The organism is Bacillus sp. FSL R10-2780, assembly GCF_038006125.1.
Taxonomy (GTDB): domain Bacteria; phylum Bacillota; class Bacilli; order Bacillales; family Bacillaceae_G; genus Bacillus_A; species Bacillus_A cereus_U.
The window spans coordinates 864,109-921,779 of record NZ_JBBOUQ010000001.1; the positions used below are offsets into that span (position 1 = coordinate 864,109).

Consider the following 57,671-nt stretch of genomic DNA (forward strand, 5'->3'; position numbering starts at 1 on the left):
AGAAAAAATGGAAAGTTGCATTAAACCTTCTTACAACTTCAGCCATTGGGATGTTATATTGATAAAATTGATCAACTGATAATATTGCTAAATGGCTACATAATAAAATAAAGCAAAGCCCCGCGCCTCCTAAAATGCCACCCCATAAAATAGCTTTTCGATCTTTTACTTCACTGGCCAATGGGACGAGAACACTTTGGGCGAGAGAAAGATTTAATGCGACATATGTAATAGGGCTAGTAATCCATTTCATATTCCAACTTTCTGTAGGAACAGTTTCAATAATAGGAGTTGTACCATGAATAAAGGTTGTAATAGCAAGTCCGATAATAAAAATCATCATAATAGGTACGACAAGTGTATTCACTTCAAAAACACCTTGTAACCCCCGGCTCCCAATAATGAGGCAGGCGATGACTGTGATGAAAATACCAAGTTGTCTCGGGAGACGGAGTTGTTCTTCAAATACTGCCCCGGCTCCTGATAACATAACGCTAGTTACGCCAAATAATACGAGTAATAATAAAGTATTTACGACATTTCCAAATACATCCCCAAATAAATATTTATTAAATTCTTGCGCTGAAAATGCCCCGATTTGTGATGAAAGTAACATCATTTTTGTACCGAGCCAAATAAAAAAAAATCCACTTATACATATGCCAATGGTCCCGTACAATCCGTTAACTGTAAAAAATTCAACAATTTCTCGCCCAGTAGCAAATCCAGCTCCAACGACCGTTCCGATATAAGTAGCAGCGACTTTCTTTGCTACTTGCCATTGTTGATTGTCCATGTTATCCCTCTTTCTTCTATGATGAGCTTGACTTACTATTATGCATATGTGTGAGCTTGGACAATTAGACATATGAAGTAGTTGAAAGGATACATGAATTATATGATATTAGGGAAATATTAAGGTTGTTAAAACTTTGTTACATATAAGCTGTTCATTCGGAAGAATAGGGGATATATGGTAAAATGAAGTTAGGTTATTAAAAGATAGTAACATGATAAGAGGAGTGGATTGTATGAGTACGAAAACAAATGTTGTTGAAGTATTAAACAAGCAGGTAGCAAACTGGAATGTATTATATGTGAAACTGCATAATTATCATTGGTATGTGACAGGACCACACTTCTTTACATTACATGAGAAATTTGAAGAGTTTTATAATGAAGCAGGAACGTACATTGATGAGTTAGCAGAGCGTATTTTAGCGTTAGAAGGAAAACCGTTAGCGACAATGAAAGAGTACTTAGCAACTTCAACTGTAATCGAAGGGACAAGCAAAGAGTCTGCAGAAGAAATGGTACAAACTTTAGTAAACGATTTTTCTGCACTTATTCAAGAATTAAAAGAAGGTATGGAAGTAGCTGGTGAAGCTGGTGATGAAACGTCAGCTGATATGCTATTAGCAATTCATACGACATTAGAACAACATGTATGGATGTTAAGTGCATTCTTAAAATAAACATAAATTGATTAAAGAAAAACTCTATCGAAAAATTCTTTCAATAGAGTTTTTTATAATTTTTCAGTTTTCTTTTATGCTATAATATAGTAAAAAGGAGGCGATACGATGTTTCGCTTTTTCAGAACTGGAAAAGAAGATAGGGAAATTACGAAAGATGAATTAGAACAAGCGATGGCTAAGTTTCTAGAAACGAATGCTAATATCGTTTATACAGTCTTAGTAAATGATGATTACACAGTAAATTATGATTTGTTAAAGCCTTATTTACCTGCATTTCCAACAAATTTTTTTCTGATAACGAAGGAAACGCTTGAAGTATTTGAACATACAGAAGAAAATTTAAACCTAGTTAAAGAAATTGATATCGTACAAAAGGCCGTAGATCAATATGTAACAGAAAAAGAAATGTTCCCAATTGTTGAAGATAGCGAAGATCGCCTCATATGCGGAGTGAAATTAGGACCATATTTAAATCGTATATTAAAAAGAAACTTATATATTTCAGAAAAGCATTATTTAGTTTCAAGTAAACCAGATAAGAAAAAAAGAATAGTGGGTAAGATGTTATGAGAACAACAATAATATATTGTTGTCTTTTTTTTGTTAAAATATTGATTTTTCAGTTTATTTGGTTTTATAATACAACTAGTGGATAGGAAGGAGTGGTGTATTATGCGTATACATACATTAATTATTAAATATCATTCTGAGAATCAGGTATTGTTAAGTTGAATTGTAGAATTCACCTACTTATACCGTGACCCTAGAATGATAGGAAGATTGGAGAAACAATTATTATAAAAGGTTACGGGGGAATTTCTATATGAAAAATAGTATGACTTATATTAAGTTATTAAATGAAACGTTAGATTGTTATGCAAATAAAGGAAGTTTTGAGGCGTATTCTTACATAATGAAAAACGCTAAAGATGTAATGGGTAATGAAGCACAAATATATAATTTTAAATATGCGTTAGCAAGTGCTGCAGGACTTGAAGAAGAAGCGATGTATTTAATGAAGGAAGCCATTATAGAGAATGGATTTTGGTACGGAAGTGAGTATTTAATTTCCGATGATGATTTAAAACCATTACATAAATTTGAAGAGTTTCATAGAATGGTTCAATTATGTAAAGAAAGAGAAGAATTAGCAAAGAAATCGGAACAAGCAGACCTGAAATATAAATACAGCAAACAAAATGAAAATCTACTAATAACACTGCATGGGGATCAAGAAAATATACAAATAATAGAACCATATTGGAACTCTGTAATGGAACAAGGTTTTATGCTGGCATTGCCTCAATCTTCCCAAATTCAATTTTCAGATGGATATGTTTGGGATAATATCGAAAGAGGAAGAGAAGAGTTAAAAGGACATTACAATAAGATTAAAGTGAATAAAACATTTGGAAATATTATTATTGGTGGCTTTTCTGCTGGGGCAAGAGTAGCGTTACATTCCATGTTACAAGGTGAAATAGAAGTGAACGGTTTTATTTTTGTGGCACCGTGGCTCCCGGAAATGGAAGAATGGGAAGAAATGATTGGAATATTACATGATAAAAGCATAAAAGGATATATAATATGTGGGGATCAAGATGAAGATTGTTTCGAATGTACACAGCAATTTGTAAAGTTATTAAAGGATAAAAATATAGAACATAAGTATAAAGTTGTGCCTAACTTAAATCATGATTATCCTCATAATTTTGAGGAGTTATTAAAAGAAGCTATTGAATATATAGGAAGCAAAAACAATTGATTGGTAGTAAGAAAGGGAGATGCATCATATGTGATGCATCTCCCTTTCGTTATTATAAATTAAAAGCGTCTGCCAATAGGCGATAAGAGTTTAATTTATGTTCAAATTGATGAGTAATCGTGACAATCATAAATTCGTCAGTATTATACGCTTTGCTTAAGTTTAATATTTTTTCTTTCACAGAAGATGGATCACCGACGATCATACGTTGACGATTTTCTTTTATGCGGAATAGATCATAAGCACTATACGCATAATTTTGAGCAGTTTCGATAGAAGGAGTACCAGTAGTCCGTTTTCCTTGTTCTAATAGTAAAATCGATAAATCAAGGCTTGATGCTATCTTCTCCGCTTCTTCATTTGTTTCTCCGCAAATAACAAAAATAGATACGATTGATTTTGGTTTATCACCTAAATAGGAAGGTTGGAATTGTTCTTGATAAGCCCTCATTACTTCAGGGCCACCGTATCCGTTAATGAATTGTGCAAATGCAAAAGAAGCGCCTTGCTTTGCGGCAATCATTGCACTTTCTCCGCTAGAACCGAGCATCCACATTTCAGGAGATGTTGTGATAACTGGAGTAGCCTTTAAGTTTGCACAATGATGATTTTCTGGTACTTGATCATGTAAGTACATAGCAACATTTGCAATTTGTTCTGGATATTGATCAAGTGAGACCATTTTACCTTCTTGAAGTGCGCGAGTTGCTATCGGCATACCACCAGGTGCTCTCCCGACACCAAGGTCGATGCGGTTTGGATAAAGTGCTTCTAGAACGCGGAAATTCTCGGCAACTTTATATGGACTATAATGTGGCAGCATAACACCACCAGAACCAACTCTAATACGATCAGTTTTCGCGGCAATATGTGAAATGAGTATTTCTGGACTTGAACCAGCTAAGCTAACTGAATTATGGTGCTCGGATACCCAAAAACGTGTGAATCCTAGTTTTTCAACTTCTTGTGCAAGCGTAACTGTATGTGAAAAAGCTTCAACTGCTGTGCTACCATCTGAAATAGGTGATTGGTCTAATACACTTAATTTGATCATAGAATATACCTCTCAATCTTAATGTACATTCTATTATATATTTACTTACGAAAAATGCGTAGTGAAATGCTCACACAAAAAAGAGGGTGATATTATATCGGCTTTTAACGAGAGAATCCTCGTTCATAATGATTCATTTCGACTAAGTTTAATATATATTCGTAGTTATCGATCTCGAGTTTTATTTGTTCACGTTCTTTATTAGATAATTTCATATTACTAAGTTTTTTGCATAGGTGTTGTTTCTTTAATTCCAAATGCTTTTTTGTAGCATGGTAGTCATAAGTATGTTTCATTTATCTAACTCCTTCCTTACCGTTTCCTTATTATATGAAGCATGTGGAGATGCGAGAGCTATACCTTATGTATTTTTAGTGAATATTCCAATTGCTATGGTGTTATGTTTATAGGAACTTATGAATAAAATGCACTAAACCACTAATGCATATTTTATCCCGCATTAACGGGCAGTAAAACTCCCACCTCAAAATGCGGCTGGAGCAAAGAAGGTAGGTGGGAGATCAACTGCCCGTAAACGCCCGATTGGTTCAACTAATAATCAGTGGGGGATGAACAAAACCCCCACTGATTAAAGTTTCACTTTATGAAGTAAGGGGTGGAATTGTGCAGAAAGATATAATGTTTAACACTGAGATGGATGAAACGTTAAAAGTTATAGATAAAGGATTGAAGAAGACGACACACCCGAAACAAATTATTGTAGTAGGGGCTGGTATGGCGGGATTAGTTTCGGCATCTTTATTAAAGGCTGCAGGACATCAAGTGAAGATTTTTGAAGCAAACAACCGTGTAGGGGGCCGGATAGAGACGGTTAGAATGGAAGATACCGGATTATATCTAGATGTTGGAGCGATGAGAATACCATATTCGCACACATTGACGATGGCTTATATAAGAAAATTCGGGCTCCAGGTGAGTCCTTTTATGAATCGGAATGAAACAGATATTATATATGTTAATGGCCGAAAAACGACATTGCAACAATACGAAAAAGATCCAAGTATTTTAAGATATCCCGTTGAAATGAATGAAGTTGGGAAAACATCTGAAGAATTATTATTATTAGCAGTACAGCCAATTATAAATTTTATTAAAAAAAATCCAGAAAAAAATTGGGATATTGTAGTAAAGGATTTTGGGAGATACTCTACAGGTCAATTTTTAAAGTATCATCCTTATCAATATAATACGTATTTTTCACCGGTAACGATCGAGATGATTGGTGTTCTATTAGATTTAGAAGGTTTTTTGGAAAGGTCATTCGTTGAGACATTAAGATTTTTATACATTATGCAAGAGGAAAGTGGATTTTGCGAAATAATAGGTGGGAATGATAGATTACCAAAGTCTTTTTTACCACAATTAGAAGAAAATATTATATATAATCAAAAATTAATGAAGCTTCATCAACAAGCCAATGGTGTAACAGCCTATTACCGAAATGAGGAAACTTTTGAGTATAGTAGTATAACTGGCGATTTAGTTATTGTTACAATTCCTTTTTCAACAATGCGATTTGTAGAAGTAGATCCATTTGATTCGATATCTCATGCGAAGTGGAAAACAATTCGCGAATTGCATTATATGCCGGCTACAAAAATAGGGATTCAATTTAAAAGTCGTTTTTGGGAGGAACAAGGGCAATTAGGGGGGAGAATTATAACAGATCTTCCTATACGTTATGCGTATTATCCAAGTCATGGAATCGGTTCAAAAGGACCAGCCATTATGCTTGGGAGTTATACGTGGTCATACGATGCATTACTATGGGATGGTTTATCAAAAGGGGATCGTATCTATTACACATTACAAAATTTAGCAACAATATTAGGTGGTCAAGTATATGATGAGTTCATGTCTGGAATATCAAAGAGTTGGACATTAGATCCATATGCGCTTGGAGGGTTTGCACTATTTCAAGCTGGCCAAGAATCTGAATTACAGCCAGTCATTGTAAAACCTGAGGGGAGAATATATTTTGCTGGTGATCATACAACGCTGTATCACGGATGGATTCAAGGTGCGATTGAATCCGGAGTGCGTGTGGCGGTAGAGGTAAATGATTCGAAAGTATAAAATTCAGAAAGTTCTTTACTGTCTACCTTGAGATGGATATTATTAAATACAAAAGAATTATGGGGAGTGTTTAATTTGAATCCATTATTATTCGATTTTCCTTCTGAATTTTATACCGAAAGGCTTTTAATTCGAATGCCAAAACCAGGTGACGGTAAGGTTGTATATGAAGCGATTCAAGCTTCAAAGAAAGAATTAAGGCCTTGGATGGTTTTTGCACAAAAAGAGCAAACAGAGGAAGAAGTGGAAGAGAGTATTAGAAAATCGCATATTCAATTTTTGCAGCGAGAAGATTTGAGGTTACTAGTGTTTTCGAAAGAAACCGGCGAATTTATTGCATCTGCCGGATTACATCGTATTAATTGGGATATACCTCAATTTGAAATCGGGTATTGGATTGATTCAAGGTGGAGTGGAAAGGGCTATATGGTAGAGGCGGCAAAAGGTATAACGGAGTTTGCTTTCACTGAACTGAAAGCAAACCGGGTAGAAATTCGTTGTGATTCTCTAAATAAGAAGAGTAGAGCGATACCTGAGAAATTAGGTTTTAAATTAGAGGGGATTTTAGAAAGTGCGAGTGTTGCGGTAGATGAAAATGGATTAAGAGATATGTGTGTATTTGCAATGACGAGAAATACATATAAAAAAGAAGAGCTGTAAAGTAACGGCTCTTCTTTTTGTACATTATGGGACAGGATGTCCGTTAGAGCTTTCGAAAATTGTAAACCATTGTTGGCGGTCTAAGTTAACTTTTGTTGCCATTGCAGCCGTTTTTACTCGATCTAATTTACCAGAGCCAACGATTGGCATCATTTTAGCTGGATGAGCAAGTAACCATGCATACATAACAGTATCGATGCTATCAACGCCTAGCTCAGTAGCAATTTTTTGTAAAGTTTCACGTACACGTACGGCGCGTTCTGATTGGCCAGTAAAGATTTCTCCACCAGCAAGAGGTGACCAAATCATTGGATTGATTCGTTTTTCTTGGCATAAATCAATCGTACCTTTTTCAAAATGCTCAAGCTGCATCGCAGATACTTCAATTTGATTTGTAATGAGCGGGAAATCTAAATATGAACTTAACATATTAAATTGAGAAGGTAAAAAGTTAGAAACACCGAAGTGACGAACTTTTCCTTCTTGCTTTAAGCGTGAGAACGCTTCTGCCACTTCGTTTGGGTCCGTGAATGGATCAGGACGATGAATGAGCAATACATCAATATAATCTGTATGTAAGTTTTGTAATGAATCCTCCGCGCTCTTTATGATATGTTCAGCACTCGTATTGTAGTGAGCAACATATCGCTCTGGAAATTTCGGTGATGGGGGAGCGATTCCACATTTTGTGATAATTTGCATGTTTTCGCGTAAGGAAGGCTTGAGTTGTAACGCTTCTCCAAACAATCCTTCACATGTATATCCGCCATAAATGTCAGCGTGATCAAAAGTAGTAATCCCGATATCCATACAAGATTCAATAAAAGAAAGTAATTCTTGTTTCGTCATATTCCATTCTGCTAAACGCCAAAACCCTTGAATAATACGAGAAAATTCTAGTGTTTCGGCCATTTGAACTCGTTCCATTATAAGTACCCCCTTGATGAATGATAATGTTTTTGAAAAGGCTTTCTTGCTACATATTATTATATAGTTACAGGGTCGTACATACAATAAATATGTTTTGCTACAAAAACGATTTTCTCTATATGCTATAATGTAAAAACATATAGCTATAAGGAGAGGACGAAATGATTCCAGTAACAATATTAACGGGTTTTCTTGGATCTGGGAAAACGACATTATTAAATCGCATTTTATCAGAAGATCACGGCAAAAAATTAGCAGTGATTGTAAATGAAATAGGGCAAATTGGTATCGATAATCAGTTGATTATGAATGTTGAAGAAGAAATTATGGAAATGACAAACGGCTGTTTATGCTGTACTGTACGTGAAGATTTACTCGTTGCTTTAAAACAATTACTGGACGTAAAAGCAGAAGGGAAAATGGACTTTGATGGCTTAGTAATTGAAACGACTGGTCTTGCAAATCCAGGACCGATTATACAAACATTCTTTTTAGATCCAGTAATTCAATCTGCATATCAAATTAACGGTGTTGTAACAGTAGTAGATAGTTACCATATACATAAACATTTTGAAAAAGGGCTAGAAGCAAAGGAACAAATTGCATTTGCAGATGTCGTTTTAGTAAATAAATTAGATTTAATTGACGAAAGTGAAAAGGAAAATCTTCTGCATGAACTGCAAGGAATTAACCCGACTGCAAAATTAATCGAGACGACTAACTGTGAGGTAGATATATCATCGTTACTACAAATTCAAACGTTTAAAACGAAAGATACGTTACAAATTTACCCTCATAAAGAACATAATCATCTGGAAGGTGTAAAATCATTTGTATTACGTGAAGAGCGTCCGTTAGATTTACAAAAATTAAATGAGTGGATGTCAGCTGTCGTTCAAGAGCTAGGCGAATATTTATATCGTTACAAAGGAATTTTATCGATAGATGGAGTAGATAAACGTATTGTGTTCCAAGGCGTCCATACGTTATTTGCCGCTTCGTACGATAGAGAGTGGCAAGAGGGAGAAGAGCGAGTAAGTGAAGTAGTTTTCATCGGAAAAGATATTAATAAAGAATGGTTCCAAGAACATTTTCAGGAGTGTGTGAAATAAGTCTGTGTAATTGCAGGCTTATTTTTTATGAGCATTCTATTAGAGATAGTATTAGATTGCAAAACGAAGCACATAAGGGAAAGAAACTAAAAATAGAAAACATAACATTGATAAATAAATAATAAAAAGCCTGTTTTCACAGGCCTGTATTTTCATCTATACGTAATTCCATTACAACACCTACAACTGGACCCTCGTCATCAATATCCCCGTTTAAACGGAAGCCGAATGACTCATATAGTCCCATTGCGAGTTTGTTGTCTGGATGTAAACTTAAATAAATTATTTTACATTCAAATTTTTCTTGTAAGAATTGAATGAGTAAGCGAAGGAAACGTTTTGCGTATCCTTTTCCTTGATATTGTTGGTCAATCATAAAGCGATCTAGCCAAACACTTTCATGTTTTTCCGAATACCATCCATACATTGCATACCCTATAAGTGTTTCTCCATCATATAAACCTACTGACGTTCCGTTTCCTTCAAATAATGATTCTGCTAAAGAAAACGCATTACTTTCAATAAATTGCTGCTGGTCTTTTGCTACGTTTAAAGCAGCTACTGAACGCCAATTTTTTGCTGTTACTTCACAAATGTGAAGAGTCATAATTCCAACTCACCTTCTAAATTAATATAGCTTAACAGCTAATATGGATAATTTTACTTGTTATTTCAGTCTCGTCAAGCAGAAGAACATAAAAAGTCGGCTAAATGACATATTTAGCCGACTAGAAAATATAGTTGATTAGTTTGTTGCTTCTTTTAAAGTATTTACGTTTTCTTCCATTAATGTGAAGTAATCTTTATTGTTCTTTGCATCATCCTCAGAAATAGTAGCAAGGTGATTTAAGCGTAAAATTTTTGTACCTGTTTCTTTTTGAATAACTGATGCTACTTTTGGCGTAGAGAATGTCTCAAATAAAATATATTTTAAACCGTGTTCTTTTACTGTTTTTGTAATGTCAGCAAGCTGTTTTTGAGATGGTTCATCAGACGCTGAAATTCCAGCGATTGGAATTTGTTTTAAACCGTAGCGTTGTTCCCAGTAGCCATAAGCTGCATGTGAAACTAATATTTCTTTCGTTTTTGCATTTGCAACAACTGCTTTAAATTGATCATCTAAATCAGTAAATTTTGTTTGTAGTGCTGCGAAGTTTTTTTCGAACTCTTTTTTATGTTCAGGCTGTAATTCTACAAGTGCATTTTTAATTTTTTCTGCTTGTTTCATCGCAAGAGTAGGATCTATCCAAACGTGTGGGTCTTTATCATGGTGATGTTCATCTTCTTTATGACCGTCTCCATGATCGTGCTGCTCTTCTTCAGATGAAGCACGAAGTTCGATATCTTTAGATGCATTTACAACTTTTACGTTTTCTTTTTTTAATGATTTTTCCATTTTTTCGGCAAATGGTTCTAATTCTGCGCCGTTATAAACGAATAAATCGGCTTTTGCGATTTGTACAGTCTGTTTTTGACTCGGTTCAAATGTATGAGAATCCGCACCAGGTGGGTAAATTGCTTCTACATTTACATAATCACCACCGATTTTTTTTGCGAAATCAGCAAGTGGGAAAATGGTTGTATAAACAGTTAGTTTTCCATCTTTCTTGGCAGTATCTTCTTTTTTATTTGAGCAGCCAGTAAAAATTAAAGTGAAAATAAGTAAGAATGAAAATATAGTCAATCTTTTAGGCATGAAGTTCTCCTCTTTTCTTTTTTTACCGATATATCTTCCCCAATTATAGAAGAAAAATATCATTTTAATGCAAAACGGAATAATTACGTTTTAGTTCGCGAACTTAGTATAATACATCTTTAATAAAGTTGCAATAAATAATAATCATTACGATTTGATTTTGTTCTAAAGTTGTCAAATATAGATGTATTATTTTTGTGAATGCATGCATATGTGACAACGCTGCTTTCATATATTTGAAAGGAGGGAGAAGAGGGGGATGAGTATTTGGGTTATTTAATGGAAGCTATCTTATTGATATTAGCGGTAGTATTGCCATTATCTTTTGTTCTCATTTTTTTAAGAAGGTTAATAAGTAATTTAGGGGATGCATCAACAATAACAAAATTGCCAATGGAAGAAAAAGAAAAGAAAAAAGAGTAAGTAAAGCACTATGCATACGCATAGTGCTTTACTTATGGTAATATAAAAAGAAGGAAACTCCTAAAAGTTGTATTTTGCTGAAGGAGAGAAAAGGAAACTAAGAGGTATATGCATATATGAATACACGAACAGCGTTAGTACTTGGTGCAAGTGGTTTAGTTGGGCAAGAGATAACGCGTCTATTACTTGAATCAGATTACTACGATTCGGTTACTATTTTTGTAAGAGAACCAATGCAATGGCAACATGAGAAGTTACAGCAGAAGCAAGTAGATTATTCTGTATTAGAGGAATATAAAGAGTTTTTTGCTGTAGATGATGTTTTTAGTTGTCTAGGAACAACAATAAAAAAAGCAAAAACAAAGGCGAATTTTAAAAAAGTAGATTATGAATATACGTTACGAGCAGCTTGTCTAGCTGAAAAACAAGGGGTGCAAAATTTCCTTGTTGTGTCTTCAATGGGAGCAAATCCTAAATCGTTTTTCTTTTATTCACAAGTAAAAGGGAAAATGGAAGAGGAATTGCAAAAGTTAGTGATCGGTGGTATTCACATTTTTAGGCCATCTTTATTAGTAGGCAATCGACAAGAATTTCGTTTCGGTGAACGAATGGCTGAAAAGTTATCTCGTATTATTCCTTTTATATTTAAAGGGGCTTTCAAAAAGTATAAACCCATTTCAGCTAAAGATGTGGCGAAAGGGATGTATATAACTGCGCTGCGAGAAGAATCAGGTATCTATACTTATAATTCAAATGAAATTAAAACGATAGAATAAACAAAACCGAGAAGAATATGTAATACTGAATCTAAAATAATTAAAGATATATAAGATATACTACACGACAACACATGTTGTTTAACAATGTAGTTTTAAGGTGTATCAACACTTTGCTTGATACACCTATTTTTTATGTTTTTATCACCCATTTATCACTACATTCAAACTCTTTATTACCACTTTTATTACTACATTCATTAAGTCAACAAATATGTTATGTCCTTTCTTTTAAAACTGCTTTCTTTACTTTAAGTACAATACTTCACAATTTTTTTACACCTAAATAAATTCAATCTCTTAAAAGTGTTATCCATGTAAAAAGATGGCACCTTATTAAAGAAAAGCGCCCTATAGTGGAATAACAAAATAGAGAAATAGAAACAACTTAGGTTATTTCCCTTCAAGTAGGGGTAGCGTCACATGCCCATCAACTTAAGATATGGATATGAAATAAAATCACGATGTTTATAAGAAAGATGCGATGCTATATCTTTTCAATTAAAGAATTCTAAATGTGTTTTGATCAAACTTTTTTATAAAAGTTGAACATCCAGTCACAAAGAAAGACTCTATTTTGATCAATCTTTTTTCAAAATGGAGTCTTTTTGTGTAACACAGAATGTGGATTTGTAAGAGGTTTTTAATCAAACTTTATAAACAGTATGTTTTTTATCTTAAATCAATTATATCCATAAATTTAAGAAAAATTCTGTTATAAGATGCATCAGTACAAGTTATTAAATTTATTATCGGATTTATGTCAGTTACAGTCATATATCTAGTAAGCAAATGATCATCTCTATAATAAGTAATCAATTTCTTCTCTTCAGAAAGAAATGGACATAATAACATGTTTTCAATACGTTCTTGTTCGTCTTGGGTTAATGTAGGGTGCTCCACTTTTGTCTGCTTTTTAACAATCTTACCAATACCGATGAATTTCTTCGGTATCGAAGCGAATGGAGTCCGCTTAACCATTCCTATTCTTTTTGGCATATTTGTATAGTTCATGCTGTATATCCCCCTAATTGCTATTAATAACTGTATCATTGTATCTAACTTTAGTTATATTAGGATTAATTATGTGATTGTAAAATAAATATTTAGAGGTTTTTGGCTTCTTATAAAATCAAACCAATTTAACTAAGCATGATTTATATATAATAGGAGAAATTACTGTGGAGTCCCTTTGTAGGTAAGTGTGTTGTTGCTGGTTCTGTTGATGCTGATTCTGTTGATGCAGGATTAGGATTTATAATTGATGTGGAGATAAGGGTTCTGGTGCAAAAACTTAAGGACAATTGCAATGAATCTATAAATCTTGGACATACTGTTACTATTACTTTAGAAAGGGTGCGTGATTGGTATGGAAAATGTATTCAAATGGAGGAATTATCAGCCTGATATTATTTTGTTAACGGTAAGATGGTACCTACGGTACAACCTCAGTTTTCGTGATTTGGTGGAAATGCTAGAAGAACGGGGTTTATCCATTTCTCATACAACGATTATACGTTGGGTACACCAGTATGGTCCTGAATTGGACAAACGAATCCGACGTCACCTCAAACAAACAAATGACTCTTGGAGAGTCGATGAAACATATATCAAAGTAAAAGGTCAATGGATGTACCTGTATCGTGCTGTTGATTCGAAAGGAAACACAATCGATTTTTGCCTAGGCAAAACAAGAGACCAGAAGACTGCAAAGCGCTTTTTCAAGAAAGCTTTGCGGTCTTTTCATGTTTCGCAGCCTCGTGTTATGACAGTCGATAAGAATCCAGCTTATCCTATAGCAATTGAACAGTTGAAAAAAGAGAAAAGCATACCTGATGGTATGCAACTTAGACAACAAAAATACTTGAATAACATAGTAGAACAAGATCATCGCTTTATAAAGAAGCGATGATCTTGTTCTATGCTAGGGTTCAAATGTTTTGACACAGCTACATCCATTCTTTCTGGAGTAGAAGCTATGCATATGATTAAAAAAGAACAGATTGATTTACGGGACCAGTCTGTTCAAAACCAGAAAAAATTCATCCATCAATTGTTTGGACTGGTAGCATAAGATACGATTCCGTTAGGAATATATGCGCTTTATTCTCTTTTATTTTATTTTTGCACCAGACCCCCCTAAGGTGCCTTCCTCCGACTTGAACCATCTTAATTTTAATAATATGTATTGGACTCCCATCCAAATATTATTTTACCATGTTAAGTTATATTGTTCATTGAGAAATATGGTTCAAATCTATATTTCTAATTTACTTGATTACACCACCAGAAACTCCGGACATTGCCATAATATTAATTATTTTATCTGATACGGTGGCTTCTTCTCCGCCTCCATAGTAGGCGTTTAATGCATCAATAAACCAATATCTATCTTCACGACAAACCTTACAGGAGAGCGTTTAGAAGGCGCATATGATGAACGAATTGTATCGCGTATTTTCAATAACTTTAAAGCGCTTGTTTTCAAAGATACAAAGGATTACAGAAGAAAGGCGCTATCATTCTAAGGGGGAATTAAGATGTGTGCATGTAACGGAACAGGAGTAATCAGAAACGATATGGGAACGGAAATATATCAATTTGGGCCATGTATTTGCGAGGCAGGGAATATTACACCTGAAGAATCGGATAGAAGACGTCATGCCGTTATGGCCGAACTAAGAGAAATTCATCAATTACAACTGGAGGAGGAATGGGATGCCGAGACTTGGGACGGATTTGGAAAAGGAGAATTACACAATCGCAGCACAGCAAAGGAAGTACATGAAGAAATCGCGTCGTAACATGTATGTAGCGTTAGAAGATTTGGACTTGTTATTCAATGAGAGTGAAGTGATTCGATTCCAAGAAATGTGGGAAGAAGATAAAAGTTTCATTGAAATTGCAGTAGAGATGGGAAGACATCAATTAGAAATCGCAGCATTAATCATGGACCGGGCGGATAAGAGCAAGATAAAATCTCGCCCAATGGGGTTAGGGGCATGAAACAACTAACACTTGAGGATGTTGATGTTGTGGGAAGTTTTGACTATGCAGCAAAAAGTACGTCAGAGAGGTTCTTGCAGCGTAATAGCGTTATGACGTACTCAATAGAGTTTTATGACAAAGATGAGAAGTGGAAGCTTCGTTGGATTGAGGCGGGGTCCGTGGGCGAAGCTATAGGAATGGCTAAAAAGAAATACGGAAAGATACAAATTATTACCACTTATATTTCGGATAGAACCTTAGAAGAGATAATGCATTTGGATTGGGAGGCATAGTGCTATGACGTGTGATACAAAGTTACGCGTGGTTATCGGATAGTGAAAGAGGCAATAACGGGTTTGGATCGACAGGAGTAAAGTAAGACCAATTTTGAATTTTATTCAGGATGGGAATTCAGTGCAACAAAAAGTAATGAATAAAAGAGAAAATCCCTGCGGGGACAGGGATTTTATAGGAGAGATATTATTGTCGTACGGTGTCGAAATTTGGCGTATTCGACGAATTAATATTATCACGAGTTTTCAAGTAATTGTGATGGTTGATGTGTCAAAAATGTGTACGACTTTCATATAAAAGCGTTATTTTATTGCTAAATGTATTTAAAAATTTTGAAGAGGCTTTCTAAAATATAGAAAGGGAATTTTTGTTTATATAAATTATGTTATTAGAAATTCCCCTTCATTTATCATTATGGGTATAGAAAATGGTAAGAACTTAAGGTATAGGACTTGTAAGTGGGAATCTTGCTGCAGAAAAACTAAGCATTGATGGAGTCGGTAAAGCTAAAATTCTACCTTTTATAGTAGCAAGAAATACTACTCTTACGGTATCACCTGGATGTAATCCATAGATAGTGGATATGCTGAAACTAGTAACATCGTCTTTTATATCTCGATAAACGGAAGTGTCATTGACAAATAAATCTAATATTCCCACAAAAGGCTGAATGAATACAGGTTCAAATGTCAAATTTGCATTAATTTGGTATAAACCTTCTTGTTTGGCTGTAAAAGTATTTATACCATCATATTCATTATTAAAATCAAAGAGTTCAGTTGTGAAATTTACAGTTTGAGAGGTAAAAGCAACAGTAAATTGTTCATCAGTTCCTATATTTGCCCTGAATGCAGATTCTATAGCTCCCGGTCCAGTCGGCCCAGTAGCACCGATAACTCCTCTGCGGCCAGTCGGTCCAGTCGGCCCAGTAGCACCGATAACTCCTCTGCGGCCAGTCGCTCCAGTCAATCCAGTAACACCGGTAACACCAGTAGGACCGGTATTGCCGGAAGGACCAGTAATTCCTATTCCGGAAGGTCCAGTAGGTCCAGTGTCGCCGGAAGGACCAGTAATTCCTATTCCGGAAGGTCCAGTAGGTCCAGTGTCGCCGAAAGGACCAGTAATTCCTATTCCGGAAGGTCCAGTAGGTCCAGTGTCGCCGGAAGGACCAGTAATTCCTATTCCGGAAGGACCAGTAGGTCCAGCGTCGCCGGAAGGACCAGTAATTCCTATTCCGGAAGGACCAGTAGGTCCAGCGTCGCCGGAAGGACCAGTAATTCCTATTCCAGACGATCCAGTAGGTCCAGTATCGTCGGTAGGACCAGTCGGCCCTGTTGAATCGATTGAATCTGGGTTTAGAGCAGCGGAAGACAGAAATTCATCCATTATATTTTCACCTCTGAAAAGATTTTAATATCAAATAATAAATATAGGGGGAGTGTAAAGTGAAGTGGGCAAGTGATTGTATTTTATAAATTTAACAAAATAGTTATTTTGTAAGAATCAAAAAAGAGCACCTCGTATAGGTGCCAGAATAAGAATTATTCAATGATCAAGATAATTACTTACCACCATTTTGATATATATGTTTTAAATAAAAAAATAGAACAAGATTCTTATTTTGTACATCAAGGTAGTCAGCACAATTAACTAACGGCTTGTTGAAAAAAGAAGCCCTGAGGAATTGTTACAGGACTTCATAAGGTTGAGTTATGTCATACTCACAAGGGATTTTAACATGAATGTTGTGGTAAATAAACTGGTAAATGTGTCCGATTGGTTTAGATCTATTATTTTAAACAAAAACGCTATTTGGTAGCTAGACTTAAAAGTAAAAAGAGCTCCGTCTACTGGTCGGAAGCTCTTTTATGAAAATCAGTGAGTTTCGTTCACTAATTGAATATATGTATAGATTATATGTATAGATTATTTTAGTGTGACTAGTACTATAAAAATTTCATTTTGTAGAAAAAAGTAAAAAGAGCACTATCAATTAGTGCCCTTTGTAAAAATAGCGTAAGTGGCCAGCTCACGTTATAAAGAGAGGTAGAATTTAATATATTCACCCCCTGCTTAAATGGTGAAAACAAAAGAACAGCTAGCAAAAGCTAACTGCTCGCCTCCAGAGGAATTGGAGAATGGGTTGTCTGCAGTATTGACGGAATATTGAGTTTTATTCAGGAGGTAGAGGGAAATGATTAATTTTAGACTGTTCCAACTTGATTTTGGTCTGCAACATCAGAATCGAATGTGTTTGTTGCACTAACACCGCTAAATGTATTGGCAACAAAAGCAACATTTGATGAACCTGAACCATTATAAGCTTTTGTATTTTCCTTTGGAGAAACGTTATAAAAATCACCTAAGTTGAAAGAACCGTTACTATTTTGTACAACCAGATTTCCAACAACAGATGGCATAGGTTTCACCTGCTTTTCTAAAAAGTATTTAAATTAGTATATGGTGTATGCGTCTAGAGGTTCATTTGAATCTGAAAATTTTGAAATGAATTTTGTTAGAAAACACAACAAAATAATCCTTTGAATAGAAAGCGAGGAATAAAAATGGGACAAGGTAACCGTGGAATGGCATTTGAAATGCTTACCAATCTAGCTAATGAAATGTATCAAAGAGGGGGAGTGGCACTTATAAACAAGCGTCCAACTCCTGTGAAGGTGTTAAAGAGTAAAGGTGGCCGTGTGCTAAATAGATTCTATGAAGCTAAAAGTACAGTAGACTATGACGGCGTGTCTGTTGCATTTGAAGCGAAGTCTACAGAGAGTGCTACACGCTTTGATTTAAAGAACATTGCACAGCACCAGTTAGACTACTTTGAAAAAGCAGAGAAGATGGGAGCAATTTGTTTCTTCCTTATTGAGTTTAGCAAGGACCAGTCAATATTCGCGGTATCACTATCAGTCATTCAATCTTATGTAAGGATATCGCAGCAACTAAAAGGTAAGAAGTCGATACCGAGAGCAGACTTTGATATTTATGGATACTTAGTAGATCAGACAGAACGAGCGCCAGTTGATTACTTACAATACATTGATGAAGCAGTATCTCCAGTTATGTTTGATAGAATGATTCAATTCGATCAGGACCATAAAAGGGTAACGAATAACATTGAAGCAGCAAAAGCGAAGATGGCCAACAAGAAACACAAATTATTAAAGGCCTAATGGATAATGGAACCATGCAGAGTGGATGGTGGGGGCTACTCGCTATGCATGTTTCCCTTATTCAACAAAGAGGTATTAAAATTTCACGTACCTGATGTGAATGTAAAAACCAAAATTTGAAATAAGGGGATTCCTTCATGGAGAGACAATTAACATTATTACCAGCAATCGATGACAAGAAAGTACAAAAGGAAGTAGTCAGCATCTTAAAGGAATACCGTGCATTAAAGATGCGATTCAATAATGAAGTGGAACAGGAAGGGATCAGTTTGTTTCCTGAGTTACGTGATTCAAGAGTGACGAGTAGGATGAAGGTGCAGCAAATAGAAAAGACATTAAACAATATCTTAGATGAAGATGAAAGAAACATCATTACTATGAAGTTCTTAGATAATAAACCAGTTAAAGATTCGTTCGTACAAAATGAACTGATGATGAAAAACTCATACTTTTACGAGAAGAAGAAGAGTGCCATTAAATTGATTGCTACTACATTAGGAATCATTTAAAAATGGTAGAGAAAATGTAGAGAAATAGCGTATTTTTTGGGGAGTTTTTGCAAATGAAATCAATGGTAAGCTATTCCTATAAACAGTTCTTTGAAAAGAGAATACGTTTTGGGGATAGCGTTCCCATTATAATAAAGTTACTCGGTGACGCGGAGGCTAGAGGGGATAAGAGCTTCCCGAAATTATTTGTATTTATCGATCAGCTCGGAATGCGTCCTCTGGGTTGATAATAAATATAAGTCTATTACTCTCTAGTATGTCGGTTCTTGAAAATGGAATGGGGGTGGTTGCTTATGATTGAGTGATACTTACATTAAATTTTAAGAACAATAATGTTTTACCAAGTACATCAGTAATTACTCACGATCTTTATTGATGTAGCGAGCAGAGAGCTTCCGCTTTTTGTTTGAGCTAACGTAGCGGAGCCTTCTCTCCGCCCCCTTGAAAATACGTTAGTCCAAACAAGGCGTCGGAAGAAACATATACGTCTTGGATATTATATAGATCCTTTAGATTTCGACATAGGCCAGCAAAGGTGAAAATGACATTAAGTAGCCGAAGTATTGAGCAAGCTCTACGGAGTGTAAACGAGAAGATTCTTAGTCTTCTCCCAGTCACCGAACACAGAGCGTGTAGCCATACTAGTTGATACGGCGGCTTGGAGAAGCCCGAGAGTATCTAGAATACCAGAGGCTTGAAGAGATATTTATTGCCATTTGTTATCTCTCTTCCCCTTTGAGGAGCTGTCACCTTTCGGTGATGGCTTTTTCTTTGTTATATAGAAATTACACATTAAACCAGTGAACATTCTAATCAGACAGGCATATAATGGATTCGTGGGACGAGTTATCATATGAGGTGAGACTTGGAGCACCATACTTATTTTTGAAGAGTATCTAATGGCAGGTACTCTTTTTTATTGCAGCTTTTGATAAGGACATGCATATATTGAATTGTGGGACAAGTTTTTCATGTCTCATTCAATACCCATAGGAAACTCCTTATCACATTAAGAGCACCCACGGCATGGGTGCTCTTTTAAATTTGAACAAAATGGACATTTGGATTAAAGGATATCTATATAAATAGGTAGAATCTAGTGATTTGGTTCACATTTTAATCCAAGGGGTACAAATTCGATGCGACGTGAAAGGATTTGTTGAAACAGTGGAAGGCGGATTTGCAAGCTGTTCAAGAAGAAAAGAGGCTGAAGAAGAAGGCTAAGAAAAACAACAAAAAATATAGCATTCCTGGTAATACAGCTGACTTCATGAATGGAAAGAATACTTATCGTAAAGAGAATGGGGTATGGAAGCAAAGAAATAAATAATGTGAGGATAAATGAGTTTGATTAAGTGTATAGCAATTATCGTAGGCGCTGCCGTGATTTGGGTGGCGTCTTGTTTGTTGTTAGGGAAAGATAAGGGATGAAATAGATTTGAAACTTAAAGATTAGATAATAATATTATTACTTTAAAATGCAGAAAGTAGCCTAGTAAACAAGCCGTTTTTGTTTTTTAGCATAGAATATGATGAATCCTAGAGTTAAGAGGAGGTAATTATATTTATGGAATGTAATTGTAATTTCAGACGTTCCCGAGATTGTGATAGATTTTGGGATGATTTAATGTTCTGCAGACGCAGAAATAGAGATTGTGATGACCGTCGTTGTAGACGTGACCACGACTGTGATTGTGATGAATGTCGTCGTAGACGTAATCATGATCATGACTGTGATTGTGATAAGCGTAAAGATTGGTAAAGTCCTTTGAATGAGTGCGTTTCTTCACAGCACTCTTTTTTTGTTTATGGGTTTCCTAAATTTATACTTATTAAATACGAAGAATGTAGTTGCAATTCGATTTAAGAACTAACAAAATAAACGAACTCAACGAACGGAAATAAATGTTCTCTTTACCTGTCTAAAAGTTGACCTTCTTGTACAATTTAAATTTATAGGGTAAAAACTTTGTAAACAGATAGTTGTTAATGTCTAAAATAAAATTATATAATTCTTAAAAGAATGAAACCAGATTTTGTGTTTACAATATGTCCAAAAACAGTTAAAGTCTATCGGCAATTAGGAGTCCCAGCTGCTCATTTGGACTTTGGCTTTGAAGAAACAGCACACTACAAATCTCCTAAATCCTCAGAATACAATTGTTCAATTGCAGTTGTTGCAAATGTATATCCTCATATTTTGGGAAAATACCCTGATCATTTTAGAAGTCATGCTCTTAATGCCCTAATTCGACCGCTTTTGGAAAAAATATTCGTATTGATTTTGGGGGGAATAAATGGGATGAAATGAATCGTTTTTTTGGCATGGATATACCAAAAGACTGGATTCATGGCCCTATGCACTATTTAGAGACATATAAGGTGTATAACTCGGCAGATATTATAATAGGGTTACAAAATTATCAAGAGCTAATTACCCAAAGAACGTATGAAATTTTAGGATCGGGTGGATTTCTTCTTACGCTAGATACTCCAGGTGTTAAGAAGATATTTAGGCCAGGGAAAGATTTAATTACGGTTTCATCATCAAAAGAAACACTTGAAGCAATACACTATTTTTCGAATCATCCAAAAAATAAAGCGAAAATTCAAGAACGGGGGCGAATAACAGTACAGGAGCATACTTATCAAGCTCGTGCTAAACAAATTATAGATACACTAATTGAGCATAATATATTAATAGAAAGAGAAAAAATAAGTAAGCAAACAGGGAAAATGATGTATGTTACTGATTTAGAAGAAGACTATGAAATGTATACAATTGAAAAAGGAGATACGTTACACGGGATTTCAAAGAAATTCGGTGTATCTATTGAATCTTTAAAAAAATTAAATCATTTAACATCTAATATGATAGTAGAAAACCAAAGATTAGCAATAAGAAAGAAGAATATCGAATGGAATTTTTAAATTGCATATAACGAACTTTAAGAATTCTTAAGATTTGACTTTTATAGATTTCACCCCAGACCATGGGCACTTTTAAAAAGCGTCTGTCTGGGGTTATATTTTATATACGCATTTCACTTCCTTTTATAAAGAACCTAATAAGATGGGATGGATGAGAAGCAAAAATTTGGTTCATCACCGTAACATGGGGTTGATATTTTGCAAATGAATCAATTTTAGCACACTCTAAGTGTCCACTCAGAATGGAGTGTACATCTATCCAAATGTTACCCTGTCTTTTGGTGATGAACTAAAAGTTTACATATTTTCTTTAGCATAGAATCCGTACAGTTGAATTTGTCTATATGACTTTTTCACTACAAGTATCCATAATAGTTGGAGAACCCCTGTTTCAACTGCTCTGTATTTAAATAAAGAGGATGCATACCATATATATCGTCCATATTCGGGATACTTAAAGGATTCCAATCAGGTTTGTCTAAGTTAGAGAAGAAAGGACAAATATCTAAAGAGGTGAAATGGATGCAAATCCTACTAATTCGTCATGGAAAATCTGAAGATGATTTTTTAGAAGAGGGTTATAAAGGATCTACTGATTTACAGTTAACAAAAAGGGGATTGGAACAAGTTGAAAAAATGTCTAGTTATATATCAAAGGAACTCTCTCCAGAACTTATTTGGTCGAGTACTCTATTGAGAGCAACTCAATCTACTGAAATTTTGAATAATGCTGTTAAATGCCCTGTAGAGTATCTAACTGAGTTATGTGAAATGCAGAATAGAGAGAGTAAACTAGACTTTAGATTACGTGCTGAGAACATCCTTGCAGCTGTTAGAGAAAGGGGGAAACAGTACAAACGAATTGCAATTGTTTCCCATGGAGGAGTGATTACAAAAATTATAGATAGCTTCCTTCGGTTACCGAAAGAACATGATGTGTGGTTCCATACTGACAACACAGGCATACATCTACTTGAATATAAGTCAAATTTCCGTATTATTAGGTTTAGTAACAATACCAATCATTTAAACTAAGACAAAAGTCAACTTCTGAAATCGGGAATTAAGTAACCTACTAATCATTTTTTTCATATTCATCATTGTAAAAAGATAAAAAGAGAACGATCGGAATGCCATTTGTATGGGCAACTGATTGCCATTCTACTCTGTTCTTCTACCATGTTTCAAATGCGGCAATTACTTCTTATGAAAAAGAAACGAGAACTGAGTGAATATAAGGCAATATATATGATTAAAGATTACTTTCTTCTTCTTTTCCAAGCTATACAGAAAGACACCCAAGAGCTATCAAAGATTCTAATTCGTCTGTTCAACCTCCTACAGCAAAACGAGCGAAAATCCCATCGGTATGAGAAGGAAACAGTCTTTGATATATTAGGTGTCGTTTACAATTGTATCATGTCTCATAATCAAGCGGCCTAATTCAAAAAATGAAACCCGATAAGTTTTATTTCACATACAAATCTTTAATTTCTCTACACATACCCTTTAAAAAAAGAAACAATCTCTACTATAATTGACATTGTATGAGCTTAAGTTGATAGCGATGTGTTTGTACACCACATCTATCAACTTAAGCATTTTTTCGTTTTGGGACACTTGTTTCTCTTATCTTAATAGTGATGTGGTGAGACCTATTAATTGTAATCATCATTTTGATAATTGTTATCTAATCTCAGCACGCTTCCATATGAACGATATTATGTTTTTACTTATACTGAGGCTCTTCCTGTTCAATTTGCTGAAGTCGAGGATTTAAAGATTCAATAATTTCTTGAGTTTGTTGTGCTGCACCTATATATAATTGTTTTGCTTGCTTGTTATCAGTATCAAGAACAAATCCTTCTAGGCATGCTTGAGCACTCTTTAATCCAGCAATAGTTTGTTTAAGTTTAGTGATTACTGTCATGTAATATTCCTCCTTGTAAATGTACTTCAAAACATAGAATGCCTCTTTTGTTATCATAGTACGATTTCAAATTTTAGGGTTATGCGAATGGAGAATTTTACAGTTAATCATTCAAAGAAGAATTTTTTAGCTAATAAATGCATGGAATAGCTTTGTCCCAATAACAAAAGAAAAAGAGTACATATTTAATATGTACTCTTGAAAAAGGAAGTCTATAAACGTGATGGAATATTATATGTTTGTCGCGTTTAAAAGTTCAAGGAAATCAATAAAATTGTTATTTAGTAATAAATAGAAAGAACACATGTATTCAGCTCATGTTAAAATATGTACTTTCATATGAAGGGTAAGAAGAAAAAATAATTATGAAGCAAATATCATACGCCCTAACTTTATTTGTTAAATATCAAAAAACTATAAGGATGTATTCATGTAAATATTGGTAATGGAGAGGCTGACCAACAAAATCCTTATTTAATATTGAAATGAAAAAACATGTACAAAAATTGTACATGTCTATATAAGACCTATGCCGTATCTCTGTAAATATATGTTTGTTTTATGAAAATGTTGAGTACCTTTGAAAAATAAAGAGTACTTTAAAAGGTACTCAACAACTAATACTGAGGTGACTATGATTATTATATGTACGTTTCCAATGAATGAGCATTTTATTAAAAACCTTTAATTCATTATATTAAAATGCTCAAATAAATATAGATTGAGATCACACCTTATACCTAATCATAGTGAAAGTGACGAGTTCACATTATACAGAAAGGTAATAATTATAGTTTTTCGAAACATGAGATTAGCGAATGGGTTCAGATAAAATTTAAAAAATATAAAAGAGATCTTAGTGGTCTGAAATCAAAAGCAAAATATTATCTTTAAAGAGAAAGTAACATCTTGATATGAAATTGTTTTTAAAAATCTTGATACAAAAAACATTACAAAAATAGTTATTCAAATAAAAATACATGCTGGTCTAGGTTACATATGTAAGTGATGAATCATAGAATGTGAGATGGGACTACTGCAAAATTAAGAAATACTTATTAAGGAGATATAAAATGAACAAATACTTTAATAAAAGAAAAATAAGTAGAAAAGATTTAGTGGAATATAAGCTCATTGGAGACGGAAAAGATGGAGAAGTATACCAATTAAGCCATGATAAATGCGTAAAAATATTTTTCCTGGAAGAAACTCAAAAAAAAGAGTTGAGAGCTCTAGTAATTGGGCAATCATCACCTATTATTCCAAGACTTTATGGATATGGAGAAAATTATATTATCATGGAGTATATACAAGGAATTTCACTTGCACGTCACTTGAAAAAAGAAAAACAAATTACAGAAGAACTAACTGAAAGGATATTAATAATGTTGGATGAATTAAAAAAGATTGGATTTACTAGGTGGGACACGGAAGTAAGACATGTGTTAATAAATGAAGAAGGTCAGTTAAAAGTCATTGACCATAAAAGAGCTTTTACTTCAAATAGTGAGGTTCCTACGAAGTTGTTAAAAGGGTTTAAGAAATTTGGACTATCACAAGATTTTCTGAACTATGTGAAAAATATACGTTCTTCTGTTTATGATAGATGGGCGGAACATCGATAAAAAACAGATTATCTTGTGTATAACGTTTTTATATTGAAACTTTCATTTGGCTTCTTAATTATTCCCTTGTAAAATTCATTATAAAAATGAATAAATATATATGTAAATCTTAATACAAGATTATTTTCTCTCTCTTTTTGCGGGCAGTACCCCCATCGTCATCAAGCTAATAAAGGCAAATACCCCCAAAATAAGAAAAATGGTATATAAGGTTCTATATTTCCTGTTGCAAGCAAAGTAAAAGAACCCTACACAAAGCCGGATTCTCTTACAAATGTATTCGTTTATAAAAGGCTTCACTAAAGGAATTGAGCCTGAACCACTCAATTCCTTTTTTATGTTATAACAAATGAATAAAAATTTTCAATAAAGGAAATTCCTTTTTGTCTTAAACTTAATTACAAATTGAAATTTTGAAGCAGAAGAATAACAGAACCACTCAAGGTGTTTTCTTAATCTCGCATTGCCCCTGCCTCTCGGGAAGTCATTGCCCCTTGTCCTTCACTTACATCTTTTTGGATTTCTTGCTTTACTTTGTTTGCATCAGTTCCAACAAAATCAGGTTTCAAAATAGAACCCGAATTTTCTTTAGCTTTGTTATGATTTAGCATACAAGTCCTCCTCAATTTCTTGTTTAACGATCTTATTATTTACAAAATTCATTTGGTATATCCCGAGTAGTTGAGCGAATTTTACGTAAAGTAAAAGGGATTTAAATTGTATAAGTGGTTTCTTATTTTAGGAATAGCCATTAGTCGGATTTTATAACTTTTCGCTTACATTTTTGATAACATTTTCAATAGATTGGCACATATAAACTGAAAAGCCCCTCCGGTACTTCTGAAGGGACACATTAATATATTCATTGTTATCAGCTATTTATAGTTCTATTTGGTGAGAGTCTCCCTGAATATACATACATATACTCAACAGTGACAACATAATACCCACAACGAAAGTCATAGGATTATCTTCTTTTTCCTTGTCAAAAGTAAAGAAAGTTACTATACAAAAAATAATTGTGAATATGGGCATGATTACAAATGCGTAACCGAATATAAATGAAACTCCACCCATAACCATCCCTATTAGTCCATATAGATTTTGGGTTGGAATTTTTTCTATAAGTTCCCTCTCATAATCAGATATGCCTTCATAATCATCTTCTTTCCATTTGTTCTTTAGTTTATTAAGGAAATTGATTGTTTTTTTGAAAAACTTCATTGTTTACACTCCTAGAGATTACATGAACGCTACGGTTTATTAAGTTTTCTCCTCTTTATTTTAACAGTAGGTACATTTGCTTTTTCTAAATAAAAACTATTCATTAGTCTAAACCATTACATAAGTAAAGTAGAAAAATAAGAATAGAAGATTGAAATTTTGTTTAAAACGTGGAAGTCATTTTTTGAAATTGATGAATGTAAAAATATTAAAAGAGAACGCCTAGAGTGTCATTTATATGGACAACTCATCGGCATTCTTCTCTGTTCTTCTACGATGTTTCAAATACGACAGTTTCTGCTTGAAAAGACAAAGCAGGAACTGAGTGAATACAAAGCGATTTATATGATTAAAGATTACTTTCCTTTACTGTTTCAAGCGATAGCCGCTGGCACAGAAGAACTTTTAAAAATTCTGCATCGTCTTTATCTGTTGCTCAAAAAGAATGGTCGTAAATGTCATCGGTATAAGAAGATGACCGTCTTTGATATTCTAGGGATTGTGTATAAAACGACGGTGAAGCATAGACAAGCTGCCTAGCGAAAAAATCACGTTTTAATAGGCTTCTTTAGCATGCCTACTTTTCTATCAATTGCTAGTTTTAAAACAAGGATCGTTTCATATCTAGTAATTTACTCGGTTAGCTTGATGGGCATGGGGTAGTACCCCACATCCATCAACTTAAGGATTTAGACTATTCTTAAACTTAAAAGCACGTTACTATTCTCTTATGTTAATGAGAAAGGGTGACGTGCTTTTTATGAATATGCATCAAAAACAAGAGCTGTCTTTATTTGCCGAAGAGTTATATCGATATATGTCTCCCGCTACACTTAATCAATTAGCTATAGAAGCAGGTGGAATGAAACGAAAACGTAAGTGCCATGGGCACCATTTTTTATCTTTGTGTGTATGGTTAAATCAACAAATCGCTACAACCTCTCTTACTCAACTTTGTAGTCAATTAGAAACTTCAACAGGAATTTTATTAAGTCCTGAGGGACTGAATCGACGATTTAACTCGGCTTCTGTAGCCTTCTTTCGAAATGTATTTACTACACTTCTACAAGCTAAAATTGGAGGATCATCTACAATTTCTCATTCTCTTTCTGCTTACTTTGAGCGGATTCGCATCCTTGATTCTACAACCTTTCAAGTTCCAGATCGATTCGCAGCTACTTATCCTGGTGCCGGAGGCTGTAGTCATACAGCTGGTGTGAAAATTCAATTAGAGTATGACTTGTTGAGTGGAGAGTTTTCTGATGTGAAAATTGAACCAGGAAAACGAAGTGATCAGGCATATGGGGCGACTCGAATGGACATGACACAAAAGAATGAACTATATATTCGTGACTTAGGGTATTTTCGTTTACAAGACTTTAAATCGATCCAAGATAAGGAAGGGTATTATTTATCGCGTCTTAAATTACCAACTAAAATATATAGAAAAGAATTCGAAACAGTGGTATTTAAAACAAAACCTGCTCAATTGAGACCGGTATATATACAAATTCATTTGGAAGACATCATGAACCAATTACAACCTGGCCAAGTGTATGAATTACATGATGTATATGTAGGGAGCAAAGACAAACTACCCACTCGCATTGTGGTTTATAGATGTACAGAGGAGCAAAAACAGAAACGTCTACATGATCGAGCTATTCGTGAAAAGAAAAAAGGGATTACATATACAGAGCGTACGAAACTTTTACAAGGAATTACGGTATATATGACAAACATTCCTACGGAATGGGTACCGAAAGAGAAAATCTATGATTTATATTCACTGCGTTGGCAAATTGAGCTGTTATTTAAAATATGGAAATCTTGGTTTCGAATTCATCGTTGTAAATCTATTAAACAAGAGCGATTAGAATGCCACCTTTATGGACAACTCATTAGTATCCTATTATGTTCTTCTACTATGTTTAAAATGAGAGAACTCCTGTTACGTAAGAAACAGAAAGAACTAAGTGAATATAAAGCGATGTACATAATTAAAGATTATTTCTTACTTTTTCATCAAGCACTACATAAAAACACCCAAGAATTATCAAAGATTCTCCTTCGTCTGTTTAACCTCCTACAGCGAAACGGACGAAAATCTCACAGATATGAGAAAAAAACAGTCTTTGATATTTTAGGTGTTGTGTATGAGTATACCACTTCTGCCCATCAGGTAGCATAGCGAAAAATTTGAAACCCGTCAGGGTTTATTTGATGTGCCTACTTTTATAACATCTATAAAAGATAATAAAAAACTACGTTAAGTTGATGGATGTGGGGTACCGCCACATTGCTATCAAGCTAAGAAAAACAAATACCCCCAGAACGAAATTTTGTGCTAACTTTTAACAGAAAAGCTCATTTTTTCGTTTTGGGGTGAATCTATTTTCTTAAGTTGATGGGCATGGGGTAGTACCCCTTATATCATAAAATTGTTGGGGGAGTAAAGAAGTTAGGGCGGAGATAGACTGGCAAGGGTATGAAAAGATGGCAAACAATGAAGCGGTATTTCCGCTAATGCCAGTTTCTTTTTGTAGCATCATTCATACATTAGGATTAGGTCGTATAGGGAGGGATAAGAGTTATGAGAGAGTGTGTTTTAGTTATTGGTGCTCACCCAGATGATGAGTTATTAGGATCTGGAGGGACTTTAAAAAGATTAGTGGAGAATGGCCATCGGGTTATTTCAATAATTATTGCTTCAGGAAGAAGGGAGGAAGCGGATCGGATACATCAACTAGGCAAGGATGCAAATAAAGAAATTGGTATTGAAGAAGTGATATTCCTCAATCATCCTAATTTAGAATTGGAATTAATTCCGTTGCATCAATTAACGAAAGAATTAGAACAATTAATACAGAATTATAAACCAAGTAAAATTTTCACCCACCATTATGGAGATGTCAACATTGATCATCTAATTACCTTTCAAGCGGTTTTGACCGCAACGCGACCTCTACCTAAACGAAATCCGATAGAATTAATTACGTTTGAAACGGTTTCCTCTAGTGAGTGGAATGTCTATACAAATGATAAAGTTTTCAAACCTAATTATTTTGTTAATATTACAGATCAAATGGATTCAAAGATTGCGGCGCTCAAACATTATGATGTAGAAATGAGAGATTTTCCTCATCCTCGTTCGTATGAAGGCGTTCAGCATTTAGGAAGGGTTAGGGGTATGACGATTGGCGTACCATACGCTGAAGCGTTCGAAGTGATAAGGAGGATCTGGCAATGAGAAATGAGAGTATGTTTCCGTATTCCTATTTAATCGAAGCGATGGATAAATATTTTGGAATGCATTCACCTTCATCACCCAAAAAGAAAGATGCAACGAGAGAACGATATGTAAATGCAAAGCCAAAGGTGACTTCAAAGAAAAGAAGACTTTCTATATTAATTGCTACGTTTTGGGATTATCCTCATACGGGGGGGTTATCTAATTATATTACAGCACTTAGAGAAGGTTTAAAAAAATTGGGCCATAAAGTCGATATTATATCTCCTAATCAATTTCTTACGAGCGAAGTAAGAAACATGCGTAAAAAGGTTGTTCCAGAATTGAAAAATTTCTTTTCTGCACGTTATGGAAGCTATAATACCACGATTTTGAGAAATTGCAGACGTATGTATATCTACGAAATGATGTTGCTTAAAAATATCAACTTAAAAAAATATGATGTTTTTCATGCGCAAGATTTGTTTACAGCCAATATATTGGGAAGAATCAATCGACTTTATAAGAAACCTTTGCTATTTACACCCCATGGGATGTTTACTTTTAACCGGGTGAAATTTGGTATATTTGAAAAAGATTCACTAGAAGAAGCCTATTATAAAACATTAGAAAGTAAAGCTATTGAATTTGCCAATCATCTTATTATTCTCAGTGATTCATTTCGTCAACCGTTAATGCAACTGGGGGCTAAGCAAGAGGAAATGACAACTGTGCTTACGGGTATTGATTATCCTGAGAAGTATGATGTAAAAAATACATTGGCACAGAAAAAAATCGTTATTACATGTGTGGCGAGATTAGGACCAAGAAAAGGTCATAAAGTATTATTTGATGCACTTTCACAGATGGAAAGGAAATATACTGAAAACATTAAGGTGCTTATTGTCGGAGATGGCGAGATGAGAGATGCGTTAGAAAAGCAAGTTGCTTCTTTGAATCTTTCCATGGTGGAGTTTTTAGGGGAAAGAGATGATGTACCAAACATTTTAAGTAAAACCGATATTTTTGTACTTCCAACTCTAAATGATAGTCTGCCTATTTCTATTATTGAGGCCATGCATAGTGGAGCTTGTGTCATTTCGACAACATCGGGAGGAATACCTGAATTAGTGCATCACGAGAAGACAGGTATTCTAGTAGATGTAGGAGATGTAAATAAACTAAAACACGCATTAAAGTTCGTTATTGAAAACCAGCAAGATCGGGAGAAGTTAGGTGAAAATGCCAGAAACTTCGCTAAAAAATATTTAACTAGAGAGACAATGATAGCTCATATCGAAAAAATCTACAAAGATATTTAAGTGAGGAAGGATTCTATGTATCATGAACACAGTGCAGTTGTACTGGACTTAAGTGCCAATGGAGTTGGAATTATTAGAAGTTTAGCGAGAAAAGGAATTAAAGTTTATGCGTTTGATGTAGAGGGGCCTTATAAGATAGGGAGATCACGCCTTGCTTCATGTGGAGTATGTCCAAGTCCTTTATCGGAAGAAAAGGAATTATTAACTTTTTTAATCCACTTGGCTAAAGAATTAAAATTGAAACCAGTTTTGTGTACAGGTGCGGATGATTATGTGGTATTTATTTCAAAATATCGAGCGGAGCTGTCTGACTACTATTTATTTTTGTTTCCTGAGCATTCATTAATTGAAACAATACTAGATAAACATAAAATGTATGAACTGGCTGTGAAGCATAATATTCCATGCCCGAAAACATATGTGATTGAACATAAAGGACAGTTAGAAGAAGCAATATTGAACCTCGGTTTTCCATGTATATTAAAGCCGACTTTGGGCCATAAGTTTCGAAAAAAAATAAATAAAAAGGCTATATTTATAAAAGATCCAGATCAACTAAGAAATGAGTATGAATTGTACCGTCAGCATGGAAAGCTCATCGCTCAGGAAATCATTCCTGGAGACAATCAGCATTTTTATAAAGTGGCTACTTTTTATGACGACAATATGGAGCTATTAGCATTATTTTCTTTGCAAAAGAACCATCAATTTCCAGCTGACTTTGGAACAGGAGCTCATATTGTTAGTAAACAGATTCCAGAACTAGTGGATGTATGTTTACCTCTTTTTAAAAAAATACAACTTAAAGGTATTGGCATGGCAGAGTTTAAAAAGGACCCGCGAGATGATGTTTATAAGTTTATTGAAATCAATCCCCGTTTTTGGTTAACTCATAGCCTAACAGAATCTGCAGGCATCGATTTTGCTTATATGTATTATTTATATCTAACCAAGCAAAACCCAGCGCCAAGACTTAAACAAAGAGACGGTATCAAATGGATTTATCTTGTGCGGTATTATTTAACGTTCCGTGACAAGAAAAAAAGAGCTGAAATGACATGGCAAGATTTTTATGAAGGCTTGCGAGGAAAAAAAGAGTTCGCTCTTTTTGCGTGGGACGATCCGATGCCATTTATTAGAAGCGCATGGTCTCATTTGAGGAATGCATGGAAACGAAAATGAAAATGAAAGGAATGAAATCATTGTATGAAGCAAAAGAATTATCCTATTATTTAAAGAAGTTTAGAATTTCAGATAAAATCTCTTATTCAATGGGTGAAAGGGTAGCAATAGATCCTGCTAAAATTGAATGTCTGAAATCAACAACAAGAACTAGTATCTACAAATTATTTCTTCGAAAAAAAATGAAAAACTATCCCATTATTTTAAAAGTATATAATTCAACAAGCTACAGAAATGAAGTAGAGATTCAAGTATATGAAAAAGCGTATCCGATATTGAAAGAGTTTCTTCCTCAAATATATTATATTGAAAAAAAAGGAACTGAAACCTGGATATTCATGGAGTTTGTCCAGCAAGTACGCGGCCAGATTACTTTCTCCCCAAAACATTTAGAACATATTATCCCCACTGTTGCCAAACTTCACGCACACACATTTGAAGACAATTTGAAAAAATATAAAAATATTTGGAATGAATGGCTCCCCATTTATGAATCAAGCAAAATGAGAAGTGGTCGATCTAAATACATTGGAAGAACGATTACTTTTCTCGATGATGCAGTGCAAGACGATAGGGTAAGTGAGACCATTAAACCCTATCATAAATCGCTAATAAAACTGTGTCAGAAGGGACCGGATTTTTTTCCGGAATTATTTGAAAACGGTTCATCTATAACACATGGAGACCTTCATATGCAAAATATATGTAGTAATAATGTGACACTAGATGCTCCATGGAATATTCAGTTTATCGATTGGGAGTCTATTAAATACGGACCCGTCTGGTTTGATATGGTTGTTTTAGTCGAAATATTATTAGGATTTAGAAAAGATTGGCAGAGCAATGCAGAAGAGATTCGCACGCATTGTGTGAATTTATATACAAAACAAATGCAGAAGAATGGGATTGAATTTAAAACAGCTCCAATTGATCTTTATAAAATGGCGTATTTGCAGAGAACATTAGAAAAGGGGCTGCATACTCAGTTACGAAGAATATTCAATAACCGTTCTGGTTGCGAATTATTAGCATATCATCTTGAAAAAGTTTCAATTTGGGGAGAAGAATTAGGTTTATAGAGGATAAATCTCCCTTGTATCATTAGAAGAGTTAGGATTTGACACTCCCACCCCTAAAGGGGCCAGCTGACTAACATCAGTGGGATTCTTGCTACCAAAGGCGAAGTCCATTTCTGGTATCGCTGACGTGCAAGATTGCGGTGTGCCATCACCACTCCCACAACAGACCATATAGGTTCGTGGGCTACGGTACTGTGACCATACCGTACAGATTGTTGGTTCTCAAATGTTTTAGAGTCTTTTGCATGACGACTTAATACATTTTACGGAGTAGAAGAATTTGCTACCCCAACCTCATATGTATTCTGTTTTCAGAGAACAGTCGTTTTAGAGTCTTTTGCATGACTATGAATAAAGTATACCTTGTTTTGCTACGCAAAAACGATACTTGCATCCCACGTCTAAAGACGGACTAAAGTCCTGCGTGGGCTTTCCCGTATCGTAAATTCTGTAATACTTTTGTTTGCAATAAAGGAAGAGTGAAATAAATATATCAAATATAGAACTGCAATTTGGATTTGGCAGGAGGCACATCTATAGATTTGGAAAAAGATGTTTAGAAAAGGACGAATTTGAAATGATAATGGGCTATAGAGCTCTAATCCCTTATAAAAAATTACCGTAGGGAATCTTTTCCGATGGTAATTTTTTTTCGATGGCTTATATTGCAAAGGAAAATTTTTTAGGTGCTTTTAATTTATTAATCAATACGTATCCCTAGATAAGAGAAATGATAATAAATTTGTATTTTAATAGAAATAGTAAATATAATGTGAATGATCCAATTATTTATATCAAACCTCATGTTCGTTCAATTAGTAATAACTAATCATGGACAACTAATTCAATCCTTATTTAATGACTTAGACTCCGATACAGCACATGAGCCAACATTAAAGACTGATATAGGAGTTACCATCATTGATGAGGCCCATGAATTTCAAGAAGCATTTATGAAAATAATCGAAAGAAAGGTTAACATGCCTCAATTAAAATCAATAACTAATACGATTAAAAGAAAAATGAAAAATGGAAAAACTCAGTGCAATAGCTATTAAATTGGATACATACATTAAAAAAGAACACCCAGATATAGATAACGGTAAACCTTTAAGAGGTCGAGATGAAGGCGATCCTTTAGGATGTGCCCATTATGATTGCGAATGGGATACTGGTGATCTTTTTGGAGAAGTCAAATATGTTTATAATAAAACTGATGAATCGGATAATAAATAATACACATAAAGAAAAGACACCCATATAAGAGCATAGTCATCAACTTTTTTTACAATCATTGAGTAAAATCCTGTATTTTGGGCATACTCAAATAGAACTTCCCTTGGTTCATATTTTATGAAGCCACTGGAAGTTGCTCCGTTGATATCTCTATTAAGCCTAGGATTTCAAACGGCGTTGTTTTTCGGTACCGCCGCGCTTTTTTCCCATTCTTACTAATATCTTGAAAGAGCCTGCTAAGCACTGAAACAGGATGTTGGAAAGTACAAAAAAGTGTGGTGTGTATTTTTTTAGATAGATTTGCACCATATAAGCGCATGTAAGCTCACTCATTTCTTTTCTATGTTTCTCCCATAAAAGTCTCCGCATTTGATAGGTCGTGCTTGCGACTAGACATAATCGCAAGAGTTGGCCATATAAGTGACATTGAAACCGTTCTAGTTTCATCCGTTTGTTTACATGAATGCTAAATATAGATTTCCATGTTTTGAATACAATTTCTACTTGCCATCGTAAAGAATAAAAAGCGTAAACCTCTGTGGCTGGCAATATTTCTGAAGGAGCGTTGGTAACTAATAAGTTTACGCAACTTGCAGCTTTAGGCATCTTTTTTTTCATTTTTTTATGATGTATCAACCGTTTATCCCATTCGTTTTGTGTTAAACGGTATAAGATGAGTCGAGTTCGATGCTTGTGCTTCAATCCGATATATACCTCTGGCAATTCTAGCGTCTCTCCTTCTTGTAATTTCTTCGTTAAGGTTTCTATATGTAATAAAATCCATTTCCCATCTTCACCCTTTTGGTACACTTGCGTGTTCCAACGAATTCTAGATATATAGTAAGCCTCGCGTAGTGAGATATTCTCTAAATCCACCAATATCATGATATCCAAGATCGCGAAGTACAAGATCTCCATTTTGTAAGGTCTTCGTGCGTTCTTGCCCATATTTTGCGTCGTTACTAGTAGCGTGATCTACCGTCATGCCTAGAAACTCTCCTGAAAGTAGCTCATATTCCAATTGAATCTTCACACCAGCCTCAGAACCTCCACCCCCAAAGCCTTTATAAATTTCGGCATAGGAAGAAGGTAGTTGAAAGGATGTCGAATCTAAAATACGGATTCGTGTAAAGAGACTGGATAATGATGTGGCGGAACAAACTTTTTGCCGGAAGGCATACAGAAATAACTTTTTAAGGAATACCACAGTTCGTGTATTCCAACGCTTATTAAGCGCTTCGGCTGAGATACAAGTTCCTGTGGCTTCATTTAATTTTGTGCAGAGACTAACTAAAGACTCAGAACTGATTGTTTGACCCAAAAATACACAGAGTGATACAAGGTCTTGTGCCTGAAATTTTCGTTTTCGTTGAATCATACCTGTTTGATACGCAAGTTCTTGTAAGTGATGGATAGAAAATTTATTTCGAAATTCTTTACCCAATATGCGTAATTCCTCAACTAATATGTTGTTGTTTGTAGACATAAATTAAAACACCCTTTCATGCAGTACTGCATGAAAGGGTGCCCTAATTTTATTATTTTATTCATTTTCTTAAGTTGATGGCTATGCACCCTAAGGTGTCTTGCTTCGACTTGAACCATCTAAATTTTAATAATATGTATGGACTCCCATCCAAATATTATTTTACCATGTTAAGTTATATTGTTCATTGAGAAATATAATAAAATTTAATTAGACATATTTTTGCTACTTACATTATAAAGGTCCACTTGCTTATTTATGCTGGTTGTCTGTGTTAGGTCGTTTTGTAGTCCATGCAGCGATTAACAAGAGAAAAATAGCAGTGACGACACCTAAAAGTCCTTGTTGGAGCCACATAGATAATGCGAAATTTGAGCCAATAGCTAGAAAAATAAGCATTACTGTGTATTTATTGAATTTCATTACGAACAACCTCTCAATGGAACTATATTTAAGGGGATTTTACCATAGATTTAAGGAGGATATTTCATAAATGGAGCAGGTTATACAAGAGTTTTTTTCTCCAAGTAAAAACTATAAGGTTCAAATCATTAAAAGAAAAGATGGTCTATATACAACAGAAGCCTATAGATGGATGGAGGATTGTGGTTATGAATTTTGGAGTTATATATCACAAGGATTGACTTTGATAGATAGTGAGGAACATGCGTGAAAGATTGCTATGGAACAACTAAAAGAATGTTCAAGAGAAAGGTTTTAAAAATACGTTATTCCATCTGTGAAATTATAGGAAAGTATGATGTTTTATTATTGGTGAAAGAATACAAATATTTTGTAAGTGAACCTAGTATTATTTATTTCAATAGTCATTGAGAAAATATTAAAAAATACTTTAGTAAACATAAAGCGACTGCAAAATCTACTTTTAGTGTATATTTTGCAGTCGTTTTATTTGAAAAAATAAATTACTTGTAGATGTATGAAGTGGTTATAAATAGTTCAATATGAGTATATTGAAACATTAAATATGCAGTAATCAAACAATAAGAAGAGAGTGGTAAAAACTCTCCTTTTTATAGAACTGCAAAATCCGTACATCGTAAAAAATTATACGAAAATTTAAATGAAATGCCATTTTACATAGAAGAATTTGTGGAGTACAAAGAATTGCATGATGCCTCTCCCTCCACCCTACTGAATTATGTATATGATTTTAGAGTCTTCTTTAATTGGCTATTATCTGAACAAATTATTGAATTTAAGCCCATTAAAGACATATCTTTCTCTGATTTGGAGAATTTAAGGAAAAAAGATATTGAGAACTTTATGAGGTTTCTAAAACTACAACAAAACATGCAAAATTCCTCTGTTAACAGAAAAATTTCAGCTTTAAAATCTTTATTTAAGTATCTTACTTCCCTTTCAGAAGATGAAGATGGAGAATGCTATTTTTATAGAAATGTAATGGCTAAAATTGAAATACATAAAGATAAAGAAACATTAAACGCCCGTGCGAAGCGTATGAGATCTAAAATATTCCATAATGATGACGATCAAGAATTTTTAAATTATGTTAAGTTTGAACATGAAAAAGCTTTAACAAAACATCAGTTGTTCTATTTCCTAAGAGATAAAGAGCGTGATGTAGCTATTCTCTCTCTCTTTCTTGGTAGTGGTATTCGTGTAAGTGAATTGGCCGATCTTCGTATGGAAGATATAAACTTAAAAGAAAGACTAATTGATGTAATACGAAAAGGAAACAAAGAAGATTCTGTATGGATTACCCCAATTGCATTGAATGATCTTGAGAAGTATATGGAAATTAGAGATAACAAATATGCTCCGGGGAAAGAATTAAAAAATGTATTCTTATCAAAGTATAAACATACTGCACAGCCTCTTTCAGTCAGGGCTATCCAAGAGGTTCTGGTGCAAAAACTTTGAAGTAGATGAAAATGGTCTATCAAACTTGGAAATACTGATAGTACTACTCTATAAAAGGTGTGTGATCAGTATGGAAAAGGAGAATTTATTTAAGTGGAAACATTATCAACCAGACATCATCTTGTTAACTGTACGTTGGTACCTACGGTACAACTTAAGCTTTCGTGATTTGGTGGAAATGATGGAGGAACGAGGGTTATTCCTGGCTCATACAACTATTATGCGATGGGTACATCAATATGGACCGGAGTTTGATAAACGAATTCGACGTCATCTCAAACAAACGAATAACTCATGGAGAGTGGACGAAACATATATAAAAGTAAAAAGACAATGGATGTATTTATATCGTGCTGTTGATTCTGAAGGAAATACGATTGACTTTTATTTGAGTAAATCTAGAAATCATAAGGCTGCAAAGCGATTCTTCAAGAAAGCCTTGCGGTCTTTTCATGTCTCAAAACCTCGTATCATCACGGTTGATAAGAACCCTGCTTATCCAATTGCTATCGAATAGTTGAAGAAAGAAAAAAGGATACCAATAGGCACCAAAATCCGAAGGATAAAATATTTAAATAACATAGTAGAACAAGATCATCGTTTTATTAAAAAACGTATACGCTCTATGTTGGGATTTAAATCATACAAAACATCAGCCTCTATATTGAGTGGTGTTGAAGCCATGCATATGGTCAAAAAAAACAAATTGATTTGCAGGACCAGTCTGTCAAAAATCAGAATATTTTTATCAACCAGCTGTTTGGATTAACTGCTTAACAGGTGATTCCGTTAGGAATCATTGATTCGTTTTTATTTATCATCTTTTTTGCACCAGAACCGAATTTTCTTACATTGTATCATTCACTTTTTTGCTTTACTAATAAAACGCCTATACGAAAAATTTTGTCTATTCGTGTTACAATGACTAATATGAACTGGATGGGAGGATAACATATGTACCAGGCTTATTATGAAAGTGAACTAGGTTTGCTGGAAATTACAGCGAATCAAGAAGGAATTACGTCTGTTATATTTGTTGATGAGCGACAAGAAGAAAATACAAATGAAATGATAGAACAATGTATAAATGAGTTAGATGAATATTTTAAAGGAAAAAGAAAAGAGTTTACAATCCCGCTGTCTGCTGAGGGAACATCATTTCAAAAAAATGTATGGGATGCGCTCTATACTATTCCGTACGGCGTAAGTGCTTCATATCTAGATATTGCAGAGAAGGTTGGAAATACGAAAGCTGTACGAGCGATAGGAGGAGCAAATAGTCGTAATCCCATTTCAATTATTGTTCCGTGTCACCGCATAATAGGAAAGAGTGGAAAGCTTGTAGGGTATGCGGGTGGTTTATGGAGGAAAGAGTGGTTGTTAAAACACGAAGGTATTTTGAAATGAAGTGTGGAAGGAAAGAGGGATTGTTTTGGAATGTATAAATTGTGGGCAACCTTGCGTGAGTAATCAGTTGAATTGTGCAAATTGTCAACGAAACTTGCACAATGAACAAGGTGAAGAAAGCTCGCTAATAGATAAAGAATTAGAAGTATATGTAGGGAGACAATATCGATATTACAAAAGAAAATGGGAGCTTGAGAATAAGCGAATTGCTAGGTGGAGCTGGAATGGTTGGGCTGCTATTTTCAATGTAGGTTGGCTTGGATATCGTAAGTATTATTTACCTGCTGCTTTATTTATACTGTTATTAGTAGCATGTGATGCATTTTCTTATTATATGGGGTTCAACGTAGCATTGCCAATCATTAATATGGTGCCTCTCACGTTTTTATTACTCGTTTTTATTCTATTTGGGATGGGGATTTTTGCAAATGGATTATATTATCAATTTGCAGAAAGGCGTATATATAGAATAAAAGCACGGGGAATTAAAGATGAATCGGTTGAAAATTATCTCATTCGTGATAGTGGCGGAACAAGTAAAATGGGAGCGACAATCGTTACTATTTTAGCAGTTGCTAGTATTTTTTTCAGTCATTTCTTTTTTCCGACTGATCGAGATATTATACAAAAAGTACGTACAAGTTCGCTTTATGAATATCCGTTCTTTTCGATTGGTGAATCGTTTGAAAGCTATTTTCAAAATTCAGGGTGGATATATTATCGTGGTTCGGAAGGTATGGAATTAGTAGAATTTCAAGGATACAGCCCAGGGATGCCAAGACAAAAAGTTACAATTCAATTTATTGTTGATTATAAATTGAGTGAAATTGAGCCATACTCCCTTACGATTAATGGTGAATCTAAAAATGAAGAAGAGTTTTTGAAGATGATGGAAGAAATATTCAAGGTTCAAAATCCGTTTGAAATAGAGGATGGATTGCAAGTAAAAATGATAGAAAAAGAAGCGGATGGAAAGAACTCTCTATCTGCTTCTTTTTTATTTGTGAAAAATAATATTTGAAATAATCTGAATCTTTTGTATAATAATATATATTATACTGGCTTTCATTTATACATATAGATTGGGGGAAGGAAGAATGAAGAGAAAGGTAACAGCGATTGCTGCAGTTGCATTATCGACGAGTGTATTGGTTGCAGGTTGCGGAAGTGGGGAGAAGGCATCTACAACGAAGAAAGAAGCAGGTAAGGGAATAGCAGATAAGCAAGTATTAAACTTACTAGAAACAGCAGAAATTCCTTCAATGGATACATCAAAATCAACAGACTCTGTATCATTCCGTGCCTTTGTAAATGCAATGGAAGGGTTATATCGTTTGGACAAGGATAATAAGCCAACTCCAGGTATGGCAAAAGATGTGAAGATTAGTGAAGATAAAAAGACATATACATTTGAATTACGTGATGCGAAGTGGTCAAACGGAGATCCAGTTCGAGCGCAAGATTTTGTATATGCATGGCAACGTACATTAGATAAAGCAACAGCTGCAGAATATGCATTCATTTTATTTGATGTGAAAAATGCACAGAAAGTAAATAAAGGAGAATTACCGTTAGATCAATTAGGAGTGAAAGCGAAGGATGATAAAACGTTAGTAGTAGAATTAGAACAACCAGCACCGTATTTCCTTGAACTTACTTCATTCCCAACATTTTTCCCTTTAAATGAAAAATATGTGAAAGAACAGGGGGATAAATACGCATTAGAAGCAGATAAATTATTGTACAATGGACCATTTACAATGAGTGAATGGAAACATGAGCAAAGTTATCAGTTAAAGAAAAACCCTAATTATTGGGATAAAGATACTGTAAAGTTAGAAGAAATTAATGTAAGTATTGTGAAGGAAACGAGCACGGGAGTAAATTTATATGATAGTGATCAAGCAGATCGAGTTATTTTAAGTTCTGAATTTGTTGATAAATATAAAAAGAATAAGCCAGATGAATTTAAAACGAAGTTAGATCCACGTATGTATTTCTTGCGCTTTAACCAAAAAAATGCAACATTTAAAAACCAAAAAGTACGTGAAGCGATTGATCTGGCATATGATAAAAAAGGAATTGCAAATGTTATTTTAAATGATGGCTCATTACCAGCATATTTCTTAGTCCCTGAAAAATTTACGACAGGACCAGATGGAAAAGATTTCCGTTCTGTAAATAAAAATTTCCGTGACAGTAAAGACAATGCAGCAAAAGCAAAAAAATTATGGGAAGAAGCGAAGAAAGAACTTGGCCAAGATACAATTACAGTAGAATTTCTAAATGATGATAACGGTAGCCGTAAAAAAGTGGGCGACTTTATTAAAGAAGAGTTAGAGAAAAATTTACCTGGTATTAAAGTGAATTTGAAACAACAACCATATAAGCAGAAACTAGATTTAGAAAAGAAATTTGAATATGAATTCTCATTATCTGCATGGAGTCCAGATTATCCAGATCCAATGACTTATATTGATATGTTCGTTACTGGAAGCACATTTAATGAAATGGATTATTCTAATCCGAAGTATGATGATTTAGTAGCGAAATCAAAAGGGGAACTATTAAAAGATGATGCAGCACGCTGGAAAGCACTTGCGGAAGCTGAAAAAATCCTAATTGGTCAAGACGCTGCAATCTCACCTGTGTATCAGCAAAGTACAGCGTATTTAGAGAAGCCGTATGTAAAAGGTATTGCTAACCATACGTTTGGTGGAGACTTCAGTTATAAATGGGCATATATTACAAAAAAATAGTATAATAAAAGATGAGTGAATTTTCGCTCATCTTTTATTTGTATAAGGGGGAGCCATAGTTGTTAAAGGGAATCAATCATCTTTGCTTTTCAGTTTCCGATTTAAAAAAATCTATTATGTTTTACGAAAAAGTACTAGAAGGAAAATTATTGGCTAAAGGGAGAAAACTTGCATATTTTAATATATGCGGGATATGGATAGCACTTAATGAAGAGGCGCATATTCCGAGAAATGAAATTCACCGATCTTATACACATATTGCATTTTCTGTTGAACAAGAAGACTTTGAAAGCTTACTACAGCGGTTAGAAGAACATGATGTTCATATTTTACAAGGAAGAGAACGTGATGTAAGAGATTGTGAGTCTATATATTTTGTTGATCCTGATGGTCACAAGTTTGAGTTTCATTCAGGGACGCTACAAGACCGTCTAAATTATTATAAGGATGAGAAACCTCATATGACATTTTACTAAGGAGGACGAGTATTTGCATGCACTTGTAATTGGTGGAACAGGGATGTTAAAGAAAGTTTCCATGTGGTTTTGTAATCAAGGGTTCCATGTTTCTATTATTGGACGAGATGAAGTGAAATTAGAAAGTGTTAAGCGAATGAGTTCTGCACCAGAAAATATTACATGCCTTTCGTTAGATTATCATAATGATGACGATGTAAAGTTAGCTATTAAAAGTACGATTGAGAAAAATGGTCCAATAACATTAGTTGTCGCATGGGTACACTCAAGTGCAAAGCATGCGCTATCAAACATCTGTAAAGAACTAGATTTGTCGTCTGAAACATATAGTTTATTTCATATTTTGGGCAGTAAAGCATCGCGTATGACCGCATCGAAAATAGGTGGTACACAATGTAATTATCACAGAATTATATTAGGTTTTATGTTAGAAGGTACATACGGAAGATGGCTTACCAATGAAGAGATAGCGGATGGGGTTATAAAAGGGATTGAAAGTAAACGAGCGGAATGGATTGTAGGGAGAGTAGAACCGTGGGAATTACGACCAAAATGGTGAGGGGGAATAAGAAATGAAAACAACTGTCTATGTAACAAGGCATGGTGAAACGGAATGGAATGTAGCGAAACGAATGCAAGGACGGAAAAATTCAGCTTTAACTGAAAATGGTATGTTACAAGCGAAACAATTAGGGGATCGAATGAAAGATTTATCGATTCATGCGATCTATAGTAGTCCGAGTGAAAGGACCCTTCATACTGCGGAGTTAATAAAAGGTGAACGTAATATACCTATTATAGAGGATGAGCACTTCTATGAAATTAATATGGGTATATGGGAAGGACAAACAATCGCGGATATAGAAAAGCAATATCCAGAAGAAGTACATTTATTTTGGAATGAGCCACATCTTTTTCAGTCAACATCAGGAGAAAATTTTGGGTCTGTTTATAAAAGAGTTATTAAAGGGATACAGCTTCTATTAGAAAAGCATAAAGGAGAAAATATATTAATTGTTTCTCATGCGGCAGCGGCGAAATTACTTGTAGGACATTTTGCGGGTATTGAAATTGCAAATGTATGGGATGATCCATTCATGCACAGCGCGAGTCTTAGTGTGATTGAATTTGATGGAAATCTTGGTAAAGTAAAACAATTTGCAGATATAAGCTATTTTCAGTAAACGTAAAAAAGGCCGCAATGCGGTCTTTTTTGGTGGGTATAAAAACTAGCAATTACGCTTTTTATACCAGAAGTGATCGAATTTTTTATTTTTGCAAGAAGAGGACTTGTGTCCGCTATCTTTGTAATCATTCCATTTACGCTCTGTTGTACATTTACGCCCTGTTGTACATTTACGCCCTGTTGTACATTTACGCCCTGTTGTACATTTACGCCCTTTTGTACATTTACGCCCTGTTGTACATTTACGCCCTTTTGTACATTTACGCCCTTTTGTACATTTACGCCCTGTTGTCCATTTACGCCCTGTTGTACATTTACGCCCTTTTGTACATTTACGCCCTGTTGTACATTTACGCCCTGTTGTACATTTACGCCCTGTTGTACGTTTACGCCCTATTGTACATTTACGCCCTGTTGTACATTTACGCCCTGTTGTACATTTACGCCCTATTGTACATTTATGATGAGAGAATTTATCATCATCGCACTCAAAATTACTTGGATCTTGATATAAGAAATCCTCCATCCCTGCACTTTTGATTTCTTCAACAGCTTTTCTAATATCACGTTTCATAGAAATCCTCCTTATGGTGTATTAAATTGAAAAGGTATTCTTTTTCCTTAACATGATATGAGATACGGTTTCTTTCTGAACAGGACAAGAGTGTAATTTTATATAAATGGATGATAGCGGATGTATGGACAAGGCGTGGTGCATACATTGAATGAAGAGAACTGAGAAGGGATGAGAAAACATGCTGCCTTCATATGATTTTTTTGTTCATCCAATGTACTTAGTGGAATTGAAAAAAGACATTTGGTCAGATAGTCCAGTGCCAGCAAAATTAACTTATGGAAAAAAGAAGTATGACATTGATATTGTCTACCGTGGTGCTCATATTCGTGAATTTGAGAAAAAATCTTATCATGTTATGTTTTATAAACCGAAAAAATTTCAAGGTGCGAAAGAATTTCATTTAAATTCTGAGTTTATGGATCCGTCTCTCATACGAAATAAATTATCTCTAGATTTCTTTCATGATATTGGTGTACTTTCACCAAAGTCACAACATGTATTTATAAAAATTAATGGTCAAACTCAAGGGGTATATTTACAGTTAGAATCAGTTGATGAAAACTTTTTAAAAAGTAGAGGATTACCGAGTGGTTCTATTTATTATGCGATCGATGATGATGCGAACTTTTCTTTAATGAGTGAGCGAGATAAAGATGTTAAGACAGAGCTCTTTGCAGGGTATGAATTTAAATATTTGAATGAAAATAGTGAAGAACAACTGAGCGAATTTGTATTTCAAGCGAATACTTTGTCGAAGGAAGATTATGAAAAAGAAATTGGGAAGTTTCTAAATGTAGATAAATATTTACGGTGGTTAGCTGGAGTTATTTTTACACAAAATTTTGACGGTTTTGTTCATAATTATGCACTATATCATAACGATGAAACAAATTTATTTGAAGTCATACCGTGGGATTATGATGCGACTTGGGGGCGCGATGTACAAGGGAGACCACTTAATCATGAGTATATTCGTATTCAAGGATACAACACGTTAAGTGCAAGATTGTTAGATATACCTGTAATTCGAAAACAATATCGAAGTATTTTAGAAGAAATATTAGAAGAGAAATTTACAATTTCTTTTATGAGGCCGAAAGTAGAAGAAATGTGTGAATCGATTCGTCCATATTTAATACAAGATCCATATATGAAAGAAAAAATCGAAACATTTGACCAAGAGGCTGATATGATTTGTGAATATATAAATAAAAAAAGGAAGTATATACAAGACCACTTACATGAATTGGATTAATTTTGAAGAGATTGAAACATTATCAATCTCTTTTTTGTATAATAAAGAAGTATCGATAAAAAGTGAAATAGTATGAATATAATAGAGAATGGGGTTGTGTAGAGATGACGATTAAATGGATTGATTGGGTAAAGCAAATACAATCTATAGCCCAGGCAGGGTTAACGTATTCCAAGGATGTGTATGATATAGAGCGTTTCCAACAATTAAGAGATATTTCAACTTCTATGATGTCCCATTACACAAAAACAGATTGGGAAGTAGTGGAAAAATTATTTGCAAGTGAGACAGGCTATCAAACACCAAAAGTGGATATACGAGCAGTAATTTTTCAAAATGAAAAACTATTATTTGTGAAAGAAAAAAGTGATGGGAAATGGGCATTGCCAGGTGGATGGGCCGATATTGGTCATACTCCAACAGAAGTCGCAGCGAAAGAGGTTTTAGAAGAGACAGGATATGAAGTAGCTCATTTTAAATTATTAGCTATATTCGATAAAGAAAAACATCAACCATCACCTTCAGCAACACATGTATATAAGATTTTCATTGGATGTGAGATTGTAGGTGGAGAAAAGAAAACTAGTATTGAAACAGAAGAAATAGAGTTTTTTGGTGAGGATGAATTGCCAGATTTATCAATTGCTAGAAATACTGAAGAGCAAATTAAAGAAATGTTTGCCTACATGAAAGATCCACAGAAAGAAAAACTAATAGATTAGTGTTGCTATACATATTGTTTTAATGAAGATATTGGCAGATTGCAACCTTTATGTGATAATGGGATGATATGTGAAGAAAAAAGGAGATAGAAAAGAAGATGTTAGCAAACATAATAGATCAGTTATTGCAATTCTTTGCAAGTCTAGGATACTTTGGAGTAGCACTAGGTTTAATGATTGAAATTATCCCGAGTGAAATTGTTCTTTCATATGCAGGATTTTTAGTTGCAGAAGGAAAAATTAGTTTTGTCGGAGCTGTTATCGCTGGAACAATCGGTGGTACTTTAGCACAAATCTTTTTATATTGGCTTGGATACTACGGCGGGCGTCCTGTTGTTGAGAAATACGGAAAATATCTGCTTATTAATAAACATCATTTAGACATAGCAGAAAATTGGTTTAAGCGTTATGGAGCTGGAGTGATATTTTCTGCACGTTTTATCCCAGTTGTACGTCATGCAATTTCTATTCCAGCAGGATTAGCAAAGATGCCTTTAAAACTCTTTACAATGTATACAGTAGTAGCGATTATTCCATGGTCAATTCTTTTTATATATTTAGGAGAAAAGCTTGGTGGAAATTGGCGACATATTAAAGAATATGCATCTGATTACACACATTACATAATTATAGGAGCGGTTTTCTTTATTGCTTTATACTTCGGTTTAAAGCTTTTGAAAAAGAGAAAAACAACTCATTAAAGTCAATGATTTTTCATTGGCTTTTTTTAATTGTTTCGGTTCTAAAAAAAAGGAGTTGTCCATAATGTGTAATAATAAAGCGTAGCGGGGGAATGTGATGAAAGGATCACCGTTTTTACGTGGAACGATATTTTTAACGATGGCAACGATGATATCTAAAATGTTAGGGTTCATATATGTTATACCATTTACAGCAATGGTGGGTACGAGTGGGTACGTATTATATACGTATGCATACCGTCCTTATACAATTATGCTTAGTATTGCAACGATGGGATTGCCACTTGCCGTTTCGAAAATGGTATCAAAATATGATCAACTCAATGATTATCATACTGTTAAGAGAGTATTAAAGAGTGGTATTGTTTTTATGCTTTTAATGGGGGTTATCTCGTGTTTTACGTTATATATGTTAGCGCCGCATTTAGCTGAACTTGTAATCGATGGAAACGATCAGTCGGGGAATAGTGTAACGGCGGTCACTTACAATATTCAAATTGTAAGTTTTGCGTTATTACTCGTTCCTGTAATGAGCTTGTTACGTGGTTTCTTTCAAGGTTTTCAATCTATGGGACCTTCTGCGCTCAGTGTAGTTGTAGAGCAATTTTTTCGGGTCTTAACTATTTTGATAGGAAGCTTTGTCGTTTTATATGTCATAAAAGCTTCTGTTTCGTTGGCAGTTGGTATTTCAACGTTTGGAGCATTTATGGGAGCACTAGGTGGATTAAGTGTTTTAAGTGCGTATTATATAAGAAGGAGAAAACATTTAAAGAAAAAAGAGATGGCAAGTATACCACAAACAACGAAATCTTTTTTCTCGTTATATAAGGAGCTCTTTACATATTCAATACCGTTTGTTGTGGTTGGTTTAGCGATTCCGTTATATCAGACAATTGATACATTTACAATTAATAAGCTACTTATACAAGTAGGATATATGCAAGGAGAAGCTGAAAAGATTAATGCGATAATTGGTCTTGTTCAGATGGTTGTACTTATCCCGGTTTCTGTTGCAACGGCTTTTAGTATGTCCCTTGTACCTGAAATGACGAAAGCTTATACAGCGGGAAATGAGAAGCTACTGTATAAACACCTTACAAGGACAAATTTATTAGTGGTAGGAATTACCGTACCGGCGGCGATTGGAATGATGGTTTTAGCAAAACCAGTGTATACTCTTTTATTTGGTGCTGGAAATGATCCAGAGATGGGCAGTATTATTTTGCAGTATTATGCTCCTGCTTGTATACTATTCTCACTATTTACAGTAACCGCTGCCATGTTACAAGGAATTAATCAACAACAGAAAACAGTGCTAGGATTAGTAATCGGAATAACTGTGAAGATAGTTTTAAATATTGTATTGCTACCTTATTTTGATTATGTAAGTTTTATTATTTCAACATACGCTGGCTATACGATTTCAGTCGGCTTTAACTTGTGGATGCTTTCTAAATATGTTATAAAGGCAACATAAGCTTTTTAAAAGGCAGAGAACACTCTGTCTTTTTCTATGTTTACAAGATTTTTCTTAAAAAAACGTTTTCAAAATAATTTTTCTATTGAAATTTAATCGTTTGTTTCATATGCTGAAAATAGCGGTTCAAAAACTGTTGTTTAAGTGAGGTAGATTCCCACATGTAAAAAGAATCGGGGTGATAGTATGTTAAATATTTATTTAACAGACCGAAACGGAAAACTACAAGAGATTGAGGAAATGCAAAAGGGCTGCTGGATTAATGTACTTCATCCAACAGAAGAAGAAATTCAGTATCTAGTACAAACTTTAAATGTAGACTTAGATTTCATTAAAGATCCTTTGGATGATGAAGAACGCTCTCGTATTGAAAAGGAAGACAATAATACTTTAATTATCGTGGATATTCCGACAGTCAGCCATGATGAAGAAGGAAATTCAATTTATGACACGATTCCAATAGGTATGATTGTAATGCCAGATTGTTTTGTTACTATTTGCTTAGAAGAAAATCCAATTTTTGAACGCTTTATTAATCAACGTATTAAAGAATTTTATACGTTTAAAAAGACGCGCTTCGCACTTCAGCTCTTATATACAATTTCTACTTATTATTTAAGGTACTTAAAGCAAATTAATCGAAAAACAATCGATTTAGAGCACCAATTAAATAAGTCGATGAAAAATAAAGAAATTTTCACATTGCTCGGCCTTGAAAAAAGTTTAGTTTATTTTACAACATCATTAAAGGCAAATAAAATTGTAATTCAAAAATTAATGCGAAACAGTACATTTTTGAAAATGTATGAAGACGATCAAGATTTACTAGAAGATGTATTAATTGAAAATAAGCAGGCTATTGAAATGGCGGAAATATATAGTCACATCTTAAGTGGAATGATGAATACATTTAGTTCGGTTATTTCTAACAATTTAAATAGTGTTATGAAACTGTTGACTTCTATTACAATCATTTTATCATTACCAACGATGGTTTCTAGTTTCTTTGGAATGAATGTAAAGGTTCCATTTGAAGGGGAAGCATATGGTTTTGTAATTGTACTTATAATATGTGTAACATTATCTTTCACTTTAGCATTTGTTTTTTGGAAGAAACGTTACTTTTAATGATAAGAAAGCTGCTCTAGCATAGTTATAAAACTGCGCTAGAGCAGCTTTTTTTGCTATAAAATCTCAATTTTGGAACAGAATATAACTTGTGAAATGTAATGTGTATGAAGGTTATGAATTCCATATAACTCTTGTTCAAATAATAAAATGGAGTTAAAATTACATATTGTTAATGAAAAGTTGGAGGAAATACATCATGGAATTGTTTCAATTACCGAAAGCATTCCTGCAAATGAATACAATCTTTATCTCAATATTAATCGAAGCACTTCCTTTTGTGCTAATTGGTGTATTTATTTCAGGATTCATTCAAATGTTTGTGACAGAAGATATGGTGGCAAAATGGATGCCTAAAAACCGATTTCTGTCTGTTTTATTAGCTACTTTTTTAGGTATGATGTTTCCTGGGTGTGAATGTGGAATTGTTCCGATTGTAAGACGATTAATCGGAAAAGGGGTTCCACCCTATGCAGGAATTGCATTTATGTTAACTGGACCGATTATTAATCCAGTTGTATTATTTGCAACATATGTTGCTTTTGGAAGTAGTATGCACATGGTATGGTATCGTTCTATAGTAGCGATTATCGTAGCAATTATCGTTGGAATTATATTATCATTTATGTTTAAAGAACATCAATTAAGAGATGATCACTTCCCAGAAGTGAATCATAAGCGTCCGTTACGTAAAAAAATGTGGGATGTATGTACACATGCTGTTGAGGAATTCTTCTCAATGGGAAAATATTTAGTGCTAGGTGCGTTAATTGCAGCTGCGGTTCAAACATTTGTACAAACTTCAACATTGCTTGCAATTGGACAAGGTCCGTTTTCTTCATCAGCTGTTATGATGGGACTTGCTTTCATTTTATCACTTTGTTCAGAGGCAGATGCATTTATTGCTTCTTCATTCCAAAGTACATTTTCAACAGCGTCACTAGTCGCGTTCCTCGTATATGGACCGATGGTGGATATTAAAAATATGTTTATGATGCTTGCGACATTTAAAACAAAATTTGTAATTGTTGTGACGGTTACAGTTACACTTGTTGTTTATGCAAGCTCACTACTCATTTATGCGATGGGGTGGTAGGTTATGTTTCGAGCATATATATTACTAGGGTTCACAATTTTAATTGGACAGCTTCATATTTCCGGTAACATTACGAAGTATATAAATATGAAGTATGCCTATTTATCAAAAACTGCAGCTATTATTTTAGGCTTCTTAACGATTATACAAATTATTATCGTTTTCCAGAAAGAGCATCAAAAGGAAAAAGAGAAACATGATTGCAGTTGTGATCATAGCCATTGTGGGCATGATCATTCGAAAGATGAAAATACATGGTGGAAACGAACGTTTTCTTATACTCTGTTCTGTTTTCCGATTATTTCAGGATTATTTTTCCCAATTGCAACATTAGATTCGGACATTGTTAAGGCGAAGGGGTTTCACTTTCCTGTTGCACAAGCGGAAAGTAAAGATCCATTTATGACAAGACAATTCTTAAGACCGGATACGAGTATTTATTACGGGAAAGAAGGATATCGTGGTGTAATGGAAAAAGGGAAGAAAGAGTTTGTTACGAAAGACAATATCACTTTAAAAGATGAAGATTTCTTAAAGGGTATGGAGACAATTTATAATTATCCTGGTGAATTTACTGGTAAAACCCTGTCTTATAAAGGATTTGTTTTCCGAGATGATTCTTCTAAAAAGGAACAATATTTCTTATTCCGTTTCGGTATTATACATTGTGTTGCGGATTCGGGTGTATATGGTATGTTAGTTAAAAAACCAGAAGGTGTAGAGTGGAAAAATGATGATTGGATTCAGGTGGAAGGAGAAATTTCAACTGAATTTTATCAGCCATTCCATGCAAATATTCCAGTGTTAGAAGTAACGAAATGGAATAAAGTTGAACAGCCGAAAGAACAATATGTATTTAGAGGAGCCGATTGATAAAATCGGTTCTTTTTTTGTGGACTAAAAGTTCTAAAAATTGTTAATATTAAACGTGTAGTTCATGAGATGTAGTAAATGTTTGGATATTAGAGATATATAATTAAAGGGGTGATAACAATGACTGAAGTAAAGGGTAAAACAGCTAATGAATCAAGAGTTTTTAAAACAAGTCGAGTATTTCCAACGGATTTAAATGATCATAACACGCTATTTGGTGGAAAGATATTGGCGGAGATGGATATGGTTGCTTCAATTTCAGCAACGAGACACTCGAGAATGGAATGTGTCACAGCGTCTATGGATTGGGTAGATTTCTTATACCCAGTACGTTCTTCAGATTGTGTTAGTTATGAATCTTTCGTAATTTGGACGGGAAGAACTTCTATGGAGATATTTGTGAAAGTAGTAGCAGAAGATTTAATTTCAGGTGAAAAACGTGTAGCAGCAACTTCATTCGTTACTTTTGTTGCGCTTAGCAAGGAGAATAATCCAGTCCCTGTACCTCGTGTTATCCCTGAGACAGAAGAGGAGAAAGAATTGCATCGAATTGCTGTGTTACGTGCAGAACAGCGTCATATTCGTAAGGCGGAGAGTAAGAAGGTAGCTACACTGCTAACTTTTTGATGTAAAATACTTTCCTAGTGGTACTATTTTTGTAATGGGCTAGGGGATTTTATGAAATGAAAAGCGGACACCTAAAAATAGGTGTCCGCTTTTATAGTTTTTTCATCCCCATATCGTATTACAATAACTGCTTAGCAGAAGCAAGCAGCACCGACGATAATTAAGAGGATAAATAATACGACTAGTAGCGCAAATCCATTACCATGTGCGAAGCCCATTGTTATTTCCTCCTTTTATTTTAAGATACAACATACAATATGCAGATGAGCTCTTGTTTGATATGGACGTATATCATGCAATGACATATTTTTTTGTATGATAATGTTTAAAAAAAGGAAAGATATAGGAATAACAGTAGTTAGAGAAAGGAACGTATCCATGAAGCACTTTTTAATTGTAATAATTTGTTTTATAGGTGTATTCATATGGATGAACGTTGATGTGGAAATGGGGAAGAAAATGGCTAGTGGATATGAATTAGAAAAAATTCGATCAGGGGATTTTCAATTATATACGAACGGTGATGAGTTATATAGAAGTTTATTTGAGAATATAAATCGTGCAGAAAAGAATGTGTATATTCATTTTTATATTGTAGGTAAAGATGAGGTAAGTAAAGAATTCTTACAATTATTAGAGAAAAAAGCATCTAGCGGAGTAGATGTAAAATTGTCAGTAGACCGCATTGGCGGATATAAGCTTAAGAAAAAGATAATTAATCAATTAAAAGAAAAAGGCGTGAAGTTTACATTTAGTAAAAAACTTAAATTAAAAAACTTATTTTATTCTTTGCATCAACGTAATCATAGACGCATTGTTACTATAGATGGGAAAGTTTCGTACATTGGTGGCTTCAATATCGGAAAGGAATATCTTGGGCAGGATCCTAAATTTGGTCCGTGGCGTGATTATCATGTACGCATCGAAGGAAATGGAGCTACTGATATGGAACGGAAATTTGCGGAAGATTGGCAGGAAGATACGGGAGAAAAGGTCCCTATACGTCAAGAGTTACCTGTACAAGGAAATATAAAATATCAATATGTATTTTCGAATGGGAAAGGTTTATGGCAGGAGTACGGAGCGCTTTTAAAGAAGGCAAAACATTCCTTAATTATCGCTACACCATATTTTGTACCGAGTAAAGAGATGGTAAAAGGACTGAAAGATGCATTAAATCGTGGTGTTCATGTGAAAATACTCGTTCCATTTAAAAGTGATGCCGTATTGTTAAAACAGGCTGCCTATCCTTATTTGAAAGACATGTTAGATGCTGGAGCGGAGATTTATCAATATCGAAATGGATTTTTTCATGGGAAAGTAACAATCATTGATGAGGACATCGTTGATATCGGTACAGCGAATTTTGATAATAGAAGCTTTTATTTAAATAACGAATCTAACTGTTTCATATATGACAAGAAAGTCGTTGCTGACGTATGGAGTCGATTAAAAGAAGACTTTCATAAATCAAAACGATTTTCTGAAGAAGATTTTGAGAAAATTAGTAGCTGGGATTGGTTTCTAGCAAGAATAGCGAATGGTATCGCATCATATTTATAGTATATAGATGAAAAATAGGAAGGGAGGAGCTTTAATGGATTGTATGAAAGAATTGATGACATATAGTTACACACTTATATATAAAGTTGGAGAGTACACGGGCAAGGTTCGAGATGAAGAATTAAAGGATATTTTACAGCATCATTTGCCGTATATGTTACAAGCATATAATGAACAAGTGAATTTTCAAGAAGGAGAAAATGTACAGCATATAACTTGTAAACAAATGTGGCCGGAATTTACAGAAATGGATAGGGAAACAGATAATGAATATACAGGGGATATGGGGATTGCTATTTGTTATATTACACATTTGAAACGATTGGCATTAAAGTTTGCTCAAGTGGCAGTAGAAGTTGCGAACCCGGAGTTTCGTTCTTTTCTGGAAAATTGTTTTGTGAAAATGAATCGTTACGCATATAATGTTTGGCAATATGTTGTGAAGAAGGAATATAAGATTAAACATGTATATGAAAATGAAAAATTCGCGTGAAAAGCTAAGGTGGAATGAAAGGCGCCTTAGTTTTTTTATGTCTAATTAGAGGGGGGATTAAAGATTGGTTATGTTATCCGAAAATTTACAAAAGTTTACTGTATCTTTACTATTTTTAAATCTTTCCTTTAAAAATAAAGAGTAATATGGGATTGTACATATTCTATCAAAGGGAGGAAACGCAAATGAACAAATGGGTTAAGTCATTAACTGCTATGGCACTTGCAAGTTCTTTATTAATGGTAGGTTGTAGTAAAGATGAGGATAAAAAGAAAGAGGATGACACAACAACAAAGCAAGATGAAAAGAAAGATAAAGAAACAAGCGGAACAGATAAGTCTTCAGATTCGAAAGAAAAGAAATAAATGGATAATAGAGCTTCCTCACATATATGAGGGAGCTTTTTTGTTGCGTATTTGTAAGTTTTGCGGAAAAATAGAGAGAAAGAATTGAAAAGGAGAAAGTAAATGAAAGTATGTATATTAGGAGCGACAGGTAGAGTAGGGTCACACATTATGAAATTGGCATTACATGATTCATATGAAGTGACGGTATTAGTTCGTGATTTGAGTAAAGTAGAAATAGAGCATGAAAGGTTGCATGTTATTAAGGGAAATGTATTAAACGGAGACGATATAAAGGAAGCGATTAAAGGATGTGATATTGTAATTAGTGCTCTTGGAACTGATCGAAATGGAACGTTAGAGAAGAGTGTACCGATTATTATAAAACAAATGGAAGAAGAGGGCATAAAGAAAATTGTTACAATAGGAACTGCTGGTATTTTACAAGCGCGAACAAACCCCAATATATATCGTTTCCAATCAAAGGAATCGAAAAGAAAAACAACAACAGCTGCGAAAGACCACTTAGCTGCTTATAAAGCGCTACATAACAGTAATTTATGTTGGACTGTTGTTTGTCCGACTCATTTAATAGACGGTGATGTAACTGGGGTATATCGAACTGAAAAAGATATATTGCCAGCAGATGGATCCAAAATTACAGTTGGTGATACAGCTCATTTTACATGGAGATTACGTAATAAAAGCTTATACGAGAAAAGCCGAGTAGGTATTTCATATTAAAAAACCATCCCAAAATAGGGATGGCTAAAAAATGATATAGCATACAAAGATGATAATCATAATGATTTGGAGAATGGCTTTGGCTACTGTACTACTTAAAAAACCGACTACAGTTGCAATTCCGACTAAAAGGGCGTCTTTTGGCGCCTTTTTATGCATTAGTTCCGTAATAAATACAGATAAGAACGGTATGATAATAAGCCCGAATGGTGGGAAGAAGAACGATCCGACAATGATAGAAACCATACCAACACGTTCGCCCGATTTTGTACTTCCGTATTTTTTTAGGAAGTATCCATTTGCAATAAAGTCAGCAACGAAAATGAAGAGTGTAAAAATGACTTGAATAATCCAAAAAGATGTCGTTAACTCTCCGCCATTTATTCCAAAATGATAAATGAAATAGCCAGCCCATACGGCAAGGATGCCAGGAATAATGGGGTAAATAAAGGCAAGAAATGAAACAATGAAACAAGCAATGATACAAATTGTTAGTAAAACAGTCACTTTATAACTCCTTTGTAGTATCTAATTTATGTACAGCGATCTTTTTAATTTGATGCCCATCAAGTTCTAATGCTTTAAATTGAAAACCATCATATTCAACTGAATAGCCAGCCTCAATATTTAAATCAATTGATTGAGAGAGAAGCCAACCACCAATTGTATCTAAATCACTTTCATCGATATGTAGGCCAAACATATCATTTACTTCAGAAATGAGTACTTTCCCATCTAAAACAGTAAGCTTAGGAGTACGCTTTTCAATCATTGGTGATTCGTCTGCGTCAAATTCATCTTGAATTTCTCCGATAATTTCTTCAAGAATATCCTCCATCGTTAAAAGGCCAGCAGTTCCACCGTATTCATCCATAACAATCGCCATTTGTACGCGGTTCTTTTGGAGGTGTATTAACGTTTTACGAATGGGAACTGTTTCAAATACAGTTAAAACAGGATGTATGTAAGCATCAAGTGGTTTGTAAATGCCTTTTGTTTGATTATGAAAAATCTCTTTCGTATTTATCATTCCGATAATATCATCTTTATCCTTTTCAATAATAGGATAACGTGTATACTTTTCAGTTGCAACGATTTTCATATTTTCTTCTAACGTATTTTCAGTAGATAAACAAACCATTTCAGTTCTAGGTACCATAATTTCTTTAGCAACACGATCATCAAATTCAAAAATATTATTTACATATTTATATTCGGTTTGATTAATTTCGCCGCTTTTATAGCTTTCACCTAAAATGAGTCGTAGTTCTTCTTCGGAATGAGCAAGTTCATTTTCTTTTGCAGGTTCTAAACCTAATAATTTAGTGAAAAATACAGCTGAACTATTCAGTAACCAAATGAATGGATACATAATTTTATCAAACAAAATAAGCGGTTTTGCAAATTTTAATGTGATTGCTTCAGCTTTTTGGATTGCGAAAGACTTAGGAACTAACTCGCCTAATACAACATGGAAAAAAGTAATCACACTAAAAGCAATAATAAAGGATAGCGTGTTAGCCATTGTTCCAGTAATATTTATTCTTTCAAATAGTGGTCGTAATAAATGCTCTACAGTTGGTTCACCAAGCCAACCAAGTCCTAAAGAAGTGATAGTAATACCGAGCTGACAAGCAGATAAATAAACATCTAAATTAGATAAGACGCTTCTTGCAGCTAATGCTTGTTTATTACCTTCATTAGCAAGCTGGTCAATTCGACTTTTTCGTACTTTTACGACAGCGAATTCTGAAGCAACGAAAAAACCAGAAATAAGGATAAGTATAAAGATGAGAAAAATATTTAATATGTCCAAGTGTGTTCTTTATTCCTACTTTGGAATAAAGATGTCACCTCCTGCAATTATGTTATACTTTTATAATAAATCCAAATGAAAAGATTAGTCAAAGAAAATGGGTAAATAATGGTAGGTTTTAATAGTAGTTTTTTAATTTGCTGTTATTTTGTCCTCTATATAATAGGAATAACCGTCTACTTTTAATTTAAGTAGACGGTTATTCTATGTTATGGTTTCGAAATACTTCTAGTTAAAGTATACGTGTTCTGTTTAGGGTAGTTTGTTGTCCATAAAGCTTGGAGAAACGATAAGATGCTATATGGAATATAAAG

The 57,671-nt window shown here is 34.3% G+C and carries 61 protein-coding genes and 7 pseudogenes (2 of these 68 only partly in view); 50 read left to right on the top strand and 18 right to left on the bottom strand.

The genetic code is table 11. The features are described 5' to 3' along the window. A protein-coding gene (locus NSQ47_RS04525) for a YkvI family membrane protein (RefSeq protein ID WP_002158216.1) crosses the window boundary here: on the bottom strand, positions 1-796 show its 5' portion. The gene continues 245 nt to the left of window position 1, outside the view; 796 of the gene's 1,041 nt are visible here — the first part of the coding sequence; the start codon lies at positions 794-796; the stop codon falls past the left edge of the window. Positions 797-1,031: 235 nt separating this feature from the next. Here NSQ47_RS04525 and NSQ47_RS04530 point away from each other — a divergent pair, with 235 nt between their 5' ends. From NSQ47_RS04530 to NSQ47_RS04540, 3 genes are all read left to right on the top strand, one after another. After that, positions 1,032-1,475, top strand: coding sequence for a Dps family protein (locus NSQ47_RS04530; RefSeq protein ID WP_002200786.1), 444 nt, complete (start codon positions 1,032-1,034; stop codon positions 1,473-1,475). Positions 1,476-1,583: 108 nt separating this feature from the next. Beyond that, positions 1,584-2,048, top strand: coding sequence for a DUF3939 domain-containing protein (locus NSQ47_RS04535; RefSeq protein WP_002158214.1), 465 nt, complete (start codon positions 1,584-1,586; stop codon positions 2,046-2,048). 253 nt (positions 2,049-2,301) lie between these two features. After that, positions 2,302-3,243, top strand: coding sequence for an alpha/beta hydrolase (locus tag NSQ47_RS04540; protein WP_002158213.1), 942 nt, complete (start codon positions 2,302-2,304; stop codon positions 3,241-3,243). A 52-nt stretch (positions 3,244-3,295) separates the two neighbouring features. Here NSQ47_RS04540 and NSQ47_RS04545 read toward each other — a convergent pair whose 3' ends face one another. Beyond that, a complete protein-coding gene (locus NSQ47_RS04545) occupies positions 3,296-4,297 on the bottom strand; it encodes an LLM class flavin-dependent oxidoreductase (protein ID WP_341036256.1) in 1,002 nt (333 codons plus the stop codon). 104 nt (positions 4,298-4,401) lie between these two features. Then, positions 4,402-4,593: a DUF3896 family protein gene (locus NSQ47_RS04550; RefSeq protein ID WP_016104605.1), complete on the bottom strand. Its 192-nt coding sequence runs from the start codon at positions 4,591-4,593 to the stop codon at positions 4,402-4,404. Positions 4,594-4,921: 328 nt separating this feature from the next. On the opposite strand from NSQ47_RS04550, the gene NSQ47_RS04555 reads away from it, so the two are divergent. Next, positions 4,922-6,394 (top strand): flavin monoamine oxidase family protein, encoded by a 1,473-nt coding sequence (locus tag NSQ47_RS04555; RefSeq protein WP_078173220.1) that lies wholly within the window; start codon positions 4,922-4,924, stop codon positions 6,392-6,394. Positions 6,395-6,469: 75 nt separating this feature from the next. Beyond that, positions 6,470-7,054: a GNAT family N-acetyltransferase gene (locus NSQ47_RS04560; protein ID WP_215581406.1), complete on the top strand. Its 585-nt coding sequence runs from the start codon at positions 6,470-6,472 to the stop codon at positions 7,052-7,054. Positions 7,055-7,078: 24 nt separating this feature from the next. Here the strand turns inward: NSQ47_RS04560 and NSQ47_RS04565 are convergent, their stop codons facing one another. Next, entirely contained in the window at positions 7,079-7,981 is a 903-nt protein-coding gene (locus tag NSQ47_RS04565; protein ID WP_088078389.1) for an aldo/keto reductase, read from the bottom strand. 164 nt (positions 7,982-8,145) lie between these two features. Here NSQ47_RS04565 and NSQ47_RS04570 point away from each other — a divergent pair, with 164 nt between their 5' ends. Then, positions 8,146-9,096, top strand: a complete 951-nt coding sequence (locus NSQ47_RS04570) for a CobW family GTP-binding protein (RefSeq protein WP_340823291.1) — start codon at positions 8,146-8,148, stop codon at positions 9,094-9,096. A gap of 136 nt (positions 9,097-9,232) precedes the next feature. On the opposite strand, the gene NSQ47_RS04575 is transcribed toward NSQ47_RS04570, so the two are convergent. Both NSQ47_RS04575 and NSQ47_RS04580 read right to left on the bottom strand, forming a co-directional pair. Next, entirely contained in the window at positions 9,233-9,703 is a 471-nt protein-coding gene (locus tag NSQ47_RS04575; RefSeq protein ID WP_215581410.1) for a GNAT family N-acetyltransferase, read from the bottom strand. Positions 9,704-9,841: 138 nt separating this feature from the next. Beyond that, on the bottom strand, positions 9,842-10,792 hold the full coding sequence (locus NSQ47_RS04580) for a metal ABC transporter substrate-binding protein (RefSeq protein ID WP_002118552.1): 951 nt from the start codon (positions 10,790-10,792) through the stop codon (positions 9,842-9,844). 267 nt (positions 10,793-11,059) lie between these two features. Between NSQ47_RS04580 and NSQ47_RS04585 the strand changes: the two genes are divergently transcribed. After that, on the top strand, positions 11,060-11,215 hold the full coding sequence (locus tag NSQ47_RS04585) for a hypothetical protein (RefSeq protein ID WP_164881572.1): 156 nt from the start codon (positions 11,060-11,062) through the stop codon (positions 11,213-11,215). 116 nt (positions 11,216-11,331) lie between these two features. Further along, positions 11,332-11,991 (top strand): oxidoreductase, encoded by a 660-nt coding sequence (locus NSQ47_RS04590; RefSeq protein ID WP_128281325.1) that lies wholly within the window; start codon positions 11,332-11,334, stop codon positions 11,989-11,991. A 672-nt stretch (positions 11,992-12,663) separates the two neighbouring features. On the opposite strand, the gene NSQ47_RS04595 is transcribed toward NSQ47_RS04590, so the two are convergent. Continuing rightward, positions 12,664-13,005, bottom strand: coding sequence for a YolD-like family protein (locus NSQ47_RS04595; RefSeq protein WP_341036259.1), 342 nt, complete (start codon positions 13,003-13,005; stop codon positions 12,664-12,666). 349 nt (positions 13,006-13,354) lie between these two features. On the opposite strand from NSQ47_RS04595, the pseudogene NSQ47_RS04600 reads away from it, so the two are divergent. The 5 genes and pseudogenes from NSQ47_RS04600 to NSQ47_RS04620 all read left to right on the top strand — a co-directional run bounded on the left by NSQ47_RS04600 (position 13,355) and on the right by NSQ47_RS04620 (position 15,272). Next, positions 13,355-14,065 (top strand): annotated as a pseudogene (locus NSQ47_RS04600) (IS6 family transposase). A 313-nt stretch (positions 14,066-14,378) separates the two neighbouring features. Next, a pseudogene (locus tag NSQ47_RS04605) lies at positions 14,379-14,519 on the top strand (ATP-binding protein); the annotation flags it as partial. A 12-nt stretch (positions 14,520-14,531) separates the two neighbouring features. Then, positions 14,532-14,795 carry a hypothetical protein gene (locus NSQ47_RS04610; RefSeq protein ID WP_078175166.1) on the top strand — a complete coding sequence of 88 codons (264 nt, stop codon included), beginning with the start codon at positions 14,532-14,534 and terminating at the stop codon, positions 14,793-14,795. Then, the gene (locus NSQ47_RS04615) at positions 14,710-14,997 is read left to right on the top strand and encodes a helix-turn-helix domain-containing protein (RefSeq protein ID WP_341036261.1); all 288 of its coding nucleotides are present in this window, start codon (positions 14,710-14,712) and stop codon (positions 14,995-14,997) included. Before NSQ47_RS04610 ends, NSQ47_RS04615 begins: the two co-directional genes overlap by 86 nt. Continuing rightward, complete coding sequence (locus NSQ47_RS04620) at positions 14,994-15,272, top strand: hypothetical protein (protein WP_341036262.1); 279 nt, start codon at positions 14,994-14,996, stop codon at positions 15,270-15,272. Before NSQ47_RS04615 ends, NSQ47_RS04620 begins: the two co-directional genes overlap by 4 nt. A 439-nt stretch (positions 15,273-15,711) precedes the next feature. Here NSQ47_RS04620 and NSQ47_RS04625 read toward each other — a convergent pair whose 3' ends face one another. Both NSQ47_RS04625 and NSQ47_RS04630 read right to left on the bottom strand, forming a co-directional pair. Beyond that, positions 15,712-16,659 (bottom strand): hypothetical protein, encoded by a 948-nt coding sequence (locus tag NSQ47_RS04625; protein ID WP_341036264.1) that lies wholly within the window; start codon positions 16,657-16,659, stop codon positions 15,712-15,714. 818 nt (positions 16,660-17,477) lie between these two features. Then, on the bottom strand, positions 17,478-17,693 hold the full coding sequence (locus NSQ47_RS04630) for a spore germination protein (RefSeq protein WP_002158195.1): 216 nt from the start codon (positions 17,691-17,693) through the stop codon (positions 17,478-17,480). Between the two features lie 144 nt (positions 17,694-17,837). On the opposite strand from NSQ47_RS04630, the gene NSQ47_RS04635 reads away from it, so the two are divergent. The 8 genes and pseudogenes from NSQ47_RS04635 to NSQ47_RS04670 form a co-directional block, all read left to right on the top strand. Further along, on the top strand, positions 17,838-18,455 hold the full coding sequence (locus tag NSQ47_RS04635; protein ID WP_215581411.1) for a Holliday junction resolvase RecU: 618 nt from the start codon (positions 17,838-17,840) through the stop codon (positions 18,453-18,455). A 137-nt stretch (positions 18,456-18,592) separates the two neighbouring features. Further along, on the top strand, positions 18,593-18,964 hold the full coding sequence (locus tag NSQ47_RS04640) for an ArpU family phage packaging/lysis transcriptional regulator (protein ID WP_002158191.1): 372 nt from the start codon (positions 18,593-18,595) through the stop codon (positions 18,962-18,964). 53 nt (positions 18,965-19,017) lie between these two features. Further along, positions 19,018-19,191, top strand: a complete 174-nt coding sequence (locus tag NSQ47_RS04645) for a hypothetical protein (RefSeq protein ID WP_002158190.1) — start codon at positions 19,018-19,020, stop codon at positions 19,189-19,191. Between the two features lie 932 nt (positions 19,192-20,123). Continuing rightward, the gene (locus tag NSQ47_RS04650; protein WP_176108048.1) at positions 20,124-20,294 is read left to right on the top strand and encodes a hypothetical protein; all 171 of its coding nucleotides are present in this window, start codon (positions 20,124-20,126) and stop codon (positions 20,292-20,294) included. A 237-nt stretch (positions 20,295-20,531) separates the two neighbouring features. Further along, a complete protein-coding gene (locus tag NSQ47_RS04655; RefSeq protein WP_199661838.1) occupies positions 20,532-20,726 on the top strand; it encodes a hypothetical protein in 195 nt (64 codons plus the stop codon). Positions 20,727-21,271: 545 nt separating this feature from the next. Then, a complete protein-coding gene (locus NSQ47_RS04660; RefSeq protein ID WP_341036268.1) occupies positions 21,272-21,895 on the top strand; it encodes a glycosyltransferase family protein in 624 nt (207 codons plus the stop codon). Positions 21,896-22,417: 522 nt separating this feature from the next. Beyond that, entirely contained in the window at positions 22,418-22,930 is a 513-nt protein-coding gene (locus tag NSQ47_RS04665; RefSeq protein WP_252198753.1) for a histidine phosphatase family protein, read from the top strand. 48 nt (positions 22,931-22,978) lie between these two features. Beyond that, a pseudogene (locus tag NSQ47_RS04670) lies at positions 22,979-23,338 on the top strand (IS4 family transposase); the annotation flags it as partial. A 286-nt stretch (positions 23,339-23,624) separates the two neighbouring features. On the opposite strand, the gene NSQ47_RS04675 reads toward NSQ47_RS04670, so the two are convergent. Continuing rightward, positions 23,625-23,825: a DUF1657 domain-containing protein gene (locus NSQ47_RS04675; protein ID WP_070142656.1), complete on the bottom strand. Its 201-nt coding sequence runs from the start codon at positions 23,823-23,825 to the stop codon at positions 23,625-23,627. A 1,073-nt stretch (positions 23,826-24,898) separates the two neighbouring features. Between NSQ47_RS04675 and NSQ47_RS04680 the strand changes: the two genes are divergently transcribed. Then, the gene (locus NSQ47_RS04680; protein ID WP_002158184.1) at positions 24,899-25,450 is read left to right on the top strand and encodes an AarF/UbiB family protein; all 552 of its coding nucleotides are present in this window, start codon (positions 24,899-24,901) and stop codon (positions 25,448-25,450) included. A gap of 452 nt (positions 25,451-25,902) precedes the next feature. Here NSQ47_RS04680 and NSQ47_RS04685 read toward each other — a convergent pair whose 3' ends face one another. Continuing rightward, the gene (locus NSQ47_RS04685) at positions 25,903-26,061 is read right to left on the bottom strand and encodes a hypothetical protein (RefSeq protein ID WP_002158183.1); all 159 of its coding nucleotides are present in this window, start codon (positions 26,059-26,061) and stop codon (positions 25,903-25,905) included. Positions 26,062-26,329: 268 nt separating this feature from the next. After that, entirely contained in the window at positions 26,330-26,674 is a 345-nt protein-coding gene (locus NSQ47_RS04690) for a DNA translocase FtsK 4TM domain-containing protein (RefSeq protein WP_002158180.1), read from the bottom strand. 147 nt (positions 26,675-26,821) lie between these two features. Between NSQ47_RS04690 and NSQ47_RS04695 the strand changes: the two are divergent. The 7 genes and pseudogenes from NSQ47_RS04695 to NSQ47_RS04725 form a co-directional block, all read left to right on the top strand. Then, positions 26,822-27,214: pseudogene (locus tag NSQ47_RS04695) on the top strand (IS4 family transposase); the annotation flags it as partial. Between the two features lie 220 nt (positions 27,215-27,434). Next, a complete protein-coding gene (locus tag NSQ47_RS04700; RefSeq protein ID WP_080019313.1) occupies positions 27,435-28,865 on the top strand; it encodes an IS4-like element ISBce2 family transposase in 1,431 nt (476 codons plus the stop codon). A gap of 402 nt (positions 28,866-29,267) precedes the next feature. Further along, positions 29,268-29,924 (top strand): PIG-L deacetylase family protein, encoded by a 657-nt coding sequence (locus tag NSQ47_RS04705; protein WP_002158179.1) that lies wholly within the window; start codon positions 29,268-29,270, stop codon positions 29,922-29,924. Beyond that, entirely contained in the window at positions 29,921-31,225 is a 1,305-nt protein-coding gene (locus NSQ47_RS04710) for a glycosyltransferase family 4 protein (RefSeq protein ID WP_002158178.1), read from the top strand. Before NSQ47_RS04705 ends, NSQ47_RS04710 begins: the two co-directional genes overlap by 4 nt. A gap of 15 nt (positions 31,226-31,240) precedes the next feature. Next, complete coding sequence (locus NSQ47_RS04715) at positions 31,241-32,407, top strand: carboxylate--amine ligase (RefSeq protein ID WP_128283606.1); 1,167 nt, start codon at positions 31,241-31,243, stop codon at positions 32,405-32,407. Next, entirely contained in the window at positions 32,392-33,486 is a 1,095-nt protein-coding gene (locus NSQ47_RS04720; protein WP_078175229.1) for a phosphotransferase, read from the top strand. The genes NSQ47_RS04715 and NSQ47_RS04720 overlap by 16 nt, the downstream gene beginning before the upstream one ends. Positions 33,487-34,515: 1,029 nt before the next feature. Further along, positions 34,516-34,722, top strand: a complete 207-nt coding sequence (locus tag NSQ47_RS04725; protein ID WP_002158174.1) for a hypothetical protein — start codon at positions 34,516-34,518, stop codon at positions 34,720-34,722. A 159-nt stretch (positions 34,723-34,881) separates the two neighbouring features. On the opposite strand, the pseudogene NSQ47_RS04730 reads toward NSQ47_RS04725, so the two are convergent. After that, positions 34,882-36,208, bottom strand: a pseudogene (locus NSQ47_RS04730) (IS4 family transposase). A gap of 493 nt (positions 36,209-36,701) precedes the next feature. Between NSQ47_RS04730 and NSQ47_RS04735 the strand changes: the two are divergent. The 9 genes and pseudogenes from NSQ47_RS04735 (at position 36,702) to NSQ47_RS04775 (ending at position 43,939) form a co-directional block, all read left to right on the top strand. Then, positions 36,702-36,881 carry a hypothetical protein gene (locus NSQ47_RS04735; protein ID WP_215581418.1) on the top strand — a complete coding sequence of 60 codons (180 nt, stop codon included), beginning with the start codon at positions 36,702-36,704 and terminating at the stop codon, positions 36,879-36,881. A 374-nt stretch (positions 36,882-37,255) separates the two neighbouring features. After that, a pseudogene (gene xerS, locus NSQ47_RS04740) lies at positions 37,256-38,098 on the top strand (tyrosine recombinase XerS); the annotation flags it as partial. An 85-nt stretch (positions 38,099-38,183) separates the two neighbouring features. Continuing rightward, positions 38,184-38,890 (top strand): annotated as a pseudogene (locus NSQ47_RS04745) (IS6 family transposase). A gap of 177 nt (positions 38,891-39,067) precedes the next feature. Continuing rightward, the gene (locus NSQ47_RS04750; protein WP_097905880.1) at positions 39,068-39,520 is read left to right on the top strand and encodes a methylated-DNA--[protein]-cysteine S-methyltransferase; all 453 of its coding nucleotides are present in this window, start codon (positions 39,068-39,070) and stop codon (positions 39,518-39,520) included. A 25-nt stretch (positions 39,521-39,545) separates the two neighbouring features. After that, positions 39,546-40,541, top strand: coding sequence for a DUF2628 domain-containing protein (locus NSQ47_RS04755; protein ID WP_215581422.1), 996 nt, complete (start codon positions 39,546-39,548; stop codon positions 40,539-40,541). Between the two features lie 76 nt (positions 40,542-40,617). Further along, positions 40,618-42,279, top strand: a complete 1,662-nt coding sequence (locus NSQ47_RS04760) for a peptide ABC transporter substrate-binding protein (RefSeq protein WP_215581424.1) — start codon at positions 40,618-40,620, stop codon at positions 42,277-42,279. Positions 42,280-42,338: 59 nt separating this feature from the next. Continuing rightward, complete coding sequence (gene fosB / locus NSQ47_RS04765; protein WP_199661746.1) at positions 42,339-42,755, top strand: FosBx1 family fosfomycin resistance bacillithiol transferase; 417 nt, start codon at positions 42,339-42,341, stop codon at positions 42,753-42,755. Between the two features lie 13 nt (positions 42,756-42,768). Beyond that, on the top strand, positions 42,769-43,314 hold the full coding sequence (locus tag NSQ47_RS04770; protein WP_328008050.1) for a short-chain dehydrogenase: 546 nt from the start codon (positions 42,769-42,771) through the stop codon (positions 43,312-43,314). Positions 43,315-43,327: 13 nt separating this feature from the next. Next, complete coding sequence (locus NSQ47_RS04775) at positions 43,328-43,939, top strand: phosphoserine phosphatase 1 (RefSeq protein ID WP_340823336.1); 612 nt, start codon at positions 43,328-43,330, stop codon at positions 43,937-43,939. Between the two features lie 45 nt (positions 43,940-43,984). Here NSQ47_RS04775 and NSQ47_RS04780 read toward each other — a convergent pair whose 3' ends face one another. Continuing rightward, positions 43,985-44,515 (bottom strand): CotG/ExsB N-terminal domain-containing protein, encoded by a 531-nt coding sequence (locus NSQ47_RS04780; RefSeq protein ID WP_341036272.1) that lies wholly within the window; start codon positions 44,513-44,515, stop codon positions 43,985-43,987. 181 nt (positions 44,516-44,696) lie between these two features. On the opposite strand from NSQ47_RS04780, the gene cotH reads away from it, so the two are divergent. From cotH to NSQ47_RS04820, 8 genes are all read left to right on the top strand, one after another. Continuing rightward, positions 44,697-45,773, top strand: a complete 1,077-nt coding sequence (gene cotH / locus NSQ47_RS04785; RefSeq protein ID WP_340823340.1) for a spore coat protein CotH — start codon at positions 44,697-44,699, stop codon at positions 45,771-45,773. A 104-nt stretch (positions 45,774-45,877) separates the two neighbouring features. Next, positions 45,878-46,495: an NUDIX hydrolase N-terminal domain-containing protein gene (locus NSQ47_RS04790; protein WP_002158159.1), complete on the top strand. Its 618-nt coding sequence runs from the start codon at positions 45,878-45,880 to the stop codon at positions 46,493-46,495. Positions 46,496-46,593: 98 nt separating this feature from the next. Further along, a complete protein-coding gene (locus tag NSQ47_RS04795; protein ID WP_215581434.1) occupies positions 46,594-47,196 on the top strand; it encodes a DedA family protein in 603 nt (200 codons plus the stop codon). Positions 47,197-47,293: 97 nt separating this feature from the next. After that, a complete protein-coding gene (locus tag NSQ47_RS04800; RefSeq protein ID WP_002158157.1) occupies positions 47,294-48,673 on the top strand; it encodes a putative polysaccharide biosynthesis protein in 1,380 nt (459 codons plus the stop codon). Between the two features lie 186 nt (positions 48,674-48,859). Continuing rightward, positions 48,860-49,801 (top strand): magnesium transporter CorA family protein, encoded by a 942-nt coding sequence (locus NSQ47_RS04805; protein WP_078181202.1) that lies wholly within the window; start codon positions 48,860-48,862, stop codon positions 49,799-49,801. Between the two features lie 199 nt (positions 49,802-50,000). Continuing rightward, entirely contained in the window at positions 50,001-50,897 is an 897-nt protein-coding gene (locus NSQ47_RS04810; RefSeq protein WP_002118586.1) for a permease, read from the top strand. A gap of 3 nt (positions 50,898-50,900) precedes the next feature. Then, positions 50,901-51,770 (top strand): TIGR03943 family putative permease subunit, encoded by an 870-nt coding sequence (locus NSQ47_RS04815; protein WP_002200765.1) that lies wholly within the window; start codon positions 50,901-50,903, stop codon positions 51,768-51,770. A 120-nt stretch (positions 51,771-51,890) separates the two neighbouring features. Continuing rightward, positions 51,891-52,397, top strand: coding sequence for an acyl-CoA thioesterase (locus tag NSQ47_RS04820; RefSeq protein WP_002200764.1), 507 nt, complete (start codon positions 51,891-51,893; stop codon positions 52,395-52,397). 131 nt (positions 52,398-52,528) lie between these two features. On the opposite strand, the gene NSQ47_RS04825 is transcribed toward NSQ47_RS04820, so the two are convergent. After that, entirely contained in the window at positions 52,529-52,615 is an 87-nt protein-coding gene (locus NSQ47_RS04825; RefSeq protein WP_000505094.1) for a YjcZ family sporulation protein, read from the bottom strand. A gap of 160 nt (positions 52,616-52,775) precedes the next feature. On the opposite strand from NSQ47_RS04825, the gene cls reads away from it, so the two are divergent. From cls to NSQ47_RS04845, 4 genes are all read left to right on the top strand, one after another. Beyond that, complete coding sequence (cls, locus tag NSQ47_RS04830) at positions 52,776-53,960, top strand: cardiolipin synthase (protein WP_002158154.1); 1,185 nt, start codon at positions 52,776-52,778, stop codon at positions 53,958-53,960. A 34-nt stretch (positions 53,961-53,994) separates the two neighbouring features. Next, the gene (locus NSQ47_RS04835; protein WP_002158153.1) at positions 53,995-54,453 is read left to right on the top strand and encodes a spore coat protein; all 459 of its coding nucleotides are present in this window, start codon (positions 53,995-53,997) and stop codon (positions 54,451-54,453) included. Positions 54,454-54,638: 185 nt separating this feature from the next. After that, on the top strand, positions 54,639-54,818 hold the full coding sequence (locus NSQ47_RS04840) for a hypothetical protein (RefSeq protein ID WP_002148549.1): 180 nt from the start codon (positions 54,639-54,641) through the stop codon (positions 54,816-54,818). A 102-nt stretch (positions 54,819-54,920) separates the two neighbouring features. Beyond that, positions 54,921-55,541 carry an NAD(P)-dependent oxidoreductase gene (locus NSQ47_RS04845; RefSeq protein ID WP_340823352.1) on the top strand — a complete coding sequence of 207 codons (621 nt, stop codon included), beginning with the start codon at positions 54,921-54,923 and terminating at the stop codon, positions 55,539-55,541. 24 nt (positions 55,542-55,565) lie between these two features. Here NSQ47_RS04845 and NSQ47_RS04850 read toward each other — a convergent pair whose 3' ends face one another. The 3 genes from NSQ47_RS04850 to NSQ47_RS04860 all read right to left on the bottom strand — a co-directional run. After that, entirely contained in the window at positions 55,566-56,048 is a 483-nt protein-coding gene (locus NSQ47_RS04850) for a DUF456 domain-containing protein (RefSeq protein ID WP_000217328.1), read from the bottom strand. A 1-nt stretch (position 56,049) separates the two neighbouring features. Further along, entirely contained in the window at positions 56,050-57,357 is a 1,308-nt protein-coding gene (locus NSQ47_RS04855; protein ID WP_002200762.1) for a hemolysin family protein, read from the bottom strand. A gap of 209 nt (positions 57,358-57,566) precedes the next feature. Next, a protein-coding gene (locus NSQ47_RS04860) for a hypothetical protein (RefSeq protein ID WP_340823354.1) crosses the window boundary here: on the bottom strand, positions 57,567-57,671 show its 3' end. It continues 783 nt past the right edge of the window; the window shows 105 of its 888 coding nt (coding positions 784-888); the start codon falls outside the window, past its right edge; its stop codon occupies positions 57,567-57,569.

Coding starts and splice junctions, on each gene's coding strand:
- NSQ47_RS04530 (WP_002200786.1), top strand. CDS start 1,032: ATGAGTACGAAAACAAATGTTGTTGAAGTATTAAACAAGCAGGTAGCA.
- NSQ47_RS04535 (WP_002158214.1), top strand. CDS start 1,584: ATGTTTCGCTTTTTCAGAACTGGAAAAGAAGATAGGGAAATTACGAAA.
- NSQ47_RS04540 (WP_002158213.1), top strand. CDS start 2,302: ATGAAAAATAGTATGACTTATATTAAGTTATTAAATGAAACGTTAGAT.
- NSQ47_RS04545 (WP_341036256.1), bottom strand. CDS start 4,297: ATGATCAAATTAAGTGTATTAGACCAATCACCTATTTCAGATGGTAGC.
- NSQ47_RS04550 (WP_016104605.1), bottom strand. CDS start 4,593: ATGAAACATACTTATGACTACCATGCTACAAAAAAGCATTTGGAATTA.
- NSQ47_RS04565 (WP_088078389.1), bottom strand. CDS start 7,981: ATGGAACGAGTTCAAATGGCCGAAACACTAGAATTTTCTCGTATTATT.
- NSQ47_RS04570 (WP_340823291.1), top strand. CDS start 8,146: ATGATTCCAGTAACAATATTAACGGGTTTTCTTGGATCTGGGAAAACG.
- NSQ47_RS04575 (WP_215581410.1), bottom strand. CDS start 9,703: ATGACTCTTCACATTTGTGAAGTAACAGCAAAAAATTGGCGTTCAGTA.
- NSQ47_RS04580 (WP_002118552.1), bottom strand. CDS start 10,792: ATGCCTAAAAGATTGACTATATTTTCATTCTTACTTATTTTCACTTTA.
- NSQ47_RS04590 (WP_128281325.1), top strand. CDS start 11,332: ATGAATACACGAACAGCGTTAGTACTTGGTGCAAGTGGTTTAGTTGGG.
- NSQ47_RS04595 (WP_341036259.1), bottom strand. CDS start 13,005: ATGAACTATACAAATATGCCAAAAAGAATAGGAATGGTTAAGCGGACT.
- NSQ47_RS04610 (WP_078175166.1), top strand. CDS start 14,532: ATGTGTGCATGTAACGGAACAGGAGTAATCAGAAACGATATGGGAACG.
- NSQ47_RS04615 (WP_341036261.1), top strand. CDS start 14,710: ATGCCGAGACTTGGGACGGATTTGGAAAAGGAGAATTACACAATCGCA.
- NSQ47_RS04620 (WP_341036262.1), top strand. CDS start 14,994: ATGAAACAACTAACACTTGAGGATGTTGATGTTGTGGGAAGTTTTGAC.
- NSQ47_RS04625 (WP_341036264.1), bottom strand. CDS start 16,659: ATGGATGAATTTCTGTCTTCCGCTGCTCTAAACCCAGATTCAATCGAT.
- NSQ47_RS04630 (WP_002158195.1), bottom strand. CDS start 17,693: ATGCCATCTGTTGTTGGAAATCTGGTTGTACAAAATAGTAACGGTTCT.
- NSQ47_RS04635 (WP_215581411.1), top strand. CDS start 17,838: ATGGGACAAGGTAACCGTGGAATGGCATTTGAAATGCTTACCAATCTA.
- NSQ47_RS04640 (WP_002158191.1), top strand. CDS start 18,593: ATGGAGAGACAATTAACATTATTACCAGCAATCGATGACAAGAAAGTA.
- NSQ47_RS04645 (WP_002158190.1), top strand. CDS start 19,018: ATGAAATCAATGGTAAGCTATTCCTATAAACAGTTCTTTGAAAAGAGA.
- NSQ47_RS04655 (WP_199661838.1), top strand. CDS start 20,532: ATGGAATGTAATTGTAATTTCAGACGTTCCCGAGATTGTGATAGATTT.
- NSQ47_RS04660 (WP_341036268.1), top strand. CDS start 21,272: ATGAATCGTTTTTTTGGCATGGATATACCAAAAGACTGGATTCATGGC.
- NSQ47_RS04665 (WP_252198753.1), top strand. CDS start 22,418: ATGCAAATCCTACTAATTCGTCATGGAAAATCTGAAGATGATTTTTTA.
- NSQ47_RS04675 (WP_070142656.1), bottom strand. CDS start 23,825: ATGACAGTAATCACTAAACTTAAACAAACTATTGCTGGATTAAAGAGT.
- NSQ47_RS04680 (WP_002158184.1), top strand. CDS start 24,899: ATGAACAAATACTTTAATAAAAGAAAAATAAGTAGAAAAGATTTAGTG.
- NSQ47_RS04685 (WP_002158183.1), bottom strand. CDS start 26,061: ATGCTAAATCATAACAAAGCTAAAGAAAATTCGGGTTCTATTTTGAAA.
- NSQ47_RS04690 (WP_002158180.1), bottom strand. CDS start 26,674: ATGAAGTTTTTCAAAAAAACAATCAATTTCCTTAATAAACTAAAGAAC.
- NSQ47_RS04700 (WP_080019313.1), top strand. CDS start 27,435: ATGAATATGCATCAAAAACAAGAGCTGTCTTTATTTGCCGAAGAGTTA.
- NSQ47_RS04705 (WP_002158179.1), top strand. CDS start 29,268: ATGAGAGAGTGTGTTTTAGTTATTGGTGCTCACCCAGATGATGAGTTA.
- NSQ47_RS04710 (WP_002158178.1), top strand. CDS start 29,921: ATGAGAAATGAGAGTATGTTTCCGTATTCCTATTTAATCGAAGCGATG.
- NSQ47_RS04715 (WP_128283606.1), top strand. CDS start 31,241: ATGTATCATGAACACAGTGCAGTTGTACTGGACTTAAGTGCCAATGGA.
- NSQ47_RS04720 (WP_078175229.1), top strand. CDS start 32,392: ATGGAAACGAAAATGAAAATGAAAGGAATGAAATCATTGTATGAAGCA.
- NSQ47_RS04725 (WP_002158174.1), top strand. CDS start 34,516: ATGGAAAAACTCAGTGCAATAGCTATTAAATTGGATACATACATTAAA.
- NSQ47_RS04735 (WP_215581418.1), top strand. CDS start 36,702: ATGGAGCAGGTTATACAAGAGTTTTTTTCTCCAAGTAAAAACTATAAG.
- NSQ47_RS04750 (WP_097905880.1), top strand. CDS start 39,068: ATGTACCAGGCTTATTATGAAAGTGAACTAGGTTTGCTGGAAATTACA.
- NSQ47_RS04760 (WP_215581424.1), top strand. CDS start 40,618: ATGAAGAGAAAGGTAACAGCGATTGCTGCAGTTGCATTATCGACGAGT.
- NSQ47_RS04775 (WP_340823336.1), top strand. CDS start 43,328: ATGAAAACAACTGTCTATGTAACAAGGCATGGTGAAACGGAATGGAAT.
- NSQ47_RS04780 (WP_341036272.1), bottom strand. CDS start 44,515: ATGAAACGTGATATTAGAAAAGCTGTTGAAGAAATCAAAAGTGCAGGG.
- cotH (WP_340823340.1), top strand. CDS start 44,697: ATGCTGCCTTCATATGATTTTTTTGTTCATCCAATGTACTTAGTGGAA.
- NSQ47_RS04790 (WP_002158159.1), top strand. CDS start 45,878: ATGACGATTAAATGGATTGATTGGGTAAAGCAAATACAATCTATAGCC.
- NSQ47_RS04795 (WP_215581434.1), top strand. CDS start 46,594: ATGTTAGCAAACATAATAGATCAGTTATTGCAATTCTTTGCAAGTCTA.
- NSQ47_RS04800 (WP_002158157.1), top strand. CDS start 47,294: ATGAAAGGATCACCGTTTTTACGTGGAACGATATTTTTAACGATGGCA.
- NSQ47_RS04805 (WP_078181202.1), top strand. CDS start 48,860: ATGTTAAATATTTATTTAACAGACCGAAACGGAAAACTACAAGAGATT.
- NSQ47_RS04810 (WP_002118586.1), top strand. CDS start 50,001: ATGGAATTGTTTCAATTACCGAAAGCATTCCTGCAAATGAATACAATC.
- NSQ47_RS04815 (WP_002200765.1), top strand. CDS start 50,901: ATGTTTCGAGCATATATATTACTAGGGTTCACAATTTTAATTGGACAG.
- NSQ47_RS04820 (WP_002200764.1), top strand. CDS start 51,891: ATGACTGAAGTAAAGGGTAAAACAGCTAATGAATCAAGAGTTTTTAAA.
- NSQ47_RS04825 (WP_000505094.1), bottom strand. CDS start 52,615: ATGGGCTTCGCACATGGTAATGGATTTGCGCTACTAGTCGTATTATTT.
- cls (WP_002158154.1), top strand. CDS start 52,776: ATGAAGCACTTTTTAATTGTAATAATTTGTTTTATAGGTGTATTCATA.
- NSQ47_RS04835 (WP_002158153.1), top strand. CDS start 53,995: ATGGATTGTATGAAAGAATTGATGACATATAGTTACACACTTATATAT.
- NSQ47_RS04840 (WP_002148549.1), top strand. CDS start 54,639: ATGAACAAATGGGTTAAGTCATTAACTGCTATGGCACTTGCAAGTTCT.
- NSQ47_RS04845 (WP_340823352.1), top strand. CDS start 54,921: ATGAAAGTATGTATATTAGGAGCGACAGGTAGAGTAGGGTCACACATT.